This is a genomic window from Aeromonas media (assembly GCF_000819985.1).
GTDB lineage: Bacteria > Pseudomonadota > Gammaproteobacteria > Enterobacterales > Aeromonadaceae > Aeromonas > Aeromonas media.
The window spans coordinates 1-55,277 of record NZ_CDBZ01000091.1 but is presented as its reverse complement, the minus strand read 5'-3'; the positions used below and the strand labels follow the sequence as shown (position 1 = coordinate 55,277).

56 protein-coding genes and 5 tRNA genes (1 of these 61 running past the window's edge) are annotated in these 55,277 nt (G+C 62.0%); 39 read left to right on the top strand and 22 right to left on the bottom strand.

Translation table 11 applies throughout. The features are described from left to right. The 5 genes from BN1127_RS08335 to BN1127_RS08315 all read left to right on the top strand — a co-directional run. Positions 1–505 carry the 3' portion of a sigma-70 family RNA polymerase sigma factor gene (locus tag BN1127_RS08335; protein WP_082030011.1) on the top strand. The gene continues 86 nt to the left of window position 1, outside the view, so only the last 505 of its 591 coding nucleotides appear in the window; the start codon falls outside the window, past its left edge; the stop codon is at positions 503–505. Then, the gene (locus BN1127_RS08330; RefSeq protein WP_042649113.1) at positions 498–1,241 is read left to right on the top strand and encodes a DUF3379 domain-containing protein; all 744 of its coding nucleotides are present in this window, start codon (positions 498–500) and stop codon (positions 1,239–1,241) included. The genes BN1127_RS08335 and BN1127_RS08330 overlap by 8 nt, the downstream gene beginning before the upstream one ends. 407 nt (positions 1,242–1,648) lie before the next feature. Then, positions 1,649–2,929: an outer membrane protein transport protein gene (locus BN1127_RS08325; RefSeq protein ID WP_042649112.1), complete on the top strand. Its 1,281-nt coding sequence runs from the start codon at positions 1,649–1,651 to the stop codon at positions 2,927–2,929. Between the two features lie 251 nt (positions 2,930–3,180). Further along, a complete protein-coding gene (locus BN1127_RS08320) occupies positions 3,181–4,437 on the top strand; it encodes an OmpP1/FadL family transporter (RefSeq protein ID WP_042649111.1) in 1,257 nt (418 codons plus the stop codon). A gap of 114 nt (positions 4,438–4,551) precedes the next feature. Further along, a complete protein-coding gene (locus BN1127_RS08315) occupies positions 4,552–5,775 on the top strand; it encodes an EAL and HDOD domain-containing protein (protein WP_042649110.1) in 1,224 nt (407 codons plus the stop codon). A 71-nt stretch (positions 5,776–5,846) separates the two neighbouring features. Here BN1127_RS08315 and BN1127_RS08310 read toward each other — a convergent pair whose 3' ends face one another. Beyond that, positions 5,847–7,151, bottom strand: a complete 1,305-nt coding sequence (locus BN1127_RS08310) for an outer membrane protein transport protein (protein WP_042649109.1) — start codon at positions 7,149–7,151, stop codon at positions 5,847–5,849. Positions 7,152–7,601: 450 nt separating this feature from the next. Beyond that, positions 7,602–8,765: a thiolase family protein gene (locus BN1127_RS08305; RefSeq protein WP_042649117.1), complete on the bottom strand. Its 1,164-nt coding sequence runs from the start codon at positions 8,763–8,765 to the stop codon at positions 7,602–7,604. Positions 8,766–8,897: 132 nt separating this feature from the next. Here BN1127_RS08305 and BN1127_RS08300 point away from each other — a divergent pair, with 132 nt between their 5' ends. Further along, positions 8,898–9,296 carry a MerR family transcriptional regulator gene (locus BN1127_RS08300; RefSeq protein WP_005325128.1) on the top strand — a complete coding sequence of 133 codons (399 nt, stop codon included), beginning with the start codon at positions 8,898–8,900 and terminating at the stop codon, positions 9,294–9,296. Positions 9,297–9,380: 84 nt separating this feature from the next. Here BN1127_RS08300 and BN1127_RS08295 read toward each other — a convergent pair whose 3' ends face one another. Continuing rightward, complete coding sequence (locus tag BN1127_RS08295) at positions 9,381–10,625, bottom strand: dicarboxylate/amino acid:cation symporter (RefSeq protein WP_082030010.1); 1,245 nt, start codon at positions 10,623–10,625, stop codon at positions 9,381–9,383. A 270-nt stretch (positions 10,626–10,895) separates the two neighbouring features. On the opposite strand from BN1127_RS08295, the gene ppnP reads away from it, so the two are divergent. From ppnP to BN1127_RS08280, 3 genes are all read left to right on the top strand, one after another. After that, complete coding sequence (ppnP, locus tag BN1127_RS08290) at positions 10,896–11,180, top strand: pyrimidine/purine nucleoside phosphorylase (protein ID WP_005325124.1); 285 nt, start codon at positions 10,896–10,898, stop codon at positions 11,178–11,180. Positions 11,181–11,346: 166 nt separating this feature from the next. Next, the gene (locus BN1127_RS08285; protein ID WP_041205714.1) at positions 11,347–12,729 is read left to right on the top strand and encodes an L-serine ammonia-lyase; all 1,383 of its coding nucleotides are present in this window, start codon (positions 11,347–11,349) and stop codon (positions 12,727–12,729) included. A gap of 286 nt (positions 12,730–13,015) precedes the next feature. Continuing rightward, entirely contained in the window at positions 13,016–14,386 is a 1,371-nt protein-coding gene (locus BN1127_RS08280; RefSeq protein ID WP_005325119.1) for an L-serine ammonia-lyase, read from the top strand. 206 nt (positions 14,387–14,592) lie between these two features. Here BN1127_RS08280 and BN1127_RS08275 read toward each other — a convergent pair whose 3' ends face one another. Both BN1127_RS08275 and BN1127_RS08270 read right to left on the bottom strand, forming a co-directional pair. After that, positions 14,593–15,552: a lytic murein transglycosylase gene (locus BN1127_RS08275; RefSeq protein WP_042649108.1), complete on the bottom strand. Its 960-nt coding sequence runs from the start codon at positions 15,550–15,552 to the stop codon at positions 14,593–14,595. Then, positions 15,552–15,830: a YcgL domain-containing protein gene (locus tag BN1127_RS08270; RefSeq protein ID WP_042649107.1), complete on the bottom strand. Its 279-nt coding sequence runs from the start codon at positions 15,828–15,830 to the stop codon at positions 15,552–15,554. The genes BN1127_RS08275 and BN1127_RS08270 overlap by 1 nt, the downstream gene beginning before the upstream one ends. Positions 15,831–15,936: 106 nt before the next feature. Between BN1127_RS08270 and minC the strand changes: the two genes are divergently transcribed. From minC to BN1127_RS08240, 6 genes are all read left to right on the top strand, one after another. Beyond that, positions 15,937–16,647, top strand: coding sequence for a septum site-determining protein MinC (gene minC, locus BN1127_RS08265; protein ID WP_042649106.1), 711 nt, complete (start codon positions 15,937–15,939; stop codon positions 16,645–16,647). A gap of 18 nt (positions 16,648–16,665) precedes the next feature. Then, entirely contained in the window at positions 16,666–17,478 is an 813-nt protein-coding gene (minD, locus tag BN1127_RS08260; RefSeq protein WP_005331693.1) for a septum site-determining protein MinD, read from the top strand. A gap of 2 nt (positions 17,479–17,480) precedes the next feature. Further along, positions 17,481–17,750 carry a cell division topological specificity factor MinE gene (gene minE / locus BN1127_RS08255; RefSeq protein WP_010674646.1) on the top strand — a complete coding sequence of 90 codons (270 nt, stop codon included), beginning with the start codon at positions 17,481–17,483 and terminating at the stop codon, positions 17,748–17,750. A gap of 178 nt (positions 17,751–17,928) precedes the next feature. Further along, complete coding sequence (locus BN1127_RS08250) at positions 17,929–18,255, top strand: HI1450 family dsDNA-mimic protein (RefSeq protein ID WP_041205707.1); 327 nt, start codon at positions 17,929–17,931, stop codon at positions 18,253–18,255. Beyond that, the gene (gene mtgA / locus BN1127_RS08245) at positions 18,240–19,016 is read left to right on the top strand and encodes a monofunctional biosynthetic peptidoglycan transglycosylase (RefSeq protein WP_005331687.1); all 777 of its coding nucleotides are present in this window, start codon (positions 18,240–18,242) and stop codon (positions 19,014–19,016) included. The genes BN1127_RS08250 and mtgA overlap by 16 nt, the downstream gene beginning before the upstream one ends. A gap of 287 nt (positions 19,017–19,303) precedes the next feature. Continuing rightward, entirely contained in the window at positions 19,304–19,627 is a 324-nt protein-coding gene (locus BN1127_RS08240; protein ID WP_005331685.1) for an HI1450 family dsDNA-mimic protein, read from the top strand. A gap of 45 nt (positions 19,628–19,672) precedes the next feature. On the opposite strand, the gene BN1127_RS08235 is transcribed toward BN1127_RS08240, so the two are convergent. After that, entirely contained in the window at positions 19,673–19,984 is a 312-nt protein-coding gene (locus BN1127_RS08235) for a DUF1289 domain-containing protein (RefSeq protein ID WP_005331684.1), read from the bottom strand. 1 nt (position 19,985) lies between these two features. Beyond that, entirely contained in the window at positions 19,986–20,861 is an 876-nt protein-coding gene (locus BN1127_RS08230) for a CvfB family protein (protein ID WP_005331682.1), read from the bottom strand. A gap of 271 nt (positions 20,862–21,132) precedes the next feature. Here BN1127_RS08230 and BN1127_RS08225 point away from each other — a divergent pair, with 271 nt between their 5' ends. The 4 genes from BN1127_RS08225 to BN1127_RS22390 all read left to right on the top strand — a co-directional run bounded on the left by BN1127_RS08225 (position 21,133) and on the right by BN1127_RS22390 (position 23,508). After that, positions 21,133–22,365 (top strand): UPF0149 family protein, encoded by a 1,233-nt coding sequence (locus BN1127_RS08225; RefSeq protein ID WP_042649105.1) that lies wholly within the window; start codon positions 21,133–21,135, stop codon positions 22,363–22,365. A gap of 150 nt (positions 22,366–22,515) precedes the next feature. Then, complete coding sequence (locus tag BN1127_RS08220) at positions 22,516–22,986, top strand: MarR family winged helix-turn-helix transcriptional regulator (RefSeq protein WP_005331665.1); 471 nt, start codon at positions 22,516–22,518, stop codon at positions 22,984–22,986. Next, entirely contained in the window at positions 22,983–23,171 is a 189-nt protein-coding gene (locus BN1127_RS08215; RefSeq protein ID WP_005331650.1) for a DUF4250 domain-containing protein, read from the top strand. Before BN1127_RS08220 ends, BN1127_RS08215 begins: the two co-directional genes overlap by 4 nt. Before the next feature lie 160 nt (positions 23,172–23,331). Continuing rightward, positions 23,332–23,508: a hypothetical protein gene (locus BN1127_RS22390; protein ID WP_005331648.1), complete on the top strand. Its 177-nt coding sequence runs from the start codon at positions 23,332–23,334 to the stop codon at positions 23,506–23,508. A 90-nt stretch (positions 23,509–23,598) separates the two neighbouring features. Here BN1127_RS22390 and BN1127_RS08210 read toward each other — a convergent pair whose 3' ends face one another. Next, positions 23,599–24,186 (bottom strand): FMN-dependent NADH-azoreductase, encoded by a 588-nt coding sequence (locus BN1127_RS08210; protein ID WP_041205704.1) that lies wholly within the window; start codon positions 24,184–24,186, stop codon positions 23,599–23,601. 226 nt (positions 24,187–24,412) lie between these two features. Here BN1127_RS08210 and BN1127_RS08205 point away from each other — a divergent pair, with 226 nt between their 5' ends. From BN1127_RS08205 to BN1127_RS08190, 4 genes are all read left to right on the top strand, one after another. Beyond that, positions 24,413–25,303: a DMT family transporter gene (locus BN1127_RS08205; protein ID WP_041205702.1), complete on the top strand. Its 891-nt coding sequence runs from the start codon at positions 24,413–24,415 to the stop codon at positions 25,301–25,303. Between the two features lie 73 nt (positions 25,304–25,376). Further along, positions 25,377–26,555 carry a formate-dependent phosphoribosylglycinamide formyltransferase gene (gene purT / locus BN1127_RS08200; protein WP_041205700.1) on the top strand — a complete coding sequence of 393 codons (1,179 nt, stop codon included), beginning with the start codon at positions 25,377–25,379 and terminating at the stop codon, positions 26,553–26,555. Between the two features lie 128 nt (positions 26,556–26,683). Further along, the gene (gene hxpB / locus BN1127_RS08195; RefSeq protein ID WP_041205698.1) at positions 26,684–27,343 is read left to right on the top strand and encodes a hexitol phosphatase HxpB; all 660 of its coding nucleotides are present in this window, start codon (positions 26,684–26,686) and stop codon (positions 27,341–27,343) included. Between the two features lie 153 nt (positions 27,344–27,496). Beyond that, the gene (locus tag BN1127_RS08190; protein WP_005324812.1) at positions 27,497–27,700 is read left to right on the top strand and encodes a CPXCG motif-containing cysteine-rich protein; all 204 of its coding nucleotides are present in this window, start codon (positions 27,497–27,499) and stop codon (positions 27,698–27,700) included. A gap of 551 nt (positions 27,701–28,251) precedes the next feature. On the opposite strand, the gene BN1127_RS08185 is transcribed toward BN1127_RS08190, so the two are convergent. Continuing rightward, complete coding sequence (locus tag BN1127_RS08185; protein ID WP_005324958.1) at positions 28,252–28,869, bottom strand: riboflavin synthase; 618 nt, start codon at positions 28,867–28,869, stop codon at positions 28,252–28,254. 136 nt (positions 28,870–29,005) lie between these two features. Here BN1127_RS08185 and BN1127_RS08180 point away from each other — a divergent pair, with 136 nt between their 5' ends. The 7 genes from BN1127_RS08180 to BN1127_RS08150 all read left to right on the top strand — a co-directional run bounded on the left by BN1127_RS08180 (position 29,006) and on the right by BN1127_RS08150 (position 31,386). Next, positions 29,006–29,212, top strand: coding sequence for a YaeP family protein (locus BN1127_RS08180; protein WP_005324956.1), 207 nt, complete (start codon positions 29,006–29,008; stop codon positions 29,210–29,212). A 151-nt stretch (positions 29,213–29,363) separates the two neighbouring features. Continuing rightward, the gene (locus BN1127_RS08175; protein ID WP_041205696.1) at positions 29,364–30,743 is read left to right on the top strand and encodes an MATE family efflux transporter; all 1,380 of its coding nucleotides are present in this window, start codon (positions 29,364–29,366) and stop codon (positions 30,741–30,743) included. A gap of 170 nt (positions 30,744–30,913) precedes the next feature. Further along, positions 30,914–30,990: transfer RNA gene (locus tag BN1127_RS08170), tRNA-Val, on the top strand. An 11-nt stretch (positions 30,991–31,001) separates the two neighbouring features. After that, positions 31,002–31,078 (top strand) — tRNA-Val (locus BN1127_RS08165). Positions 31,079–31,093: 15 nt separating this feature from the next. Then, positions 31,094–31,170, top strand: a tRNA-Val gene (locus BN1127_RS08160). A 26-nt stretch (positions 31,171–31,196) separates the two neighbouring features. Further along, positions 31,197–31,273, top strand: a tRNA-Val gene (locus tag BN1127_RS08155). Between the two features lie 36 nt (positions 31,274–31,309). After that, positions 31,310–31,386: transfer RNA gene (locus BN1127_RS08150), tRNA-Val, on the top strand. Positions 31,387–31,490: 104 nt separating this feature from the next. Here the strand turns inward: BN1127_RS08150 and BN1127_RS08145 are convergent. Continuing rightward, entirely contained in the window at positions 31,491–33,920 is a 2,430-nt protein-coding gene (locus tag BN1127_RS08145; protein ID WP_042649104.1) for a DNA polymerase II, read from the bottom strand. A gap of 184 nt (positions 33,921–34,104) precedes the next feature. Between BN1127_RS08145 and BN1127_RS08140 the strand changes: the two genes are divergently transcribed. Both BN1127_RS08140 and BN1127_RS08135 read left to right on the top strand, forming a co-directional pair. Further along, the gene (locus tag BN1127_RS08140) at positions 34,105–34,737 is read left to right on the top strand and encodes a hypothetical protein (protein ID WP_005324950.1); all 633 of its coding nucleotides are present in this window, start codon (positions 34,105–34,107) and stop codon (positions 34,735–34,737) included. Positions 34,738–34,780: 43 nt separating this feature from the next. Further along, positions 34,781–35,659, top strand: coding sequence for a pirin family protein (locus BN1127_RS08135; RefSeq protein WP_042649103.1), 879 nt, complete (start codon positions 34,781–34,783; stop codon positions 35,657–35,659). Positions 35,660–36,261: 602 nt separating this feature from the next. Here the strand turns inward: BN1127_RS08135 and BN1127_RS08125 are convergent. The 4 genes from BN1127_RS08125 to BN1127_RS08110 form a co-directional block, all read right to left on the bottom strand. After that, positions 36,262–37,122, bottom strand: a complete 861-nt coding sequence (locus tag BN1127_RS08125; protein WP_005324946.1) for a PA4780 family RIO1-like protein kinase — start codon at positions 37,120–37,122, stop codon at positions 36,262–36,264. 184 nt (positions 37,123–37,306) lie between these two features. Next, entirely contained in the window at positions 37,307–38,302 is a 996-nt protein-coding gene (locus BN1127_RS08120; RefSeq protein WP_041206926.1) for an LpxL/LpxP family acyltransferase, read from the bottom strand. 152 nt (positions 38,303–38,454) lie between these two features. Beyond that, positions 38,455–39,444, bottom strand: coding sequence for a lauroyl-Kdo(2)-lipid IV(A) myristoyltransferase (gene lpxM / locus BN1127_RS08115; RefSeq protein ID WP_041205691.1), 990 nt, complete (start codon positions 39,442–39,444; stop codon positions 38,455–38,457). Between the two features lie 225 nt (positions 39,445–39,669). Continuing rightward, positions 39,670–40,650: a TDT family transporter gene (locus BN1127_RS08110; protein ID WP_041205690.1), complete on the bottom strand. Its 981-nt coding sequence runs from the start codon at positions 40,648–40,650 to the stop codon at positions 39,670–39,672. Between the two features lie 103 nt (positions 40,651–40,753). On the opposite strand from BN1127_RS08110, the gene BN1127_RS08105 reads away from it, so the two are divergent. After that, a complete protein-coding gene (locus BN1127_RS08105) occupies positions 40,754–41,644 on the top strand; it encodes a LysR substrate-binding domain-containing protein (protein WP_042649102.1) in 891 nt (296 codons plus the stop codon). Between the two features lie 68 nt (positions 41,645–41,712). On the opposite strand, the gene BN1127_RS08100 is transcribed toward BN1127_RS08105, so the two are convergent. Together BN1127_RS08100 and nfo are read right to left on the bottom strand one after the other, a co-directional pair. Further along, on the bottom strand, positions 41,713–42,702 hold the full coding sequence (locus BN1127_RS08100) for a Gfo/Idh/MocA family protein (protein WP_041205689.1): 990 nt from the start codon (positions 42,700–42,702) through the stop codon (positions 41,713–41,715). Positions 42,703–42,776: 74 nt separating this feature from the next. Further along, on the bottom strand, positions 42,777–43,622 hold the full coding sequence (gene nfo / locus BN1127_RS08095) for a deoxyribonuclease IV (RefSeq protein WP_005324932.1): 846 nt from the start codon (positions 43,620–43,622) through the stop codon (positions 42,777–42,779). Positions 43,623–44,308: 686 nt separating this feature from the next. Here nfo and BN1127_RS08090 point away from each other — a divergent pair. Further along, the gene (locus BN1127_RS08090; RefSeq protein ID WP_041205686.1) at positions 44,309–44,602 is read left to right on the top strand and encodes an antibiotic biosynthesis monooxygenase family protein; all 294 of its coding nucleotides are present in this window, start codon (positions 44,309–44,311) and stop codon (positions 44,600–44,602) included. Positions 44,603–44,640: 38 nt separating this feature from the next. Here the strand turns inward: BN1127_RS08090 and pdxY are convergent, their stop codons facing one another. From pdxY to BN1127_RS08075, 3 genes are all read right to left on the bottom strand, one after another. Beyond that, positions 44,641–45,516: a pyridoxal kinase PdxY gene (gene pdxY, locus BN1127_RS08085; protein ID WP_041205684.1), complete on the bottom strand. Its 876-nt coding sequence runs from the start codon at positions 45,514–45,516 to the stop codon at positions 44,641–44,643. Positions 45,517–45,852: 336 nt separating this feature from the next. Beyond that, positions 45,853–46,608 carry a DUF429 domain-containing protein gene (locus tag BN1127_RS08080; protein ID WP_041205682.1) on the bottom strand — a complete coding sequence of 252 codons (756 nt, stop codon included), beginning with the start codon at positions 46,606–46,608 and terminating at the stop codon, positions 45,853–45,855. A gap of 78 nt (positions 46,609–46,686) precedes the next feature. Further along, complete coding sequence (locus BN1127_RS08075) at positions 46,687–47,250, bottom strand: VC2662 family protein (RefSeq protein ID WP_005324927.1); 564 nt, start codon at positions 47,248–47,250, stop codon at positions 46,687–46,689. 300 nt (positions 47,251–47,550) lie between these two features. On the opposite strand from BN1127_RS08075, the gene BN1127_RS08070 reads away from it, so the two are divergent. The 4 genes from BN1127_RS08070 (at position 47,551) to ybcJ (ending at position 50,574) form a co-directional block, all read left to right on the top strand. Continuing rightward, complete coding sequence (locus BN1127_RS08070) at positions 47,551–47,901, top strand: phasin family protein (RefSeq protein ID WP_041205680.1); 351 nt, start codon at positions 47,551–47,553, stop codon at positions 47,899–47,901. Positions 47,902–47,993: 92 nt separating this feature from the next. Further along, positions 47,994–49,769 (top strand): class I poly(R)-hydroxyalkanoic acid synthase, encoded by a 1,776-nt coding sequence (locus tag BN1127_RS08065; protein WP_042649101.1) that lies wholly within the window; start codon positions 47,994–47,996, stop codon positions 49,767–49,769. Next, entirely contained in the window at positions 49,766–50,170 is a 405-nt protein-coding gene (locus BN1127_RS08060) for a MaoC family dehydratase (RefSeq protein ID WP_042649100.1), read from the top strand. Before BN1127_RS08065 ends, BN1127_RS08060 begins: the two co-directional genes overlap by 4 nt. Before the next feature lie 170 nt (positions 50,171–50,340). Continuing rightward, complete coding sequence (ybcJ, locus tag BN1127_RS08055; RefSeq protein ID WP_005324920.1) at positions 50,341–50,574, top strand: ribosome-associated protein YbcJ; 234 nt, start codon at positions 50,341–50,343, stop codon at positions 50,572–50,574. Positions 50,575–50,646: 72 nt separating this feature from the next. On the opposite strand, the gene BN1127_RS08050 is transcribed toward ybcJ, so the two are convergent. Beyond that, positions 50,647–51,120 (bottom strand): DUF4442 domain-containing protein, encoded by a 474-nt coding sequence (locus tag BN1127_RS08050; protein ID WP_042649099.1) that lies wholly within the window; start codon positions 51,118–51,120, stop codon positions 50,647–50,649. 427 nt (positions 51,121–51,547) lie between these two features. On the opposite strand from BN1127_RS08050, the gene BN1127_RS08045 reads away from it, so the two are divergent. After that, entirely contained in the window at positions 51,548–52,729 is a 1,182-nt protein-coding gene (locus BN1127_RS08045) for a hypothetical protein (protein ID WP_048824714.1), read from the top strand. 60 nt (positions 52,730–52,789) lie between these two features. Here BN1127_RS08045 and BN1127_RS08040 read toward each other — a convergent pair whose 3' ends face one another. Beyond that, on the bottom strand, positions 52,790–54,541 hold the full coding sequence (locus BN1127_RS08040) for an ABC transporter transmembrane domain-containing protein (RefSeq protein WP_042649098.1): 1,752 nt from the start codon (positions 54,539–54,541) through the stop codon (positions 52,790–52,792). 109 nt (positions 54,542–54,650) lie between these two features. After that, on the bottom strand, positions 54,651–55,277 hold a 627-nt coding region (locus BN1127_RS08035; protein WP_042649097.1), incomplete at its 5' end, for an ABC transporter ATP-binding protein.

Genomic DNA, 55,277 nt, shown 5'->3' with positions numbered 1-55,277 from the left:
ACAAACGAAATACGAGGCCCTGGTGCACGCCCTGCACGGGGACATCTACCGCTACGCCTACTGGCTGTGCCGGGATCCCCAAGTCGCCGAGGATCTGGTGCAGGAGACCTTCCTGCGAGCCTGGAAGGCGCTCGACTCCCTGGTCGATGACAAGGCCGCCAAGGCCTGGCTCATCACCATCTTGCGGCGGGAAAATGCCCGGCGCTTCGAGCGCAAGCAGTTCGATCTCATCGATCTCGACGAGCATCCCCAAAGCGATCCGGATGCGCTGCACAGCGAGCAGGAGATGGAACACGAATGGCTTCGGCGCCACATCGCCCGCCTGCCTGCCGAATATCAGGAACCCCTGCTGTTGCAGGTGCTGGGGGGATTCAGCGGCGAGGAGATCGCCGCCCAGCTCGGCCTGAACAAGAACACCGTCATGACGCGGCTGTTCCGGGCTCGCAACCAGATCAAAGAGGCCATGGAGGCTGCGGTACAACAGAGAGGTCACACCAATGGATGAGCTTGAATTTCGCCGCCGGGCCATCACCCATCCCTCGGACAGGGATCCGGCCTTCCTCGCCGCGGCAGAGGCATCTTCCGCCAATCGCAAGCATCTGGACGAGATGAAGCAGCTGGACAGCAAACTGCGCCGCACCCTGGAGGTGGAGGTGCCCGCCGGTCTCGCTGAGCGGATCCTACTCCGCCAGGCGATGGACGCGAGCGAGGATGTGGTGATGCCACTGCCCCCCCCGACCAAAGGCAGAGGTTGGCGCCCGCTCGCCATGGCGGCATCGGTCGCCTTCCTGCTCGGCATGAGTACCCGCTGGATCAGCTGGCCACCGGCATCTGAGCCGTTGTCTCTGGCCCAGGTGGCCATAGCCCACGTCTATGGGGAGGAGCCCTTCATCCAGGGGGTGGATGAGAAGGTGAGCCTGCAGACCATCAACGCCAAGATGGAAAAATATGGCGCCACCCTGATGGGCATGCCCGGCATGAAGGTAACCTATGTCAATCACTGTGCCTTTTATCAGGGGCCGGCCCTACACATGGTGATCCAGGGCAAGATGGGCCCGGTCACCCTGTTCCTGGTACCCAAGCATGTGCCACTCACGATCCAGCCCGATTTTGCAGACGGTACCCTCAAGGGGGAGATACTGCCGCTCAAGGGGGCAAACATGGTGTTGATTGGAGACATGCAGGAGTCACTGGCCCCGGTTGCCCAACAGCTTGAGTCACGCCTACACTGGTCCATTTAACAGAACTTGACTGGGGCTGACTGGCCCCCGTCCCCTCCATATCACAGGCAGACACCGTCGTTGTCTGCCTGTTCATCTCAGAATCCCGACAACTTCCCGCTTGATACCCACCTGAAGTCACATTTTTACTATTTTTTTTGAACGATACAAACGACACCTATTGTATGTTATTCATTCAATAATGGATAAAACAGACCATTTAAACGGCAAGTTAAAACAAATGATTAACACAATGGAAACTTTTATGTATTCTGCTGTCACTGGTCTGATTTCTTACCTCCTACCAGATCCATAGAATCACGCCAGAAATGAATGGGAAGAAGCTGACATAACAACAGATCTTGTCGTCTATAGCGGCCAAAGAGCCCTGATGTCGACAGAAAATCTGCTTACAAAGAGAGAACACTATGACAACTGCCTTTTTCAAGAAAAGCCTGATCGCCGCGGCCGTCACCCTGGCCAGCACTCAGACCTTCGCCGCCGCGTTCCAGCTGAACGAACACTCGGCTTCCGGTCTGGGCCGTGCCTATGCCGGGGAAGCAGCCATCGCCGACAATGCGTCCGTGCTGTCCCGCAACCCGGCCGCCATGACCACCTTCGACAAGATGGCACTGTCTGTTTCCGGTACCTATATCAAGCCCGACGTGGATGTCGCGGGCGACATCTATGCCGGTCCGGCCAAGCTGGCCTCTTCCAGCGAGAGCGACATCGCGCCCGATGCCTTCGTGCCGGCCACCTATTTCATCCAGCCCCTGAACGATCAGTGGGCCTGGGGGATTGGCCTGTTCTCCAACTACGGCCTCTCCACCGAGTACTCCAAGACCTTCCCGGCCGGTGCCGGTGCCGGCGATACCGAGCTGTTGACCTTCAATATCAACCCCAACATCGCCTATCGCATCAACTCCAACTTCAGCGTGGGTGCCGGCATCAATGCCGTCTATGCCCAGGCCGAGCTGAACCGCTATGCCGGAGCCCTGGCTATCACCCCACCTCTTAACAGTGACACCGCCATCGCGCACCTGAAAGGCGATACATGGGGCTTTGGCTGGAACGTCGGTACCCTGTACGAGATCAATGAGAACAACCGCCTGGCCCTGACCTACCGCTCCCAGGTGGACTTGAGCTTTGACGGCGACTTCAATGGAAGCACCTCTAATTTCAAGACCGTTGATGGCAACCTGAAACTGGATCTGCCAGCCCAGGCCGAATTCGCCGGCTACCACCGTCTGAACCAGCAGTTCGCGGTGCACTACTCCGTCAACTGGACCGACTGGAGCGCCTTCCAAGAGCTGAAAGCAACAAGTTCAGGATGTAATATGCCTGGCCAACCAGGTGTATGCCTCAATAAACCGGAGAAGTTCAAGGACTCTACCCGTTACTCGCTGGGCGGTACCTGGTACGTCAACCCGTCCTGGGAAGCCCGCATCGGCTTCGCCTACGACAACAGCCCGATCGAGCCGGAATACCGCAGCCTGAGCATTCCTGACTCCGACCGTGTCTGGTACAGTGCCGGCGCCACCTACCACATCGACCAGGACATGAGCGTCGATTTCGGCATGGCCTACCTGGACGGCAAGGAAGTGGACGTGAACGAAGGACTGCGTAGCCACGATGACGGACTGCGCTGGAAGGGCACTTCCCACGGCAACGCCTTCCTGGCTTCCGCCCAGTTCAACATGAAATTCTGATTTCATCGCGATAAAACAGAGCGCCTCCGGGCGCTCTTTTTTTATGCGACATCCCCATCTCGGCGCACAGCTGTAGCAAACAGCTGTACTCTTTTTGTTTTTTATCAAGCTATTAGAGGCAATACCTCCAGCATTTAATCCCGTTTTGTCCTCTCTGCCCCCGCCCCCGTTGCCTTACTGGTCATACCATATAAAATCCCGCCCCCAACCAAATTACAGAATGAATTCCAAATTCATCCCGAGGAAAAGCAATGCTCCCGAACATGAAGCCCTCCCTCATCACCCTGTTGCTGCTATCGAGCCAGGCCCAGGCGGCCGGTTTCCAGCTGGCGGAGCAATCGGCCACCGGCATGGGCCGCGCCTTCGCGGGGGAAGCCGCCATCGCCGACAACGCCAGCGTGATCGCCCGCAACGCCGCCGCCATGACTCGCTTCGAGCGCACCGCCTTCTCCGGCGGCGTCATCCATATCCAGCCCGACGTCAACATCGAGGGGCTGACCCGGGTCCCTACCGCCCAGGGCCCGGTGACCCTGGATGCGAGCGCCAGCGACATCGCGGACGGTGCCTGGGTGCCCAATGCCTATCTCGTCCTGCCCCTGAATGAGCGCTGGTGGCTGGGGCTGGCGGCCACCTCCTACTATGGTCTAGGCGTCCAGATGCCGGACAACTACAACGCCGGTCACTTCGGCAACGTCTCCGACATCAAGACGGTGGATCTCGGCGCCTCCCTGGCCTATCGCATCAACCGGCACTGGTCCCTTGGCGCCGGCCTCTCCGCCATTCAGGGTGAAGGGGAAGTGGGCGGCACCTTCCCCTCCAACAACAAGATTGCCAAGCACCTCAAGGGGGATGGCTGGGCCATGGGCTGGAACCTGGGCACCCTGCTGACGCTGTCTGAAGCGACCCGCATCGGCCTCTCCTATCGCCATGACGTGAGCCTGACCCTCTCCGGGGATGCCGTCGGCACCGACCTGCAAGGCCGCACCTTCACCGACACCGGCACCCTGGATCTGCCGCTGCCCGCCACCGCGGAGCTGGCCCTGTTCCATCAGCTGACCCCGGCCCTGGCGCTGCATTCGAGCATCAACTGGACCAACTGGAGCAAGTTCGTCCAGCTCGAGTCCGAGCTCGATCACCATGGCACCATGCACATCAAGGACGAACACTGGGAAGACAGCTGGCGCTACGCCCTCGGCCTCACCTATCGGCTGGATCCGAAGTGGCAGCTGCGCTCCGGCCTGGCCTACGATCGTAGCCCGGTGCCCGCCGATCGCCGCACCATCTCCATCCCGGACTCGGATCGGGTGTGGTACAGCGCCGGGGTGGGTTACCAGATAGACCGCAACCTGTCGCTGGATCTGGGGTTGACCCTGATCGACGGCAAAAAAGTCGAGGTGAGCGAGACCATGCAGCTCAAACCCGGCATGGCGCAGACCACCTCCACCTTCCAGGGCACCTCGGAAGGGGACGCCTGGCTGGCCGGCCTGCAGCTCAACTACCTGTTCTGATCCCGCCTGCCTTGGCAGCACTCTGCCAGTTGCTGACCGTTTCGACCCGGTCGGCACTGGCATAGTGATCCGCTTAACCATAGAATCAAGCCTTCACCCATGCTGGAGAGATGCATGTATTCCTATGTAGCAAGGCAGCCCATCCTGGATCGGGATTTGAAGACCCATGCTTATGAGCTGCTGTTTCGCGACAGCCTGGATAATGTGTTTCCCCCCATCTCCGCGCAGCTGGCTACCTCCCGACTGGTGACAGAGCAATTTCTGCAACAGAACATCGATCAGCTGCTTGGCGGACACCCCTGCTTCATCAACTTCCCTCACTCCCTGCTGCTGGACGGTCTGGCCGAATGCCTGCCCCAGGACAAGGTGGTGATCGAGATACTGGAAGATGCCGAGCCCGACGATGCGCTGCTGGACAAGGTGATCCAGCTCCACGGGCTGGGCTATCGGCTGGCGCTGGATGATTTCACCCTGGTCCCGGCCTGGGACAGGTTCCTTCCCTATATCCATATCATCAAGTTCGATCTGCGGGCCACGCCGCTTGCCAGCATCGAGCGGTTCATGCAGACCCATCGCCACCTGCCGCTCACCTATCTCGCCGAAAAGGTGGAGGACAAGGCCGAGTTTGAACGGATGAAGGGGCTCGGGGTCGAGTTGTTCCAAGGCTTCTTCTTTAGCAGGCCCCAGATGGTGCAGCAGACCACCATGCCCCCGACCCAGCTGGTGGTGATGCAACTGCTGAAGGTGGTCAATCAGGCCGAGCCGGATCTGGACAAGATTGAGCAACTGCTCAATCAGGATCTCTCTCTCTCCCTCAAGCTGCTGCGTTACGTCAACCATCTCAAGCACTTTCCCCAGCCCATCGCCTCGTTTCGCCAGGCCGCCAGCTCCCTGGGTCATTCCCAGCTGAAACGCTTCGTGGCCCTGATTGCCGCCACCAGTGCCGGTCACGACAAGAGTGCCGAGCTCTACCAGATGTCCCTCATCCGTGCCCGCTTCTGCGAGCTGCTTGCACAGACCCATGCCCCCACCCTGCAGGCTCAGCAAGCCTTCATCACCGGGCTCTTCTCCCTGCTGGATGTGCTGATGGGGCAGCCGCTGGATCAGTTGCTCGGCACCATACCGCTGACCGCCGAGATCCGTGCCGCCCTGCTGGAGCGCAAGGGCAACCTGGGGTTCTACCTCGCGTTCTGTGAAGAGTACGAGAAGGCCAATTGGCAACGGATCGCCGCCAGCACCGCGCGCCTCGGCCTCAACGAGGAGAAGGTCAGCCACCTCTATCTCGCCGCCACCGCCTGGGTCAATCAGCAGCTCCAGGCCATGGAAGGGATGGACTGAACCCGCGAACCCGCCATGGTTCTCCCTCATGTCATCTCATAACAAAAACGTCCCGCGAGGGGACGTTTCGTTCAGAACACCATATTGAACTGGACCGAGGCCAGGAAGGCATTGCCTTCATTGTTGCCTTCGAAATAGAACGGCTGACCCGGGTCGTTGTTGTGGATCCCTTCCTTCACCCCGCTCGCTTCCCCATTGATATAGGCCATGCCAAGATCGATGATCTTGCTCTCATCGATGTGATAGGTCGCCCCCGCGCTGTACCACCACTTGTCTGCATCCGGCAGACTAATGGTAGCGTGCTCGCTCTGCACGGCGGATTCGTCATAGGCGACGCCGACGCGTGCCTCCCACTGCGGGTTCACATACCAGGTCGCCCCGACCGCGTAGCGCATCGCATCTTGCAGCTGCTCGTTCTTGCTCAGGCAGACGCCACCCGGCAGGTTGCACTGGCTGCTGACAGCTTCCAGTTTTTCAAAGGCGCTCCAGTCGGTCCACATCACGGAGTAGTGCAGTGCAAATTGCGGAGTCAGGCGGTGGTAACCGGAAAACTCGGCGATGGCGGGCATGGGCACATCGACCGTGGCCTCGGCCTTATAGCCGGGCGCCCCCACTGCCCCGGTGTAATCCCCCTCCAGCTCCACATCGATTTGGGAGCGATAGGTCAGCGCCAGGCGGTTATCCTGGTTGATCTCGAACAGGGTACCGAGGTTCCAGCCCCAACCGTTGCCGGCGCCATCGAAGTTGGCCAGGGTATTGTGAGCACCATTGGCGTTTCCATTGGCATCGACCCTATCGACGTAACCGGTGGCGAGGGTGTAGTTGATACCGGCCCCGAGGCTCCACTGCTCGTTGACGCGATAGGCGACATTGGGGTTCAGATTGACGCTCATCAGGGACGTCTCACCCGCCAACAGGCCGGCGGCAGGATGGCTGCCCGCCCCGAAGCTGTCGTCGAAGCGGGTGCCCAGGCCGTAGTTGGTCATCATGGCGAAACCGACGGCCCACTGGTCGTTGACGGGGTGGATCATGTAGGCGGCGGGGATGACCGCGTTGGGGCCGGCGTTGCCATGACTTGCCGGCGTGCTGGAGTCAAACCGGCTACCCGGCAGATCGGCAACAAAGGCCCCGTCCACGCTGTAATCCGGATCGACCATGGTGGCCGCTACCGAGACGGCGGTCTTGTCGAACATCATCATGGCAGCGGGGTTGCGACCCAGCACGGCGGCGCTGTCGGCGATGGCCCCCTCACCCGCGAAGGCTCGGCCAAGGCCGGCGGCGGAGTGTTCGTTGATCTGGAAGCCGGAGGCTGAGGCATGGGTAGCAAGCAGTGCCAGCACGCTGGCAAGGGTGCTGCGCTTGAATGGCGTAGTCATCTGAGTTTCTCTTGTGGGTGCCCACCGCAAGCGGGCATTGATCGTCACAGTGGCCATGACGGCAACGACGGAACACTGCCGTGGGTCAGTGGCGCACGGGAACGGTGCGAGGACAGTAAAACAGAGGCGAATAGTAGGGAGCCCATCTCCCGCCACAAAGCAGACCAGTGTCGAAAACGGTCATCAGGCTTAATCCCGGCTGAATGAAAGCAAATCAGTCCATGTTCCCCACCAAAACCGGACTTTTCGCCACCGTCTATCCATCAGGCCAGGTGACATGACGAACGAACAGCACAGTTGGGAAACCAGGGGTTGATAGAGCGACATGGAGGGAGACAAGCAGGTCACCTGAACGACCCGCTGCCGGACATAAGTAATGAGTGGAGGGAGAAACAGAGGGAAATGGCCTCAACACCGGACCGGCCTGGGGCCGGTGTTGGGACCAAGGGCTCACACCAGCTCGATGGCCATGGCAGTCGCCTCTCCGCCCCCGATGCACAGACTCGCCACCCCTCGCCTGAGCCCGCGCGTGCGCAGGGCATGGATCAGAGTCACCAGGATGCGGGCACCGCTGGCCCCCAGGGGATGCCCCAGGGCGCAGGCGCCTCCGTTTACGTTCAGCTTGTGATGGGGGATCTGGCACCCCGCCATCGCCAGCATGCTCACCATGGCGAAGGCCTCGTTCACCTCGAACAAATCCACCTCCTCCACCGACCAGCCCACCCGGGCCAGCAACTTGTCGATGGCCCCCACCGGGGCGCTGGTAAACTCCGCCGGCAGGGCGGCATGGCTCTGGTATCCCACCACCCTGGCCAGCACCGGCAAGCCCAGTTGATGGGCCGTCTCGGCCCGCATCAGCACCAGCGCCGCCGCCCCGTCCGAGATGGAGCTGGCATTGGCCGCCGTGATGGTGCCCGTCTTGCTGAAGGCCGGTTTCAGGGTCGGTATCTTGTCGGGCCTGGCCTTCTCCGGTTGCTCGTCGTCGGCCAGCAACAGGGTGTCCCCGGCCATCACGGGCGCCAGCTCTGCTCCGAAGGCGCCGCTTCGCTGGGCTGCCAGGGCCCGCTCGAGAGAGGCGATGGCGAAGGCATCCATGTCAGCCCGGGTCAGCCCGGCTCTGTCCGCGCTCAGCTGGGCATAGTGGCCCATCAGGTGCCCCTCGTAGGCATCCTGCAAACCGTCGAGGAACATGTGATCCAGCACGCTTTGGTGACCCATGCGAAAACCGCTGCGCGCCTTGTCCAGCAAATAGGGGGCCCGGCTCATGCTCTCCATGCCGCCCGCCACCACCACGTCCACCTCCCCCAGCCGCAGCGCGTCTGCCGCCAGCATCACCGCCTTCATGCCGGAGCCGCACACCTTGTTGAGGGTGGTGCAGGGCACGCTGTCCGGCAGCCCGGCCTTGAGTGCCGCCTGCCGGGCCGGTGCCTGCCCGACCCCGGCGCTCAGCACATTGCCCAGATAGACCTCATCGACCCGATCCCCCCCCATCCCGGCCGCCGCCAGGGCGGCGCGGATGGCGCAGGCGCCGAGCTCCGGAGCACTCAGTGTGCTCAAGGCCCCTTGGAAGGCCCCCATGGGGGTACGTTTGGCTGCCACAATCACGATATCCATCAATAGCGCTCTCCTTGTTACATTGGGATAACATATGCCGCTGCCGTCCCCGGAACAAGACTTGCGAGGAAGTTGACGTTTGGGTAAGGTGCCAGCCTGCATTGACAACCAGATGACAGCCAAGATAGCCCTATGACCAAATCCAAGGATGACGCCCGGACCTTCAGCATCAGCGAGCTGGCCCGTGAATTCGATGTGACCACCCGCAGTATCCGATTCTACGAGGATCAGGGCCTTCTGAATCCGACACGCCAGGGACAGACCCGGATCTACAGTCGCCAGGACAGGGTGCGTCTCAAGCTGACCCTGCGTGGCAAACGGCTAGGGTTCAGCCTCGCAGACATCCGTGAGCTGTTCGATCTCTATGACGCGGACAAGAGCAGCCGCTCCCAGTTGCAGACCATGCTGGGGTTGGTGGCCGACAAGCGGGAGACCCTGCAGCAACAGCTGGAAGACATCCAGATGGTATTGCTGGAGCTGGAGGCGGCGGAGCAGCGTTGCCGGCAGGCGCTGGGGCAGCTGACGCCCTGAGTCGGCCGACAATTCCAATCCAAGGAAAATAAAAAGAGGGAGGCTTGTGCCTCCCTCTTGTCATTCATGACGGTGAGCCTGGAATCAGGCCTCCTTGCTCCAGCGGTTCGGATCGTAATCCGGGCTGTAGCGATCGACGATGATGGCGCAGGCCGCATCGCCGGTGATGTTGAGCGCGGTCCGGATCATGTCGAACAGGCGATCCAGCGCGAACAACAGCGGCAGGCCCTCGATGGGGATACCGGCCGCCAGCAGCACGGCCACCACCAGGAAACTCGGGCCCGGCACGCCGGCCTGGCCGATGGCACCCAGGGTCGAGGTGAGGATGATGGCCGCCCAGGCGCCCATGCTGAGATCGATGTTGTAAACCTGGGCGAAGAAGATGGCCACCAGACCGTAATAGATGGCGTTGCCGCTCATGTTGATGGTGGCGCCCAGCGGCAGCACGAAGGAAGCGGTGGCATTGGTCACCTTCAGATCGTGTTCGCAAGTCTCCATGTTGACCGGCAGGGTCGCCATGGAAGAGGCGGTGGAGAAGGCCACGATCTGCGGCTTCTTCATCGCCGAGAAGTACTTGCGTACCGGCGTGTTGGAGAAGACCGCGATCAGCAGCGGGTAGACCACGAAGCCGAAGATGAGGATGGCGGCGACATAGACCACGAACAGCTTGAGCACCAGGGTCAGCACGTCGAAACCATAGGTACCGATGGCGTCGGCCATCAGGCCGAAGACCCCGATGGGGGCAATCAGCATCACCTTGTTGATCATCCAGACGAAGGCGTCCACCAGGGTGTTGAGGCCATCCACCAGCGGCTTGGCACGCTCGCGGGGCTGCTTGGCCAGCGCGATGCCGAGGAACATGCAGAACACCAGGATCTGCAGGATGTTCGCCTCGTTCAGGGCACTGAACACATTGGTCGGGATCATCCCAAGCAGGGTAGCCACGGCGTCCGGCAGGGCGCCCTTGTCGGCGTAATCACCGGAGAACATGGCGGCCGTGGAGCCGAAATCGACCCCAACACCGGGCTTGAAGACTTGACCCATCACCAGTGCCAGCAACACCGCCAGGGCGGAGGTACCGAGGAAGAAGGCGAGCGTGGTCACCCCTATCTTGCCTGCGGCCGGGCTGGCGCCCAGATTGGCGGCCCCGGACAGAATGGCGACCGCCACCAGCGGGATCACCAGCATCTTGATCAGCTGGATGAACAGGGTACCGAACGGCGCGAAGACGGTCGCCTGCTCACCCATGAGGGCCCCCACCAGCGCCCCCAGAATCATGGCGACCACGACCTGGAAGCCGATATTTTTAATTAATCCCTTTGTCAACACAGAATGTTCCTTTATTTAGCAATGACTCACACTTTTGCAGCGCAAATGACCACCCAGAGCGTCAAATCCTCTCCATTGCTCTGGCGGCGCGCTTTATCTCATATTTATTACCCGTTTAACATCGGGATCCCTGAACGAAGTGATTTTTTTATGATCTCCCTCAGAATGGAGACCCACTAGAAACTCCATGCATTTTCCCTATTTCACCATGACAATGGCCAAAATAATGTGCTACTTTGACTCTTCAAACGTGCATACAGGGAAGAAAAGATGCTGAAAGTTAACGAGTATTTTGACGGAAATGTTAAATCTATCGGTTTCGAGCAAAAAGGTGATAAAGCCACGGTCGGCGTGATGGAAGCGGGAGATTACCAGTTCAACACCGCAGCCCCGGAGCGGATGACGGTGGTCAAGGGGGCCCTTCGCATCCAGCTGGCCGATGAAGACGAGTGGCATACCTACCATCAGGGCGAGTCCTTTGACGTGGCTGGCCACTCCTCCTTCAAGCTGGAAGTGAAGACAGCCACCGCCTACCTGTGCGAATTCCTCGACTGACAGTGCCACAGGGGCGCCATAGGAGGCAGTAATTGTCCTCCTGGCGCCCCTGCTCTTCCTGTTTTGCCCCATTTCCACACCGCCATCACACGCCGCTGCTTCCCCCCTTTTCATCGACTACAAAAAATTTACAATGTTTAGACGAAATCCATAATCGGAGTACGTCATGATCAGTGTCTTCGACCTGTTTTCCATCGGGATTGGTCCCTCCTCCTCCCACACCGTGGGGCCGATGCGGGCAGCCTGCGCCTTCGTGCACACCCTAAAGCAGAGCGCACTCCTCTCCCGCACCGAGCGCGTCGTGGTCGAGTGCTACGGCTCCCTCGGCCAGACCGGCAAGGGTCATGGCACCGGCAAGGCCATCATCCTGGGGTTGGCCGGGTTCGAGCCGGAATCCGTGGACATCGAGGCCATCCCCGCCTTCCTCGATCAGGTGGAACACAGCCAGACCCTACGCCTGGGGGGTGAGCAACCGAGCCAGTTCCCTCGCGTCGGCGCCATCCTCTTCAATCGGCGCAAGACCCTGCCCGCCCATTCCAACGGCATGACCCTGCGTGCCTTCGCGGGTGACGCCCTGCTGTTTGAGCAGACCTACTACTCCATCGGCGGCGGCTTCATCATAGAGGAGAGCCACTTCGCCAATGCCCGGGAAGAGGCCGCCCGCTTCGATGCCGCCCACCCCGTGCCCTACCCGTTCGAGAGCGGGGCCCAGCTGCTGGCCCACTGCCAGGAGAGCGGTCTCTCCATCTCGGGGTTGATGCTGGCCAATGAAAAGGTGTTTCGCAGTGAAGCCGAGATCAAGGCGGGCCTGCGCAAGATCTGGCAGGCGATGCAGGGTTGTGTCGAGCGCGGTTGCAGGAGCGAGGGGGTATTGCCGGGTGGCCTCAAGGTGAAACGGCGCGCCCCGGCCCTCTATCGCCAGCTCTGTGGCGAGACCAACTTCAACAAGGATCCCCTGATGGTGATGGAGTGGGTGGACCTGTTTGCCCTGGCCGTCAACGAGGAGAATGCCGCCGGTGGCCGGGTGGTGACCGCCCCCACCAACGGCGCCGCCGGCATCATCCCCGCCGTGCTGCACTATTACGATCGCTTCGTGCGCAAGGTGGATGACGAGCTGCTGATGCAGTACTTCCTCACCGCCGCCGCCATCGGCATCCTCTACAAGAAGAACGCCTCCCTGTCGGGGGCCGAGGTGGGTTGTCAGGGAGAAGTGGGGGTCGCCTGCTCCATGGCCGCCGGCGCCCTGGCCGAACTGCTCGGCGGCAGTCCGGCCGTGGTCGAGAACGCCGCCGAGATCGGCATGGAGCACAACCTGGGTTTGACGTGCGATCCCATCGGCGGCCTGGTGCAGGTGCCCTGCATAGAGCGCAACGCCATGGGAGCGGTCAAGGCGATCAATGCCGCCCGCCTCGCCCTGCGTGGCACCGGCGAGCACAAGGTGTCGCTGGACAAGGTGATCAGAACCATGTGGGAAACCGGCAACGACATGAAGACCAAGTACAAGGAGACCGCCCGCGGCGGCCTCGCCGTCAACATCACCGAATGTTAAGCCTGAGTAAAAACGACCTCAGATGACCCTCAGATACCCGGCCTGGCCGGGTATTTTTTTGCAAAACGTTTGCCTTGCGCTTAACAAAATGGATAACCATCAAAATAAATTTTATACTCGCGCCGTGAATTCAACAAAAATAGATCTATTTCAACTTTTTTTAGGCAGGAAGCCGTTACACTGCGGTTATCTGGTTTCCCGGCCTTTGTGACGACAGACCCGTCCCATGGATCACCCTTTCTGCGAGCGGGCATGGCGCCCCCTTCTACCCTGAGGTAATTGTTACATGATCAGCGTTTTTGATATCTTCAAAATCGGTGTTGGCCCCTCCTCTTCCCACACTGTCGGCCCGATGAAAGCTGCCAAACAGTTCGTGGATGATCTGCGTGCTAGCGGCAAGATCCGTGACATCACCCGGATCCAGGTTGACGTCTATGGCTCCCTCTCCTGGACCGGCAAAGGCCACCACACCGACACCGCCATCATCATGGGGCTGGCCGGTAACTTGCCGGAAAATGTCGACATCGACGGCATTCCTGAATTCATCTCCCGGGTCGAGCAGACCGGTCGCCTGCCCATCGGCCTGCACTGCCACACCGTCAGCTTCCCCAAAGGCGCCATGGTGTTCCATGACGAGGCCCTGCCCCTGCACGAGAACGGCATGAAGCTGACCGCCTTCATCGAAGACGAGGCCGTCTACAGCAAGACCTATTACTCCATCGGCGGTGGCTTCATCGTCGACGAAGAGAGCTTCGGCAAGGCCGACAGCGGCGACATGACCGTCAACTACCCCTTCAAGAGCGCCGCCGAGCTGCTCGCCCACTGCGGCCAGACCGGTCTCTCCATCTCCGCCCTGATGCTGGAGAACGAAAAGTGCTTCAATACCCCGGAAGAGATCTACAAGAAGCTCGGCAAGATCTGGACCACCATGCGTGAAGGGATAGAGCGCGGCTGCCGCACCGAGGGTGTCCTGGCCGGCCCGCTGCGGGTGCCGCGCCGTGCTGCCCCCCTCTACCGTCAGCTGACCACCAACGAGCATCTCTCCAACGACCCCATGAGCATCGTTGACTGGGTCAACATGTTCGCCCTGGCGGTGAGTGAAGAGAACGCCGCTGGTGGCCGCGTCGTCACGGCTCCGACCAACGGCGCCGCGGGCATCATCCCGGCCGTGCTGGCCTACTACGACAAGTTCATCCAGCCGGTCGGCCGCGACGAATACACCCGTTTCTACCTGGCCGCCGCCGCCGTCGGCATGCTCTACAAGATGAACGCTTCCATCTCGGGTGCCGAAGTGGGTTGCCAGGGTGAGGTAGGTGTCTCCTGCTCCATGGCCGCCGCCGGCCTGACCGAACTGATGGGCGGCAGCCCGGAGCAGGTGTGTGAAGCGGCCGAGATCGGCATGGAGCACAATCTGGGTCTGACCTGCGATCCGGTCGCTGGCCAGGTACAGGTCCCCTGCATCGAGCGCAACGCCATCGCCGCCATGAAGGCGGTCAACTCCTCCCGCATGGCCCTGCGTCGTACCTCCAAGCCCCGTGTCTCCCTGGACAAGGTCATCGAGACCATGTACATCACCGGCAAGGACATGGACTCCAAGTACCGTGAGACCTCCCGCGGTGGCCTGGCCATCAAGGTGATGCAGGTTGCCTGCGAATAAGCGGTAGACAGCAGATACAAACAAGGCGGGAGAGATTCCCGCCTTTTTTTGTCTGTGATTTTCTCAAGGGCAAACGCACTGGCATGAAAGAATAAAAAAGAAGGGGAAAATTCATTCAGATGGGGTTGGCTTATCCGTCAGGTGTCAGAATGAGAAGAGACTATTCCCGCATCCTATTTCGCTCCTTGCCCGCGTTTATTCCGCTTTTATTCCACTATCAGATCCGCCAGGGTACCGACCGCCACCACGAAATAGGGGGATCGATTCCAGTGGCGCAGCACCCGATAATTCTCATAGGCAAGATAACTGCGGCCATGGACATCATCGGGCCGAATGAGGGAGGCCTGCATGTCGGCCTTAGGCAGCGGCGAACCGTCCAGTTGCCGCACCCCCAGTGCCTGCCAGGCCGACAGCGGCTTGCGGGTCTCAAGCCCGAACAGGGCAGAGTTGAGGGAGTCAGGCACCCTCACCCGCCGTCCCCAGGTCTGATCCTCGCGCCAACCGTTCTGGTGCAGATAATTGGCTGCCGATCCAAACACATCCGCGAGATTGCCCCACAGATCCTTCCTGCCATCCCCATCCTGATCGACCGCGTATTTGAGAAATGACGAGGGCATGAATTGCACCTGCCCCATGGCACCCGCCCAGGAGCCCTTGAAGGCGGCGGGGCTCACGTGCCCCTGCTCTATGATGCGCAGGGCATCGAACAGCTGGCTCTTGAAGAAGGCTTCCCGTCGCCCGTCCCAGGCCAGGGTCGCCAGAGATGAGATCAGCGGGAAATTACCGGTGAGTTTGCCGAAATTGGTTTCTATGCCCCACAAGGCGACAATAAAACGGGGCTGCACCCCATATTCATGACCTATTTTCGTGAGCAGCGGCAGATGCTGGCGATATAAGGCACGGGCTTGCTTGACTTTCCATTGGGGCACGGCGCGGGGAATATAGGAATCCAGGGTCAGTTTGAATTCCGGCTGATTTTTGTCGTGCTTGATGGCCGCCTCTATGAGGCGAATATCGACAAAGGCGGCCGTTACCGTCGCAGGCTGGATGCCGGCCGCCAGGGCTTGCTGTTTGAGACTCGTCACATAATGGTCAAAATCGGCGCCGGCCTGCGCGGATGCACTTAATAGTGCGCCCAACAATAACAGCACCGGCCGACCCTGCATCAGCGGGCGCCCTTTAATTGTGCCTTGTGCTGCTCCAGCAGATTTTCCGGTGGCGGAGGCACCTGCAGGTAGAAGCCCTGGCTCTGCAAGGCTGCCATCACCCGTTCGGTGGAGGCGATCCCCAGGGGCTTGGCCGGGTCCAGCTTGGTCATCAAGACCAGCTCGGGACGTCCGAAGGTACTCATCAGTGCCTCTGGCACACGGGAAAAGTCCTCTCTTCTTTCAATAAAGAGATAGGTCTCGACTTTTTTGCGACTTTTATAGACTGCACACAACATGGAAATTGATATAATCCGACGGGTTCATTGCCTCTGGTGGTGGCAAACTATAACATCAGGAATTGAATAACAATAACGTATTACTGTCTCGGTTCGGGGAAGATTCATGGTTGAACGCGATAACGAATTGAAAGGGACCACCTTCACTATTTCTGTGTTGCATCTCAGCGATGGCAATCCGGACCGGATCCGACAACTGCTGGAGGCCAAGGTTGCGCAGGCCCCCCAGTTTTTTAATTGTGCCCCCCTCGTCCTCAATGTGGAACGCCTCAGCGAGATCCCGGATTTCGAGCAGCTCAGGGAGCTGGTCGAGTCGGAAGATTTCGTGCTGGTCGGCATCACGGGGGCGCGGGATGAGGCGATGAAGACGGCGGCCAAGGCGGCCGGGCTGGCGGTCATGGTGTCGGGCAAGAGCCGCAAGACCGATCCCGAGCCTGCGGCACCAGCGCCTGACCCCGTTGAGGCGGCCCCGGTTCAGGCACCGATGGAGCCGAGCAAGGTCCACGTCGGGCCGGTGCGCTCCGGTCAGCAGATCTATGCTGCCGGCACCTCCCTGGTGGTGCTGGGCTCGGTCAGTCCGGGAGCCGAAGTCATCGCCGACGACAGCATTCATATTTATGGCGCCCTGCGTGGCCGAGCCATCGCGGGGGCCAAGGGCAATCCTCTTGCCCGCATTTATTGCCAGCAATTGCAGGCCGAGCTGCTCTCCATCGCGGGCACCTTCCAGCTCAGCGATGCCTTGCCGGCAGGCCTGATACAAGAGCCAGTCCATATCCGACTGGACAACGAACAACTCCGAATAGACCGCATCAAATAGAGTTACAAGGAAGCGAGAATGGCGCGAATCATAGTCGTTACATCGGGCAAAGGTGGCGTTGGCAAGACCACAACCAGCGCGGCCCTGAGCACCGGTTTAGCCCAGCGTGGCCACAAGACAGTGGTCATCGATTTTGACATTGGCCTGCGAAACCTGGATCTCATCATGGGCTGCGAGCGGCGCGTGGTGTATGACTTCGTCAATGTGATCAACGGTGAGGCCAACCTCAACCAGGCACTCATCAAGGACAAGCGCTCGGAAAACCTCTTCATCCTGCCCGCCTCCCAGACCCGGGACAAGGACGCCCTGACCCGTGAAGGGGTCGAGAAGATCCTGGATCAGCTGGCTGAGATGAAGTTTGACTACATCGTCTGCGACTCTCCCGCCGGCATCGAGTCTGGCGCCCTGATGGCGCTCTACTTTGCCGACGAGGCCATCGTCACCACCAACCCGGAAGTCTCTTCCGTGCGCGACTCGGATCGCATCCTCGGCATCCTGGCCTCCAAGTCCCGTCGCGCCGAGCGCGGTGAAGACCCCATCAAGGAACACCTGCTGCTGACCCGCTACTGCCCGACTCGCGTCAGCCGTGGCGACATGCTGAGCGTGCAGGATGTGCAGGAGATCCTGGCCATCAAACTGCTCGGGGTGATCCCGGAGTCCCAGGCGGTGCTGCGCGCCTCCAACTCGGGGGAGCCGGTCATTCTGGACAAGGAGTCCGATGCCGGTCAGGCCTATGAGGACGCCGTCGCGCGCCTGCTGGGCGATACCAAGGATTTTCGTTTTCTGGAAGAAGAGAAGAAGGGCTTCTTTAGCCGACTGTTCGGGAGTTAAACATGTCATTATTGGATTATTTTCGTTCCAACAAGAAACAGAACACCGCACAACTGGCCAAAGAGCGGTTGCAGATCATCGTTGCCCACGAGCGTTCATCCAGAGGGGGGCCGGATTACCTGCCCCAGCTCAAGCAGGATATCCTCGATGTGATCCGTAAATATGTGCAGATCGATCCGGACAAGATCACCGTCCAGCTCGATCAGAAGAGTGACGAGCTGTCGGTGCTGGAGCTCAACATCACCTTCGCCGACGACCAGAAGAAGGGATGAGCTGACGCCCCATGCGTGACCCTTTTCCCCAGTGAAGACCGGATCCTTTGTCAGGATCCGGTTTTTTATTGCCTGGCGCAGAGGCATCTCGCCAAGGCGTGCGGGGCCAGCTAGAATACTGCCCGCCCCTCGGCCCTGCCGACGGGACCTCTCCCCCCTCATCTGGAACACAGCTCTTATGTCTTTGAATGACGAAATGCACAGCGTCGAGGAACTGCTCGATACCGCCCTCGAACTCTTCATGGAGCTGGCCTCGGACAACCTGCCTGAGCAGGAGATAGCCCTGTTCAACCAGGCGTTCAACGACCGCGGCCTGCTGGCGGAGACGGATCCCGCCGATGACTGGGAAGCGGACGTGGGGTTTGCCGTGAGTGATGCCGAGTACGCCGAGATCTGGGTTGGCCTTGGCAATGCCGAGCAAGAGTATGAGCACCTGTTCGCCCGCATGCTGCTCTCCCGCCGTGTCGACGAGAAGTTCTGCCACATCGAATGGCTGCCCCAATAATTCCGGATCCCGACGATCCCGGTCACTATGAGTGGGACTCAGAGCCCGAGCCCGTGAAACAGACGCGCTGGCGCCGCCTGCTGGGCTGGCTCGGCAAGCTGCTGCTGGCGGCGCTGGTCAGCTCCATCGTCTCGGTGGCGCTGCTGCGCTTCATCGATCCCCCCATGTGGACCTGGCGCCTCGAGCGGGCGCTGTTTCCGCCCGCCAAGGTGGCTGAGGTCAAGCACGACTGGGTGCCGCTCGAACGTATTTCGCGGGAGTTGCAGCTGGCGGTGATCGCCGCCGAGGATCAGCGCTTCGCCGATCACAATGGCTTCGATATGGACGCCATCAGCTCGGCGCTCAAGCACAACCAGCAAAGCCGGCGGGTGCGCGGCGCCAGTACCCTGAGCCAGCAGACGGCCAAAAACCTCTTCATGTGGAGCGATCGTAGCTTCCTGCGCAAGGGGATAGAGGCCTGGTTCACCCTGCTGATGGAGCTGGGCTGGGACAAGTCCCGCATTCTCGAGGTGTACCTGAACATCGTGGAGTTCGGGCCCGGCATCTATGGCGCAGAGGCCGCCGCCAGGCACTACTTCGGCAAACCGGCGGCTCGCCTGACCCGTTACGAGGCCTCCTTGCTGGCCGCCGCCCTGCCCAATCCCTGGCGCTACCGGGTCAAGCCCCCCTCGCCCTATGTGCAGCAGCGTTCGGCCTGGATCCGCCGCCAGATGAGTCAGCTCGGTCAGGTCACCCTGAACCGGGTACACGAGGCTGGCTAGGTTCACCGAGGGGATCGGAGGGCGGCCCCAGATGACCGCCGACGACCTCCCGGTGCAGCGGTAGATAGTGCCACCACCAGGTCTCCCGTCGCCGCTTGATCTGCCGCCTGTGCTGTCGTCGCTTCATGCTGCCCACATGCCTCGTGATGCCGCCCGATGGCGGCGGCTCTGTTAACCTTATCCCCTGTTTCGGCCATTTGACAGCACGGGGTTGCCGGCCTCATGCGCTGGTCGCCATCCCCAATAATTGCTAAAGTGGCGAACCTGGACGTATCTGGAGTGATTTCATGGAACAACGTAGCCCGGATCAGCTGGTCGAGTGGGCCTATGATCAGTTTCTGGAGCAGGCCGCCGACATGCTGGCCCCCGAACAAATCGTCGACATCACCCTCGAATTCGAGCAGCGTGGCGCCGTCGAGGCGACCCTGCCCAACGCCGACTGGTCGACCGAGCTCGGCGTGCCGGTCGACATGGAGCGTTGGGCCGAGGTGTGGGTCGGCTTGCTGGATCATCAGGAGGAGTTCGAGGTGATCTATGCCACCTTCCTGCTGCCGCGGGATCAGAGCGAACACGAGGTCCATGTTCGCTGGCACCGCCAGCAACAGGCATAAGAAAAGGCGCCCCTGGCGCCTTTTTCGTCTCTGCTGTTTACCCCTTCAGGGGCGAGCCGCTATGGCCTTGGCCAGACAACGGCGGCACCAGCAGGCGCTCGCCTCGCTCATGGGCAAGGAAGGCAGCTGGCTGCACCAGCAACGCTCTATGGGTTCACCGGCGGAGACGGCGCAAAACGCCGGCTCGCCGCATCCCGGGCACTGATGGGTGCTGCGCGTGCCGTCCAGCTCGGCCATGCGGGCCAGCTGGGCCTCGCTGTCCATGGCGGACCACTGACCTATCTCGGTCAGGGTCCTGCCGCAACCGAGACAGAGCCCGTCCTTGGCCCGGCAGTCGCCGATGCAGGGACTCGGCACCTTATTCGCCGTCCTGCGCCGGGCTGGTCTCTGCGGCGACCAGCGTGATGCAGTTGTCTTCGATGACGATCTTGCCCTGCTTGTAGAGCCCGCCGATGGCCTTCTTGAAGGTGCCCTTGCTCATGTTGAACATCTTGTAGATGAGCTCGGGTTCGCTCTTGTCCCCCACCGCCAGGCTGCCGCCCTGCTTCTGCAGGCGGGTGAGAATACGGCCGCCGGCATCATCCATCCGATCCTGACCCGGTTTTTGCAATGTCAGATCCAGCTTGCCATCCTCACGCACCTGCTTGACCCAGGCGGTCAGCGGTCGGCCCGTCATCAAACGGCCGAACACCTCGTTCTTGAACAGCATGCCGGAGTACTGACCATTGACCACGGCCTTGATACCGAGGGGGGTATGTTCCCCCGGCAGCGCAGTCACCTCGTCACCGGCCTTGAAGGGGGGATCGACGCGCAGGAAGCGCTCCAGGCGGCTGGTGCCCACCATGCGTCCCTCGTTGTCCAGCATCAGGTGCACCAGGTAGACATGGCCCACCTGCATCGGCTTGTTCTGCTCGCGGCTTGGCACGAACAGATCCTTTTTCATGCCCCAGTCGAGGAAAGCACCGATCTTGTTGGCGTTGACCACCTTGAGGCCGACGATGTCACCCACCATGGCAAAGGGCTTGTCGGTGGTGATCACCGGCTCGCAATCCGCGTCCAGATAGAGAAAGACGGACACCTCGCCATCTTCGGCGACGCCTTCCGGCAGCTGACGCTTGGGCAACAGCAGCTCGCCATATTCCCCCGCAGCCAGCCAGGCACCGCGATCTTCGAGCTCAACGACGGTGAGGGTGTTCATCTTGCCAATCTGTAACATGGTGATCTCTTCTTTCAATATCCGGATGGGCCTGCAATTCATGGCCCGTAATAGATGCGCATCGCCCCTGTCGTCGGCCGAGGGAGGACAAGAGCTCGCGTTTTTCATGCAGGCCCGCATGTTACCTCAGAGCCGTGGCAGGACCTAGTCCCTTGCCCGCCCCCGCGCAGGATTTTCACCTCGGTGTGACCCTGGCCTGGCGATATTAGCAGCACTCGGTCGCCCCTTGGCTGCAAATAACCCCACTTTTAGGTAGACTTCGCGGCCGTCAAATCCAGAGGAAGCGTTGATGAACCCAGCCACTCGTACTCGTCATCTCAATCAATGGCTCCAGAGTCACAGCCAGCAGGACATGAGTTACCCGGCCCTGCACGGCTTCCTCTGCGCCCGTCTGACGGGGCCAACCGCCCCTGACTGGCAAGATCCGCTGGCCGGGCTGCTGCCCCATGACGCAACGCTGGACGAGAAGAGTGCCGAGGCACTGCACCATCTGATCGCCGAGCTGGAGGCCCAGGCCGACGACGCCCAGCTGGCCCTGCCGAGCCAGTGTCGCCTCTCCACCGATAATCCGGATCAGGTATTCGAGCAGAGCCATCCCCTCGGCCAATGGAGCTACGGTTTCAGTCAAGGGGTGGCCCGCTGGCCCACGCCGACGGATCTGAACGATCCCGCCACTCGCTACCGCTTCAGCCTGGTGGCCGAGCTCTGCCTGTTCCGTGACAGACCCATGGCCCAGATGCTGTACCAGGCCGCGGCCAGCGAGCTGCCCTTCCTGGATTTTTGCAAGCGCCAGCGCCAGCAGATGAAGACGGCCCTCAACCTTCTGCTGACCCTGGATCAGGACGAGGCACAGCATGAAGAAGAACCCCTTCTCGACAACGAACAGACCCGCCAGTGGCAGCAGTGGTTCGAGCAGGCGGCGCAGTGCCGCGATCCCCTCGCCCGCCTCTCCTGGTTTGACCGCATCATTGCCGATGCCTGCCCCCTGTTCGACGAGGCCTTCTGGCAGCAACACGCAGGCTGCGGCTGGAGCGCTCCCGAGGCCCGACCCCTGATCGCAGCCCAGGCGGGCCGGGCCGATTGCCTGCTGCGACTGGGGCAGCAGGAGCAGGCGAGCCACGCATACCTGGCCCTGCTCGACCGTTGTCAGGCCGACGAGCCCGGCTGTCGTCATCCCCTCTCCAGTCTCTATGCCTGGCAAGGGGATTGGGCTGCCCTGCAGGGGCTGCTGGTGCGCTTCAATGAGGCCTCCTGCTGGCTGCGCTACAACAAGGCGCTGATGATGTTTGCCACCGAAGGCGAGCAGGCGGCGCTGCCCCATCTGGTCGCCGCCCTTGACACCAACCCCCATGTACCCGCCACCCTGCTGGGCCAGCGCAGGTTGCCCAAGCAGGAGCCCCGCCACTGGCAGGGGGGAAGCCGCGACGAGGCCGCGCTCTATGCGCTCCAGAGCCGCGAGGCCTGGCTTGCTCATAATGCCTTGATCTGGCTGCGTAAAAGTGTAACCAACAAGGCCAGTTGAGACCCTGGTTGCCGGATCCGTAGCGCAACACGTGCGCAAACGCACATTTTTCTGATGCCCGTTCAGACAAATGCCCTTGTGTTACGTATCATCAAGGTCAAAGTATCAAAAGAAACTGCACCCGATGCAGCCGCCACAGCAGGATGTCATATGTCGAAGATCATAGAGCTGCTCGCGCACTATCCTCCCTATCAGCTGGTTCATGCCGCTGAAATGGTGCGCGATACCTTTGAACAGTTTTACCAGCAGCGGTACCAGCTGACGGTGCCCCAATGGCGCCTGATGATGGTGCTCGGCCCCCACTATCCCATCAGCCAGAAAGAGCTGGTGGAGGCGAGCGGGATGGACAAGGTGCGGATCTCCCGCGAGATCCACCGTCTGGTGGAGAAGGGTATTCTGTTCACCGAGAGCAGCGCCCAGGACAAGCGCATCAGTCTGGTCTCCTTCACCCCGGCGGGGCTCACCCTGTTCCAGCAGCTCAAGACCGAAGCTGGCAGCTGGCAGCACACCCTCACCGACTATTTGCCCGCCGAGGCACGTCAGAGCATACGGCTGCACCTGCAAAGCGTGAGCGACGCCATCGAACAACTCCACCTGCTGGACAGCGAGCAACAATCATGAACCTGACCCGCTTTGCCACCATGGATATCAACATGCTGCTGAGCGTGGTCAACATGCAGCTTCGTGATCATTACGCTGATCTGGACGATCTCTGCCGGGCGCAGGATCTCGACAAGGAGGCCCTGATCGCACGGCTGGCCGGCGGCGATTTCCACTACCAGCCTGATCAAAAGCAGTTCAGATAGGGATCCGGATCACAAGCTGTCGCATGGCGCTGGCCGTGGCGGCAAAAACTGCTAAGGTGAGTGCACCCCCGCTGGACCATGGGCCTGAGGTATGGATACATCAGGCTGTCACAGAGGGCGGTTAGCCTTATTTCGCTCACCATCAGCCAAGGACGACCCCATGATCCTGACCCGACAGACCAGCCTGATCATCATCAGCGCCCTCTTCACGATCAGCCTCTTCTCCCCTCATCTGCCCCAGAGTACAGAGCAGTGGCTCAGCAGCCTGCTGCTGGGATCCCTGGTGGTGGTCTGTCTGCTGGTCGGCAGCGGCTGCCGTCGCTTTATCTGGGATTGAAGAGTGGCGTCCGCCATCTGAAAACAACAACGCAGCCTGATGGCTGCGTTGTTGTTTCACGACCTGGATGAGCAGGCAACCGTCACGGCATCAGTATGCCAGGGTTTCCAGCTGCTCTTTCGCCTGCTCGATGCCCTTGGCCTGCGCCTCCGGGCCCATGCCCATGCCCTCGGCGTAGATGAAGTCCACTTCGTTGATGCCGATGAAGCCCAGCACGGTGCGCATGTAGGGCGTCACCAGATCGGTGGCATTGCCCACATGCATGCCACCACGGGGGCTGACCACCAGGGCGCGGGTGTTCTCCACCAGGCCGACCGGGCCGGTCTCGGTGTAGCGGAAGGTAACGCCGGCACGGGCCACCAGATCGATCCAGTTCTTCAGCTGGGTCGGGATGTTGAAGTTATACATGGGGGCAGCGATGATCACCAGATCGCTCGCCTTGAGCTCGGCCACCAGCTCGTCGGACTGGGCCAGCACGGCCAGCTGACGCTCGTTGAGGTTTTCGCCACCACGCAGGCCCATGGCCAGCTCGCCATCGAGCACCGGCAGGTTCAGGGTTGCCAGATCACGCACAGTGACGCTGTCACCCTGGCGTTCGGCCAGGTAGCCGTCGATCAGGGCGTTGGATTGGGAATATTGGCCCAGGATGCTGGACTTGAGAACGAGGATATTGGCCATGGTGAAACTCCATTTGGTTGTCGGTTGAACAGCTTGGCTGTCGATGGAGGTCACTATAAAGATTGAGTTTCAAGGCGGATAGCGAAAATAGATGCTCAAGTTATTCAAATATTTTGATGATTGTGCACTTCCTCGCCAGCTAGGTACTCACCAAGCACCCCGGCCTTGGCAGAACAAACGATTGCCGTTATGATCCGCCGCACTTTTTTTAAGTGACCCGGATCCCATGGCACCCTCCCGCAGGCACTCCCCCTTTGCCGGTGCAGTCTGGATGATGGTGGCAGGCCTCTGCTTTGCCGCCGTCAACAGCCTGAGCCAGTTTGTCAGCTTCAAGCTCGGCCTCCCCTCGACCCAGGTCGCCTTTCACCAATACCTGGTCGCCCTGATCTGCCTGCTGCCCTGGCTCGTTCGTCACGGCCTGCGCCAATCCCTGATGACCAACCAGCTGCGGCTGCACCTGCTGCGCGTCGCCCTGGCAGTCATCGGCATCCAGTTCTGGCTCTGGGCGCTGGCGGTGCCCGTGCCCATCTGGCAGGGCATAGCACTCTTGATGACCTCCCCCCTGTTCGCCACCCTCGGCTCCGCCTTGCTGCTCAAGGAGCAGGTGAGCCGGGCACGCATCCTGGCCACCCTGGCGGGCTTTGTCGGCGCCATGCTGATCCTGGCCCCCTGGACCGATGACTTCAGCTGGGCCTCCCTGCTGCCGGTGGCGGCCGCCCTGTTCTGGGCCGGTTACTCCCTGCTGGTGCGCTATCAGGCGGCGAGCGAATCGTCCCACACCATAGTGGTCTACCTGCTCATCTTCAGCACCCCCTTCAACGCCATGCTGGCCCTGCCGGAATGGCAGTGGCCAAGCGAGATCCAGTGGCTGCTGGTGGCGGCCTCCGGGGTGCTGTCGGCCCTGGCCCAGATGTCCATCGCCCGCGCCTACAGCGTGGCCGAGGCCTCCTTCGTGCAACCCTTTGACTTTGCCAAACTGCCCATGAACGTACTGGCGGGCTGGCTGGTGTTTGGCTGGGCGCCTCCCGGCCGATTGTGGCTCGGCGCCGCCATCATCATAGGCGCCATCATGCTGCTGACCCATCTGGAGCAGCGCGCCCACAAATCCGTTTCCTGAGGTACGCCATGCGTGCCTCTTTTTTTACTCACTCGGGTCAGCAACCCTGACCATGGACATCAGGAGAGATCAGATGTTTGGAACCGCCACCCGCCCCGCTGCCACCCGTGCCCTGCTGCTCGGTTCAGGCGAACTCGGCAAGGAAGTCGCCATCGAGCTGCAACGCCTTGGCATAGAAGTGATCGCCGCCGACCGCTACGCCAATGCTCCCGCCATGCAGGTTGCCCACAAAGCCCACGTGCTGGATATGCTCGATGGTGCCGCCCTGCGCGCCCTGGTGGCCGAGGTCAAGCCCGACCTTATCATCCCCGAGATTGAAGCCATCGCCACCGATACCCTGGCGCAGCTTGAGCAGGAAGGGGTCAGGGTCGTGCCCAACGCCCGCGCCACCCAGCTCACCATGAACCGGGAGGGGATCCGCCGCCTCGCCGCCGAAGAGCTGGGCCTTCCCACCTCTTCCTACCGCTTCGCCCAGAGCAAGGAGGATTTCGTCGCCGCCGTCGAGGCCATAGGCCTGCCCTGCGTGGTGAAACCCGTGATGAGCTCCTCCGGCAAGGGCCAGAGCCTGCTGCGCGATCTTGCCAAACTGGACGAGAGCTGGACCTATGCCCAGGAGGGTGGCCGCGCCGGTCGTGGCAAGGTGATAGTCGAAGGCTTCGTGCCCTTCGAGTACGAGATAACGCTGCTCACGGTGCGCGCCGTGGACGGCATTCACTTCTGCGATCCCATAGGCCATCGGCAGGAAGATGGCGACTACCGCGAATCCTGGCAGCCGCAAGCCATGAGCGAGCTGGCGCTGGCCCGCGCCAAAGAGGTCGCGGCCAAGGTGGTCGAGGCCCTCGGCGGTCATGGTCTGTTCGGGGTGGAGCTCTTCATCAGGGGCGACGAGGTGTGGTTCAGCGAAGTTTCGCCCCGCCCCCACGACACCGGCATGGTAACCCTGATCTCCCAGGATCTCTCCGAGTTCGCCCTGCACGTACGGGCCATTCTGGGGCTGCCGGTCGGCACCATCACCCAGTTCGGGCCGAGCGCCTCCGCCGTGGTGTTGCGGGAAGGCCACAGCCAGAACATCCGCTATGGCGCCATTGGCGAGGCCCTGGCTCTGGTACCGGGTGCCCAGTTGCGTCTGTTCGGCAAACCCGAGATCGCCGGTCGCCGCCGTCTCGGCGTGGCGCTGGCCCGGGGCGAAGATTGCAATGAAGCGGTCGAACAGGCCAAGGCGGTCGCCGCCCGGGTCGAGGTGCTCTTCTAGAGCGCTCTCTTTGTCACGTCAAAACAAACGTTTATCTGCGTGATCCGGCGCAAGGGGCAGGTGACTGCCCCTTTTCCATTGAAGCGCCGGGCTTATAATCCCCCCTTCATCTATCTCAGGAGTACAAGATGTTAACTGCCGTGATCTTCGATATGGATGGCGTTCTGATCGACTCGGAACCCTTTTGGCAACGGGCCCAGATGGCCGTCTTCTCCGAGCTGGGCCACTTCCACACCGAGGAGGACTGCAACTCCACCATAGGGGTGCGCATCGATCAGCTGGTGGCCCACTGGTATCGCCTGCGCCCCTGGAGCGGCCCGACCCAGGAAGAGGTAGTCCAGCGCATCCTGGATCAGGTGATAGCGCTCATCCTGCAGGAAGGTCAGGCCAAGGCCGGCGTGCTGGAAGCCCTCGACCTCATCGAGGCGCAAGGGCTCAAGATCGGGCTCGCCACCTCCTCACCCTTCACCATGGTGGAGGCGGTGCTCGGCAAACTCGGCATCCGGGATCGCTTCATGGCGGTCCACTCCGCCGAGGTGGAGCGCTTTGGCAAGCCGCACCCGGATGTCTATATCCACGCCGCCGAGAAGCTGGGAGTGGAGCCCGTGCACTGCCTCGCCATTGAGGACAGCTTCACCGGTCTGCTGGCGGCCAAGGCGGCCTCCATGAAGGCGCTGATCGTGCCGGACCCGGCCCTGGTCGGCGATCCACGCCTCGCCATCGCCGATCACCAGCTGCATTCGCTCGCCGAGCTGGATGCCGACATGCTGGCCCGCTGGGTGGCTTGAATCCATCCGGGGCCAAGGGCGTGTCGGATCAGAACATCGGGGCACCGTGCATCCCTTGACCCCTGTCATAAACGTGCGCCCGCTCGCGGTTGGGCCGCCTCTTGCCGACTAGAATCAGGGAGAGAGGCGGCCCAAGGGCCCGAGGAGGTCACCATGATCGAATACATCAGCAAGCGCATCGTTTGCCCGCACTGCGGCCACCACACCCGGGTCGAGCTGGATGCCAGCCAGGGGGATCAGGAGTTCTACGAGGACTGCATGGCCTGTTGCAATCCGATCCACCTGCGATTGCACCGGGATGACGCTCGCGACTGCCTGCAGCTGTTTGTGGATGCGGACGACGAGCAGATGTTCTGATTGCCGTTTCGATGGCTCGGCCTGCATGAAGCAGCCTGTATCATCGTGTGCATACGTGATGGCGTCACCCTGCGCTGGGGATGAGGACTGCGACGCCATGCTGTCGAATCCAGGCTCGCTTCTCCTCAAGTACCTGAGCCCTCAAAATGATCCCATAGAAAAAAGCCCCTCGGAGAACCTCAAATCATCCTGAAGTTCGCCAAGGGGCCTTGTCGCTTATGTGATGGTTGTCGGCTCATGGATGTGCCAGACACTCGAAGTGTAGGTCCGGTTTCATCCTTCGGCCAGCGTCAGACAGCCAGGCTCCGTGAGACACAGCAGGCCAAGGGGTTGCTGGCCACACCGGGCATGGTGTTTATCCTCGCCACAGGGTTCTCCTGTTCATCGCTTTGGGCCCGTCATCTCGATGGGCTTCTTCTGGCTCAGCCGCTGCAAGATGCGGACACAGGCCCATGACGGCCGGGGTTCTGCACTGACTGAAGCCTTTACAGCCACGGATAGGACAGGTCCCCATGATGCATGGCCCAGCTTGAGGGGTGAACGCAGGCGGATCAGGCTGACTGGCGCGCCGCCAGCACCCGCTCCACCGTGTCGACGATGGCCTGGGTCTGGGGATCGATCTCGATATTGGTCTGCCAGCCCGCCTTGATCCAGCCCAGGTTGGTGCGGGCCAGGGTCTCGGGAATGAGGTTGACGCAAAACTCGCTGCCGCGCACCTCGCCTATGGTCAGGCTGATACCGTCGATGCCGATGTAGCCCTTGGTCAGCACGTATTTCATCAGTTCGGGGGCGAGGCGGTACCACACCTGGCGATTGTTGGGGGTGTCGATGACCGAGGTGACCTCGGCCGTGCCCATGATGTGGCCGGACATGGCATGGCCGCCAATCTCGTCGCCAAAGCGGGCGGCCCGCTCCACGTTGACCTTGTCCCCTACCCCGAGCGCACCGAGGTTGGTCAGGCGCAGGGTCTCCTGCATCAGATCGAAGCTGACCAGGTCCCCCTCCACCCGGGTGACCGTCAGGCAGCAGCCGTTGTGGGCCACGGAGGCGCCAAGCGCCAGCCCCTCACCCCAGGCCGGGCTCGGCATGCGGATCACATGGGTGCGAAAGTTGGGCAGCTCTTCGATGGCCACCAGTTCGGCGGTTCCCTGTACTATGCCGGTGAACATGTCTCGTCTCCACGCTGTAATAAAATTGTCGGCAGGTTACCCCCGGCCACAGTGCAAGACAAGGGCGTCGGCTGACAAGGCGGGCCCCGATCGTTATAGTGACCCCATTCAATCCAGGCTTAACGAGGAAACAAAAATGCAGGTATATCAGTGCTGTGAAGCCATTCGCATCGCCTACAACCAGATAGGCTCCGGCGAGCAGGGCTATGTGCCCCAGGCCATCGCCGCCAGCATACGGGCGCTCAACGCCGTGGCAAGCGACGACAGGGTGCCTGCGGATCTGCGCGAGCAGGCCGCCTACGCCGCCGCCAACCTGCTGATCAGCGATCACGAAGACGCCTGATCTCGGGTAGAAATGCACCGCCAACCTTCCCCGTTGGCGGATTTTCAGGCTAGAATGACACCCCCGCGTTTTGTCTCCTCCCGGCAGGAGATAAAAGCCCCTCTCATTTACCCGTTCTTTTCTCTTTTATCTGATCCACTCGGAGGTGTCAGTGCAACGTTATTGGACCGAGGCGAAGCAGCTCGTTCGCCTAGCCAGCCCCATACTGGTGGCCCAGGTGGCCCAGATCGCCATGAACTTCGTCGATACCGTGATGGCGGGGCAGGTCAGCGCCGTGGATCTCGCCGCCGTGTCGGTGGCCTCCAGCTTCTGGCTGCCGATCATCTTGCTGGTGCAGGGCATCATCATGGCGCTCACCCCCATCGTTTCCCAGCTCAACGGGGCCCGCAAACGGGACGAGATCCGCCCGGCCGTGCACCAGGGCTTCTGGCTGGCGCTGATGGTGACCCCCATCGCCATGCTGGCGCTCTACTTCAGCCCGCTGGCGTTGCAGTTCATGGATGTAGATCCCGTGATGGCGGAGAAGACCGCCGGTTACCTGCACGCCATCCTGTGGGGCCTACCCGCCTTCGTGCTGTTCCAGGTGCTGCGCAATTTCAGCGAGGGACTCTCCCACACCATGCCCACCATGGTGATCGGGTTTGTCGGGCTGGCGGTCAACATCCCCGCCAACTACATCTTCATCCACGGCCACTTTGGCATGCCGAAACTCGGTGGCGTCGGCTGCGGCGTGGCCACCGCCATCGTGCTCTGGGCCATGCTGCTGGCGATGATCGCCTACGTGAAGCTCTCCCCCCACTTCAAGAAGATCAACCTGTGCGCCCAGCTGGCACGCCCCAACGGCAGCCGGATCTGGCGCCTGTTTCGCTTAGGGTTCCCCATCGCCATGGCCATATTCTGCGAGGTAACCCTGTTCACCGTGGTGGCACTGATGCTGGCACCCTTCGGCGCCGAGACGGTGGCGAGCCACCAGATAGCGCTGAACTTCTCCAGCCTGGTGTTCATGCTGCCGCTCTCCATTGGCGTCGGCGTGACCATCAGAGTCGGCCACAGCATAGGGGAAGGCCAGCCGGAGCAGGCCCGGGTCGCCGCCCGCACCGGTCTGATGCTCGGCATGGCGGTGGCCGCCGGTACCGCCGCCCTGACGGTGTTGCTGCGCGAGCCCATCGCAGGCATCTATACCGATGATCTCCAGGTGATCACGCTGGCCGCCACCCTGCTGTTCTTCGCCGCCATCTACCAGATCTCCGATTCGGTGCAGGTGGTGGCCGCCGCCGCCCTGCGCGGCTACAAGGACACCCAGGCGATTTTCTACATCACCATCATCGCCTACTGGGGCATGGGGCTGCCCACCGGCATGATCCTGGGGCTGACCGACTGGGTGGTGCCGCGCATGGGGCCGCAGGGTTTCTGGGTCGGCTTCATCGTCGGCCTCACCGGCGCCGCCCTGATGCTGGGGGCGCGGCTGAGGTTCATCTATGGCCGCTTCGCGAGCCCGGAGGCCTGCACCGCGCTTTCCCGGGCCCAATAAAGGGCGCCACGACGCCGCTCAATCGAGCTGCTCGCCTGCAAAATCAACAGGCTGCGCAAGAACTGGGCAAACAGTCTCCTTTGTGCATGTCCCTTGTTGACAGCCTTTGGGGGCATGGGTAGTATGCCGACCACGCAAGCAACGTCGTGTTCGCTTGCGTGATGAAAAGCGGGTTTATAGCTCAGTTGGTTAGAGCACTACCTTGACATGGTAGGGGTCGTTGGTTCGAATCCAATTAAACCCACCACTTTTCGCGATGCGTCCTTAGCTCAGCTGGTTAGAGCACCACCTTGACATGGTGGGGGTCGGTGGTTCGAATCCACTAGGACGCACCATCACGACACTGTTATGCGTCCTTAGCTCAGCTGGTTAGAGCATCACCTTGACATGGTGGGGGTCGGTGGTTCGAATCCACTAGGACGCACCATAACAGTTTGAATAAATTGCAGATGTGGGTTTATAGCTCAGTTGGTTAGAGCACTACCTTGACATGGTAGGGGTCGTTGGTTCGAATCCAATTAAACCCACCACTCCCCTGCAAATGAAAAAGCCGCATCGCGCACCCTGCGTCCTTAGCTCAGCTGGTTAGAGCATCACCTTGACATGGTGGGGGTCGGTGGTTCGAATCCACTAGGACGCACCAAATTTGAAAAGCCCGCTCTTTGAGCGGGTTTTTTGCATTCTGACGTTGCCCTGCCCTCCCGGTCATCCTGACCCGGATCAGCCCCGGCTGCGGGGACTACCTCGCTAGAAGAGATCCAGCTGCTGGCCGCAGATACGGTCGAACGACTCGCCGATGAAGGGGAGGATGGCGTCGGCGATCGGCCTCAGCTGCTTGTCGATGTAGTGCTCGTAGTCGATGGCGCTGCGCCTGTACTCCAGCGGCTCTGGGCCGTTGAGGGTCATCAGATAGGCGATGGTGCCCCTGTGCTGATAGCGCTGGGGCAAGCCGCGGCGCAGGTTCTCTTCGTCCGCCAGGCGCGCCGCCCGCACGTGGGGCGGCACGTTCTTCTGATACTCCTCGAGTTTTTGGCGCAGCCGCTTGCGGTAGATGAGCAGATCGTCGTGCAGGCCAGCACGGGTCTCATCCACCATGGTTCGCACATAGCCGCTGGGATCTTCATCGTGAAACACCAGCTCATAGAGGCGGGTCTGAAACTGCTTGGCCAGCATGGTCCAGTCGGTGCGCACAGATTCGAGCCCCTTGAACACCAGCTGCTCACTCCCCTCCTGCCCCTCGCCGCCGACCAGGCCGGCATAGCGCTTCTTGCTCCCCTTCTCCAGCCCGCGGATGGTCGGCATCAGGAAGCGGCGGTAGTGGGTCTCGTATTCGATCTCGAGATAACAGGGCAGATCGAACTCGTGCCTGATCAGCGCCGTCCAGTTGTCGTTGATCATGGTGGCCAGCTCGCGGCCTATCTGTTCGGCCTGCTGCGGGCTGGTCTCCCTGTTCAGGTGAACGAAGGTGGAGTCGGTGTCGCCATAGATCACCTCGAACCCCTTGGCCTCTATCCACTCCCGGGTCTGCTGCATGATGCTGTGACCACGCAAAGTGATCGATGATGCCAGCCTGGGATCATAGAAGCGGCAGCCCCCCGATCCCAGCACGCCGTAGAAGGAGTTCATGATGATCTTGATGGCCTGGGAGAGCGCCTTGTTGCTGGCCGCCTTGGCCCTATCCCGCGCCGCCCACAGGGTGGCGATAAGGTCAGGCAGGAAGTGCCGCTCGCGGGAGAAGAGGGCGCCGCGAAAGCCGGGAATGGCCTGTTCGGGGTGCTGCAACCCCTCCACCAGCCCCATGGGGTCGATGCAGAAGGTGCGGATGATGCTGGGGTAAAGGCTCTTGAAATCGAGCACCAGCACGTGGCGATAGAGGCCTGGTTTGGAGTCCATCACATAGCCGCCGGGGCTCGCCAGCCCCCCGTCGGCGGGCAGATTGGGGGCCACGTAGCCGCCGCGATGCAGCCGCGGCAGGTAGAGGTTGGTAAAGGCCGCCACCGAGCCCCCCACCCGGTCCAGTTCGAGACCAGTGAGGGAGGCGCGCTCTATGGCAAAGGGGATGAGGTGGCAGTAGTCGAAGATCTCCCACACCAGCTTGCAGTCTTCCAGGTTGTAGCGGGCCAGCGCCTCCTTGTCGGAGTGGAACAGCTCGGTGATCTTCTCCCCCCGGTTCGCCACGTCCTCGATATCCTTGCCGCGACCGAGCAACTCGCTGGCCACCGCATCCAGGCTGTAGCTGGCAAACTGCCAGGTGGCGCTTTTGAGAGTATCTATGCCATCGAGCACCATGCGCCCGGGGATGATGACGTTGCCGGTCTGGGGATCCCCCCGCGACGAGCGCCAGAAGCAGAGCTCGCGCCCTCGCCCCAGCCGCAGCCGCCGCTTGCCCAGTTCGGCGCGGCGCAGCAGCAGGCGAAAGTCGAAGTTCACCACGTTCCAGCCGATCACCAGATCCGGATCGTGCAGAGTGAACCAGCTCTCCAGCGCGCCGAGCAGGGCGCTCTCGTCCGCCACCCACTCGACCTGAGTACCCCAGCTGTCGGCATCCGCCTCCGGGTTGCCTATCATGATGACCCGCGCATCCTGCTCGCTGTAAAGACCGACCGAGAAAAGCGCCCCGTCCATGGCACACTCCACATCCAGCGACACCCAGGAGAGAGTCGGCATCACCGCCTGGGGCGCGCAGCGTGCCTCGTTCACCTCCCAGTAGCCCTGCCTACCCCCCTTTTTTACCGCCCGGCCATCGAAACGCACGCCGGCGGTGATGAAGCGCTCCATCAGGAAGCGCTCCGGCAGCCGGATATCCGCCTCGAAGTGCTCCAGCCCGCGAATGAGCAGCAGCTCGATGGCACGGTGAAAGGCGCTCAGGGTGGCAAAATAGCAGCCCACCACAGGGCGGCCATCGAAGGTGTGCATGGGCAGGCGGCGAAACCGCCCGCTCACTCCGGCGCCCTTGAACAACTCAGCGGCTTCGGCCATATGGCTCTGTGGCAGGAAGAAGACCGGCTCCTGCCCCGGCACCACCAGTCGCACCGGCCCCTGGGCACTCCAGAGCCACATCACGATTTCGGTCGTGGTAGCCTGCCCGTTGCGGCCACGCACGTCCCGACCGTGGCGGGTCAGGATAAAACCGTCGAGCGGCGGGGTGGCGGGAACGGGGGGCTGGGTCGCAGTCATGAAGAATAGGGGGTCGGCCTTGGGATGAGACTATTGTACGTTCATACAGTGCTCGGCCGCAATTCCCCCGCGTCATGGGGCGGCCTGGCGCCTTATGGGGGTTGGGTCTGCCATCTGCGGCCGGATTGGTGCATAGTCAGGCTATCATCCGTCCATTGCGTCCTTTCATGGCACTTGGAGCATCATGCGCATCGCCCTCCTTATTCCCCTGCTGGCCCTGGGCCTTGGCGCCTGCAGCAGCTCGGACACCGGCCAGGGCGCCCGGGGGCCTGTCCCCTCCCCCTGGTGGTATCAGGATTACTACTACTATTGGGACGACTACTACCCTTGGTGCTGCGACAACCAGGGGGAGTTCGACGAGCTGATCAAGAAGTGGTGGAGCGGGCTCGATCCGGAGCGCCAGCAAGAGATCAGGGAGAAGTATCAGGATTGGCAGGAGAACCCTGGCCAGCCAGACGTAGCCGCCCTGCGAGGGGATCTGGCGAGCCGCTGGCATGCCATGACGCCGGCGCAGCAACAGGCGCTGCGTGACAACCGGCAGAACAGACCCAGCATCAGCAACCCGGGCAACTCCCCCCGCTCACCGCTGGACGACAGAGGCGGCACTCTCCCCAGGACCGAGAATGGCCTGCTAGCCCCCGGGGCGCTACCCAAGGCCGACAACGCTTTGCTGACCCCCTCCACTCAGCCCAAGGTGGATGCCAGACCCCACCTCCCTCGCACCATGACCACGCCGGTGCGCACCCCCACCGTCAGACCGGCGATAAGACCCGGCTTCGCCCCCATGAGAAGCTTCCCGGGGATCCGCCGCCGTTAGGGCGAAAACCCATACGCCATCAACCCATTGCAAGGAGCACGACATGACGCAACAGTGGCAACGTATTTCCTCCCGCCTCACCGATGTGGGCGGCATCCCGGTGGCCCGCGCCCTCCCGGTCAAGGAGCGACGCACCATAGGGCCCTGGTGCTTTCTCGACCACATAGGGCCGACCCGCTTCGCCCCCGACGCCCCCGGGCTGGACGTGGGGCCCCATCCCCATATCGCCCTGCAGACCTTCACCTGGATGCTGGCGGGGGAGATCCTCCACCGGGACAGCCTGGGCAGCGAGCAGGTGATCCGCCCGGGCCAGGTGAATCTGATGACCGCCGGACGGGGCATAGCCCACACCGAGGAGTCCCTGGCCGGCCACCCCGACTTGCACGCCGCCCAGCTCTGGATAGCCCTGCCCGAGGCGGATCAGCACACCCCGCCCCGCTTCGATCACTACCCGAGACTCCCCCGCTGGCAGCAAGAGGGGATCGATCTCACCCTGCTCATCGGCGAGCACAGCGGCCAGCGCGCCCCCACCCTGCACTTCTCCCCCATCCTGGGGCTGGATCTGCACACCCCACAGGGGGGAGAAATCACCCTCTCCCTGGATCCCGCCTTCGAGCACGGGCTCTTCCCCTTGCAGGGAGAGGCGACCATAGCAGGGGAAGCGCTCGCCCCAGAGCAGCTCCTCTATCTGCCACCGGGCACCCGGGCGCTGAAGGTGGCACTCGGCCCAGACACCCGCCTGCTGCTCATCGGCGGCGAGCCCCTGGCCAAGCCGCTGCAGATCTGGTGGAACTTCGTGAGCTTCAGCCCCGAGGCCATTCGCACCGCCGCCCTGGATTGGGAGAGCGGACACCCCCGCTTCGGCGAGGTGGTGGGTTACGTTGGGCCGCGCCTAGTCGCTCCGCCCCTTGCCGGGCTCTGAGCCCGACAAGACAGACTTACCGTAACGGCACATATCGAATCGAGAGCTGCCTGCAGACCTGCCAGACGTGGAATCGATCGTTTCAACACGGCCGGTAGCGGGCGTTCTTGGTGAGCAGCAAGGATTGTTTATGGATTTATCACCCTTCTATCACGCCAGCGCAGCTGTCTCCGTCCAGATACTCTTCGGATACCGCTTTGGGCACTGGGGATATGGCGGCCTCATGGGGTGCATATGGTTTGTCGCACGAGAGCAGACACAGGCAGAATATAGATGGATAGCGCTGTTCGGGCAGGGGCGAAGGATCAACATGCCTTGGTGGGGAGGATTCGATCCCAGCGTCTGGGAACTGGGGAGTGTGGTGGATTTTCTGGTGCCGATCGCCGTGTGTACACTGGTGTTTGTGGTTGCACGCCGAACCAGCAGGCAGACTTGCGGAGCCAGCTTGTGAAGTGGCAACCATGTTCCCGGCTGATCCACCACTTAAACAAAGAGGGGCACATAGCCCCTCTCGTCATTGCAACCCCTTTGCACAACCAGCCTGATAGAGGTCGGTGCCCTGACACAAGGAAAGTAGACAGGAGGCGCGCCTCAAGTGCGCATCAGAACTCCTCTTCCTGCTCGGCCTTCAGCCTGGCACGACGGGCCATGGCCTCTTCCTGTGCACTCTCGATCTCGTGCAGCACCCCGTCCACATCGATGGCCTCGGCACTCTCCTCGAACAGGCCGGTCAGCTCGGTTTCCGGGCCGAGCTTGCCATCTTCGAACAGGGCCCACATCTCCCTGGCATAACGGGTCTTGAGCAGCTCGGGAGCATAGATGCCGTAGTAGTTGCGCATGTTGTTGACGTCCCGCTCCAGCATGGCCCTGGCCTGGTTGTTGGCGGCGGCATTCACCACCTGGGGCAGGTCGATGATGACGGGGCCCTGCTCGTCCACCAGCACGTTGAACTCGGAGAGATCCCCGTGGATGAGGCCGGCGCAGAGCATGCGCACCACGTAGCGGATCACCTTGCCGTGATCGATGAGCGCCTGCTCGGGCGAGAGCGCCACGTCGTTGAGGCGGGGCGCGACGTTGCCGTCGGCGTCAGTGATGAGCTCCATCAAGAGCACGCCGTCCAGGCAGACATAGGGGGTGGGCACCCGCACGCCGGCAGCAGCCAGCTTGAACAGGGCATCCACCTCGGTGTTCTGCCACACCTCTTCGTGCTGCTTGCGACCGTACTTGGAGCCCTTCTCCATGGCGCGAGCATCGCGGCTGCCCCGTACCTTGCGCCCTTCCTGATAGACCACGGCCTGCTTGAAGCTGCGTTTGGAGGCCTCTTTATAAACTTTGGCGCAGCGGATCTCGTCGCCGCAGCGCACCACATAGACGTCGGCTTCTTTGCCGCTCATCAGCCGGCTGATGACATCGTCGACCAGGCCGTCATCAACCAGAGGTTGGATTCGATTTGGAATTTTCATGACCGCCCTTTTACCTTATTTGCACCTTGTTTGCACCTTGTTTGCGCCTGTTTGCACATGACGGGAGGCCAGACAGGGCCCCGCTTTGGTCCCCCACCGGCCACTTGCCGGGAGTGGCCTGGTATGCCCCGCGCCAACCACCTCTCCCTGGTTGTCAAAACGACCCGCAAGGGAACCCTGTGGTTCAATGCTCGGGGGGCAGCCCCTGGCGGATGCGCCGGATCCCCTCTTCGTAGAGGCCATCCTCCCCTTCGTTATCCGCTTGGGTCTCGAAAATCTTGAGAAACCACATGTACTGCTCGGGGAAGCGGCCGAGCTGCTGCTCCACGGTGCGGTTCATGGCGTTGACATCCGCCTCCAGATCAGCGGTGGGATAAGGGTCGAACGGCGGCTCCACCTCGAGCCGGTAGCAGCCCTCATCCTCGTCATAGCAGGCCAGGATAGGCATGGCCCGGGCGCCGGTCAGCTTCACCAGCTTGGGGAGGGCCGGCAGGGTCGCCTTGGGGTGGCCGAAGAAGGGCACGAAGATGCTCGCCTCCCGGCCATGATCCTGATCCGGCAGATAGAAGAAGCTGTCGCCGCTGCGCAGGGCCTTGATGGCCGGCTTGATGCCGACGCTGCGCTCATAGACACGCCCGCCTTTGCTGCGCTCGCGGTTGATATACCAGTCGAACACCGCATCCTTGGGGCTCTTCATCATGGTGCACAGGGGCACCCCCTCATCGGTCAGGTAGCGGCCGATCATGTCCACCGCCCAGGTGTGGGGCACCACGAAGATCATGGGGCGCCCGGCGGCCAGCTCGGCTTCGATATGCTCCCAGCCACGCACCTTGATCCGCCGTTTGAGGAAGGCGGGGCTGCGCCAGGTGAGCTCGCCAAAGCCCATGAAGGTCTTGAGGCCGACCCGGATGGACTTGAGCAGCAACCGCTCGCGCCCGGCCGCATCCAGCGCGGGGAAACAGATCTTGAGGTTGGTCTCGGCGATGTAGGCCTGCTTCCTGGAGAAGCGCAGCAACAGGGGCGCCAGGGCATCGGCCAGCTTGTCTCTGTAGCTGGCCGGGATCCAGGCCAGCAGGGAGAGCAGGGCAAGCGCCAGCCAGCTACCCCACAGACGGGGGTGCAGCAGACGCAGATGAAAGGAGGTGTCAAACACCGGATCTTGTGCGGACATGGTCGCCATCGAATCATCAAAACAGACCGTCATTTTAGTGATCCTAACATTTTTTTCTACCCGAGATCCCCCAAGGCGGGTCGCCAAGTCACTGATCAGACTAGTTAGAAATAAAAAGTGGCCCACATGGGGCCACTTGGAAATGCACATCAAGCTGCGGTTCAGGAATGAGGGCTGAGTCCCTTGCGGATGCGACGTATGCCCTCTTCATAGAGGCCGTCTTCCCCCTCCTGATCCTCGCGAGTATCGAAGATCTTGAGGAACCACATGTACTGTCCCGGGTGGCGAGTCAGCTGCCGCTCCACGCAATCGTTCATGCGGCAGGTATCGGCCATCAGGTCATCGCTCGGGTAGTCGGCGAAGGGGGCCTCGATCTCCAGCCGGTAGCAGTGCGCCGCCTCGTCATAGCAGGCCAGCACCGGCACGGCGCGGGCACCGGTCAGCTTGACCAGCCGTGGCAGGGCCGGCAGGGTCGCCTTGGGATGCTTGAAGAAGGGCACGAACAGGCTCGCCTCGCGGCCATGATCCTGATCCGGCAGATAGAAGAAGCTCAGACCGGACTTGACCGCCTTGATCACCGGCTTGATGCCGGCGCTGCGTTCATAGACGCGGCAGCCATTCTTGGCCCGCTCGCGGTTGATGTGCCAGTCGAACACCGGGTTGCGGGCGCTCTTCATCATGGTGCACATGGGCAGGCCCCGCTGGGAGAAGTAGTAGCCCGCCGCATCGATGGGCCAGCTGTGGGGCACCACCAGGATCACCGGACGGCCGGCGGCTTGCTCGGCATCAATGTGTTCCCATCCGCTCACCTGGATGCGCTTCATCAGGTACTCGGGGCTGCGCACCGTGAACTCGCCGAACCCCAGCAGGCTCTTGAGGCCGACCCGGATCGAGGTCATCAGAATGGCGTCCCGCTCTGCCTCGCTCTGCTCCTTGAAGCAGATGGCGAGGTTGGTTCTGGCGATGTAGACCTGCTTCTTCGAGATCTTGAGCACCAGGGGCGCCAAGGCATCAGCCAGCTTGTCACGCAAACGGGGCGGCACATAGGCGAGCACGCCGAGCACACCGAGGGCGAGCCAGCTCAGCCAGTAACGCGGGTGCAGCAAACGGGTCTGGAAGGCAGAATCAAACACGGGATCTTGGGAGGGCATGGGTACTATCAAACGGTGAAAGTGGGCAATTGCGGCCATCCTGACAGGTAATACCAGTGAAAACCACCTTAATATCACCTGAATGAGCGACTATTTGAGCCTTTTCACGAATTGACTGCAGGCTCCTGTCACCCTGTCGGTGACTGCCGCTCACTCCTTGAGCCAGGCCCTTATGCAGCAGACCCCGCCAGGCGGGGTCTGCTCGTTGATGAGACCGGCTGCACCTTAGCGACGCACGGGCTGATCCAGCATGCCGACCTGGCCCAGCGGCAGGAAAAACATCAGGTAACGCAGCACCACATAGCCGACGATCAGGGTCGCCGCACCAAGTTCCAGATAGGCCAGCTGATTGATCTGCGCAACATAGTCGACCGCCTCTGGCCACTGCGACAGCAACTGACCCACCTTGAACAGGGCGGTGGCGCCGATCACCAGGGGGAAGGTGAAGGCGGCATAACCCGGCGAGAACGGCAGGCGCAGCAGCTTGATGAAGGCCAGGTAGATGATGCCTGTCATCAGCACGGCTATCCCCAGCAGCACGGCCACCAGCAGCAGGGAGGGATCCTGGCTCACGGTCAGGTAGCCGGCGAGCGACAGGCTGGCAGGAGCCGCCAGGATGGCGATGGTGGGCTTGGCAGCATCCGGCACCTCGTGGCTGAAGATGAGGCGATAGAGCATCAGCGGCAGCATCAGGCCGTAGCAGGCCATGCCGAACCAGAGCAGGCCATTGGCAAGGGCAGCGAAGGGGCCACCCGGGTAGGCGACGTCGGCCACGATGATCCCCACCGGCGGCACGAACCAGCTCGGCACCATGTGGTGAATTTCAAACGCCTTGGCCCTGTGCCAGACGAAGGTGGCGAGGAACACCAGGTGAAGGATCACCGCAAACAACCAGAGCCCCTGACCCAGGGTCGGGGCCAGCAGCCCGACCGCCTTGGAGACCACCATGGTTCCCATGGCATAGGTGGGCACCACGCTGCCCACCACAGGGTGAGCGAGATCCTGCCACAGCAGACGCGGGTGCAGCAGGAACTTGATGGTGAGAACGAGGAGCAGCACGGCAGCGATGGCGGCTCCCAGCAGTTGCAGGCGGCCATCGAACTGACCGGCATTTTCCCAACACCAGCCGAGGCTGGCGATCCCGAGAGCCAGCCCGGCCATGGGGGTCGGGGCGGCGGCAAGGGAGCGACGGGTGCGTGCGATCATGACTGGTACCCTCTTGTGGATGACGATGTGCATAGGATAAAGAGGGTCTATCGTTTACGATATCTAAATGAATTGAACAAAGCGTTTAGGAAAATCAAACAACATGAAACTGACCCTGCAACAACTCAAGGTGTTCGCCACCATAGCCCGCCACGGCAACCTGGGTGGCGCAGCGGGCGAGCTCTGCCTCAGCAAGGGGGCCGTCTCCCAGTCGTTGCAGGAGCTGGAGCGCCAACTCGCCACCCCGCTGTTCGATCGGGTACATCCCAGGCTCCAGCTCAACAACGAAGGGCGCCTGCTGCAACCGGCCGCCGAGGAGCTGCTGACCCGGATGCAGGAGATAGAGCAGTTGTTCAGTCCGGATGCCGAGCCGAGCGGCCAGCTGCGCCTGGGGGCCAGCCAGACCATAGGCAACTACCTGCTGCCCAGTCTGCTGGCGGGCGGCGCCCAGGAGCTGGGCGCCGCCCCCAGAGTGACCATCGCCAACACCCACCTGCTGTGCCACTCCCTCGCCCACTTCGAGCTGGATCTGGCTCTCATCGAGGGGGAGAACCATCACCCGGAGCTGGTGAGCGAGTTCTGGCTTGAAGACGAGATGCTGATCATAGCCCCGCCCCAGCACCCCCTGGCGGGGCAGCGGGATCTGCCCCTTTCCCTGCTCGCAGGCGAAACCTGGGTGCTGCGCGAGCCCCAATCAGGGAGCCGCGAGCAGTTCGAGCAGCAGATCCAGCCCAGGCTGCCGCGCTGGCAGGCGGGGCTCGAGCTCAACACCCTGGAGGCGGTGATGCTGGCGGTGGAGAAGGGGCTCGGCATCTCCTTTATCTCCCGCCTCGCGGTCTCCGATCGGCTGCACAGCGGCCGCCTGGTGGCGCTCACCCCTAGCCAGACCTTCCCTCGCCAGCTATCCCTCGTCTGGCACAAGCAGAAGTTCCACTCCGCGGCCCTGCGCCGCTTCCTCACCTTCTGCCGTACCCAGAGCCTGCCCACTCCCTGAGCCTACAGCCACGGTCAAACAACAGAGGGCGCCGTGGCGCCCTCTGGAGTGCGGGAAAAAGAGTGGCGCTATCGGCCCGCACCATGCAGCCCCGTCTCGACCCAGCCCAGCACCCGCCGCGTCAGGGCATGGGACAGCCAGGGAGAGTCCAGCAGCCGGTGGCGGATACAGTCGGTGAAATGATCCGCCTCGTGTTGCATGCCGCCCCCCTGCACCGGCAGGTAGATGTCCTCCGGCCAGGCGGCCGGCGGCGTACCGCCCTGCCAGCGAATGTGCTGGGGGTTCCACCACTTGCCCTCGATGACCAGGGTCCACTCCTCCCCCGAGAGCCAGGCTTCTCTGTCGAGATCTTCGGCGATGGAGGCGCATAGCTCGGCCGAGAAGGGGCCGCCGAAGTTGAAGCGGGCCGCGAGGTCCACCTCCCCCGGTGCCCGTTCCAGCGCCACTTCGGGGGCCTTGGTCGCGAGCCCCAGTCGCTCGCAGAGGGCGGCATAGAGCCACAGCGGGTAGACCCCCACATCCCAGGCGGCGCCGCCGTCCAGGGCAGGATCGAACAGTTTGCCGACCCGGGGCGGGGCCGAGCCAAACGCCGCGCGCAGGTTGCGGGGCGCGGGCAGCAGAGGCAGCCGCTGCAGCAGGGCACGCATGGCGGGGAAACACATCACCTTCATGGCTTCGAGCAGCAACAGGCCGCGCTCATGGGCGAGTGCCACCAGGGCGTCCCAATCCCTCAACCGGGTCACCGCCGGTTTCTCCACCAGCACGTGCTTGCCCGCCAGCAGCATCTGCCTGATCAGGGCGGCGTGCTGTGGGTGGATCACAGCCACATAGACGGCCTCCACCTCGGGGCTCTCGGCCAGGGCCTGATAGCTGCCATAGGCAAACTCCAGCCCCTGCTCACGGGCGAACTCGTCGGCCCGCCCCTGATCCCGGGCGGCGATCGCCACCACACGCCCGCCCCTGGCGTACTGATTGACGTCGCGGCAAAAACGCCTGGCGATGGCACCCGCCCCGGCGATCCCCCAGCGCAGCAGTGGCGCGGTTCCCTGTGATTGCATCTTGTCTCCTCGTGTGGGTAATGGCCCCGGCCATAGGACGGGACAGCACCATCTATTCGGGCTGTCCCTGCGGCTCAGGCCCTGGCCAGGCTGCGCAGCCAGCTTATCTCGTCACTCCAGATCGTCTCGTCTATGGTCTCGAGGATAAGCGGAATGCCATCGAAACGGTGGTCGTTCATGATGTGGTGGAATACCGCCTCCCCGAGATTCCCCTCCCGCAGGCTGTGGTGGCGATCGACCCGACTACCGAAGGTACACTTGGCCCCGTTGATATGCATCCCCTTGAGGTACTCAAAGCCCACGATGCGGTCAAAGTCGGCGAACACGGCGACGCAGGACTCCGGGGTGCGCAGATCGTAACCGGCGGCGAAGGCGTGGCAGGTGTCAAAGCAGACGCCGACCCGGCTCTTGTCCTCCACCCCCTCAATCAGGGTGGCCAGGTGTTCGAACGACCAGCCGAGGTTGGTGCCCTGGCCGGCGGTGTTCTCGATCACCGCGGTAACCCCTTCGCTGCGTTCCAGCGCCCAGTTGATGGACTCGCTCACCAGTTTCAGACTCGCCGCCTCGGGGATCTGCTTGAGGTGACTGCCGGGGTGAAAGTTCAGATAGCAGAGCCCGAGCTGCTCGCAGCGTTTGATCTCGTCCAAAAATGCATCCCGTGACTTGGCCAGGGCATCGGGATCGGGGTGGCCCAGGTTGATGAGGTAGCTGTCGTGGGGCAGGATCTGCTCGGGGCGAAAGCCCCCCTTGTCGCAAGCCTGCTTGAAGGCGCGGATGCTGGCCTGCGACAGAGGCGCCGCCTGCCACTGGCGCTGATTCTTGGTGAACAGGGCGAAGGCGTTGGCCCCGATAGCCTGGGCACGGGCTATGGTGTTCTCCACCCCGCCGGCCGCACTGACGTGGGCGCCGATAAATTTCATCTTGTCTCCTCTGCGCGTTGCCATGTCCCCTCCCCGAACGTTGTAGGCGCGGGACAAGGTACATGGTGATGGGGCGTCATTATGCCCAAGCCCGCCCCTTGCGCCAAACCGGGATTGTCGAGATGACCCTGGTCATCTCGGCCACCTCTCTTGATCTCCCCTCCCACTTGTCGCTCTCCTTCTCCTGGTAAGGCCTTGTGGCATGCAGGTACCGCTGGCTTTGCTGACGAATATCACTGGCCCATGTTTTCTGTGCCATCAACCCGACCACCGGCTGTTCTGTGGCCGCCAACAGCAATAACTCGCTGGTGTGTGCACGCTCCGATGACCAAAGGAGAGCATGAGCCTCTCTTCCAGCACCAGTAACAGCGCATGTTGTTGTGCATGCGCAGCCGTGAACCAGTAGACACCTTCCATCTCGGCGGGAACAGGGCAAGGCAGCGGGTCATGGCGTTCAACCTGAGCAGATTGTGCCTGTGCTCATTGGATGGGGTTGGTGAGTGGCATGTGAAATTGCCCTGGGCCGATAACAAAAGATGGTGCCCACTGGCGGGAACAAGAGCTCAATAAAATCTGAGTGATGTTCGGGAGCTTGCGTACAAGAGAAAGGCCCTGAGGCTGACCTTGTTTATTGGTGCATTCGCTGCTGAAATGGCCCCTTCATCGAGAAACGGCAAGGATCCATCATGATATTGGAAGTCGCCCCGCTGCAGATCATCCCGGGCCAGGCTGCCGCCTTCGAGCAGGCATTCGAGCAGGCCCAGTGCATCATCAGCACCCAGCCCGGTTACGCCGGCCACCAGTTGCAACGCTCACTGACCGATCCCCACCGCTACCTGCTGCTGGTCAACTGGCAACGGCTCGAGGATCATACCCAGGGATTTCGCGGCTCCCCTCAGTATCAGGAGTGGAAGGCGCTGCTCCACCACTTCTACGATCCCTTCCCCACAGTGGAGCATTTTCAGGCCGTACAACCGTGATCAGCCAAGGATGAGCTTGGCCGATCACGGTTGAGGCATCACACCACCCCGTCGGCCAGCCGCTCGGCCCTGTGTGCGATCTGCGGCTCGGCGAAGGCGGCCTGGGCCGCGATCAGCTGCAACTCGTAGGCCTGCGCCTGCCAGGTGTGCCGCAGCACAGTATCCACAGCCGCATTGGTGCGCTCAAACGCCGTCACCGCATCAAACCCCGCCTGCAGGTTGGCCAGCATCAGGGCGCTGATGAGATCCCCCACCCCCACCGGTTGGCGGGCAAATTCATAGAGCGGACGGGCGATCAGGTAATCCCCATCCGGGGTAGCCAAGAGCATCTCGAAGCGACCCGGCTCGCGGGCGGCACGCCCCAGATGCTTGACCAGCACCATCTTGACGCCGCTTTCCAGCAGTTGGTGGGCGGCGGCGCGGGTCTGGGCCAGGGTCGTCAGGTGGGCGCCGCACAGGGTCTCCAGCTCCAGCAGGTTGGGGGCCATGATGTCCGCCACCGGCAGCGCCTGCTCGGTGAGGAAGCGGGTCACACCGGGGGCGACTATGCACCCCTTCTCCGGGTGGCCCATGACGGGATCGCAAAAATAGATAGCCGCCGGATTGGCCGCCTTGACCGCAGCCACCACGGTCAGGATCTCGCTCCCCTGCTCCGCCGAGCCCAGATAGCCGCTCAGCACGGCATCGCACCGCCCCAGTACTTCTATATCCCCCAGCCCCTTGCACAGGGCGCTGATATGGCCGGCGGGCATTGCCATCCCCTGCCAGCCTGCCGCGTACTGGGTGTGATTGGAAAACTGCACCGTGTTGACGGGCCAGACCTCCATGCCGAGACGGCGCATGGGGAAGACGGCGGCGCTGTTGCCGGCACAGCCAAATACCACGTGGGACTGGATAGAGAGAATGCGTTTCATCGACACCACCACTGAAGAAGCATGAGGAAAGCGGGCAATATATCGGATGCAGAGCGGGCTCTGCCAGTGATTCCCGGTAACCCTCACCATTTATGCGGCGAAATGACCATTCCATGGAGTGTTGCGCCAACGTCCTCCGCCCTTGTTCAACTTGGCGAACCAAAACCGTCTCGGTCTCGTCGGTGTGACATGGGTTCTTCATACTCTTGTTTGATGGCATATGAGGGCATTTTTAATACAGGCAGGCGGATGGCGGGAGACAGCATCGAGTAAGAGCGACTAGGCGTGGATGGCACTGAGCCCGAGGCCGATGACCCCGGGCTTTGTAGTTAAGGCTTAGGGCCTGGCGAAGTGATAGACCCAGCCTTCGTCCAGGGGGAAGTCGGGGGGCACAGAGACAAGATCCGGCAGGGAGGTGACGGCTCCCCCGGCGGCATATTGCAGCGCCATCAGGGCGCAGAGGGCGGCGTCGTAGCGATCCGTCCCGGCCACCACATCAGCTGGCAAGGAGGCCGCTACCTCCTCCCTGGCCGGTGAGGCCTTGCCTGCCACCTTGGCGAGGGCCGGATAGACCTCCAGCACGGCGCGCTCGGCATGGGGCGCCAATCTGGGCACAAGCTGCAGACCCCCAAGGCGCGGCAACATGGAGAGCGCCAGAGTGGCGTTGTTGCCGAGTCTGTCGAAGGTGGCCGATAGCGGCTTCTTGCCGTATTGCTGATGCAACCAGCGCTCGCAGTCCCGATAGGCATAGGGGTTGTCTATCTCCCGCTGGGGCACGGCGCACTCGACGCCCCTCCCCGCCAGCAACTCGCCGAGGGCACGGGGAAATGCCAGCGGGGCGTCGATGCCGAGTGCCAGTCGCGGGCAGGCCAGCGCCTGCATCAGCGCCATCTCGTCTTGCAGCGCCGGACGCAGCAAGGCATCCAGATCCGGCGCCACCCGGGAGCTCAATCGAAACAGAGGGGAGACCCCGAGCCAGTGCAACTGCTGCGTGCGGCTCTGCCAGCCCACCACGGCCACCGCCTGGGCATTGCCCTGCCAGCCCCTTACATCCCAACCGATGCCGATCGCATCCATGTGTTCCGTTGTCATGCCCCTGTCACCTTTGCTCACTATTGATGGAGCACAGGGTAATGGCTGCGCCTCCTAAAGCAAGGTCAGGCTCCCCTCCTAGAAGGATTTCTTGAAATTGATGAGGGGCAAGATGGGGAAGATGCCGTTCTCGGCGTAGTTGGCGAGGCCTATCTGCAGACCATCAAGGTGTTTTGTGGCATTGATGAAACCAAGCTGGAAGGTGGTGCGCTCGGCATAATTGACAAAGCCGACGTTGGCCAAGGCATTGCCTTGGGCGATGTTGACCGCCCCCCAGTTCAGCCCCTGCACATTGTTGGTCAGGTTGACGAAGCCCAGGTTGACCCCGGTGTCCTGCCCCTCATGCCAGTTGACGGCATTGATGGCGACCCCGCCGAACTGATGGCGCACCCGACCAGCGCCGAAGAAGATGCCGAGCTGCAGACCGGTGAACTGATCCACGTCGGAGAGTGCGAACACCGGCAGGTCAATGCCCTTCACCTGGCCGGTGCGGCCATACAGGAAGGAGGCGCGTGCGCCTTCCACCTGGTGGGACGAAGGCAGGTTGATGCCGGGCAGGGAGATCTGGACCGGAGTGCTGGCCTGGGCGGTGCCGGCGAGGGCCAGCGCGGAGCAACCGAGCAGCAGGGCGAGAGGGTTCATCGGGATTCCTTGGCAGTCTGAATGACGTGCCAGCCTACCAGCGCGGCGCTGGCGGGACGAGCGTGCACCAGGCCCCGTGCGTCACCTCTCGTCTGACCCCACTCCCGGCGAGGAACGCTGACAAAAAAATTCAAACAGATATTAACATTTATGTCATTTACACCAAACCGCATTTGATTGCAGAATGCTCAAACGTGTGTTTGAACAGAGCAAACAACACGTGAACATGGATGACGAGTTGTACCCACTCTGGGCCAGTTGGCTCATAACAATACAGTTCAGCCGAAATGGAGACGCATGATGAATATGGACATACTCAAGAGCTTTACCGAGCAGATGCAAGGCTTTGCCTCCCCCCTCACCCGCTACAACCAGTTGCTGGCCAGCAATATTGAACAGCTGACCCGGTTGCAGCTCGCCTCCGCCAACGCCTACGCCGAACTGGGCCTCAACCAGTTGCAGGCCGTGAGCAAGGTGCAGGATACCCAGAGCCTGGCAGCGCTCGGCACAGTGCAACTGGAGACCGCCAGCCAGCTCTCCCGCCAGATGCTGGACGATATCCAGAAGCTGAGCGCCCTCGGCCAGCAGTTCAAGGAAGAACTGGATACCCTGACCGCGGACGGCATCAAGAAGAGCACGGGCAAGGCCTGATAACCCCTGGCTGCCCGCTCGGGCAGCCACATCTCCCCACGACTCGACAGGACGGGCTCGTTCCCGCCTCGGGTGTGGGTGAAGGAGAGCACATGAGCCAACCATCTTATGGCCCGCTGTTCGAGGCCCTGGCCCACTACAATGAAAAGCTGCTGGCCATGGCCAAGGCCCAGACAGAGCGTACAGCCCAGGCCCTTCTGCAGACCAATCTGGACGATCTGGGCCAGGTGCTGGAGCAAGGCAGCCAGCAGCCCTGGCAACTGATCCAGTCTCAGATGAACTGGTGGCAAGATCAGCTCAAGCTGATGCAGCACACCCTGCTCAAGAGCGCAGGCCAGCAGAGCGAGCCGGTGATCACCCCGGAGCGCAGCGATCGCCGCTTCAAGGCCGAGGCCTGGAGCGAGCACCCCCTCTATGACTACCTCAAGCAGTCTTACTTGCTCACCGCCAGGCACCTGCTGGCCTCGGTGGATGCCCTGGAGGGCGTCCCCCAGAAGAGCCGGGAACGGCTGCGTTTCTTCACCCGTCAGTACGTCAACGCCATGGCCCCCAGCAACTTCCTGGCCACCAATCCGGAGCTGCTCAAACTCACCCTGGAGTCCGACGGCCAGAATCTGGTACGCGGGCTGGCTCTGCTGGCCGAGGATCTGGAGCGCAGCGCCGATCAGCTCAACATCCGCCTGACCGACGAATCCGCCTTCGAGCTCGGCCGGGATCTGGCGACCACCCCGGGCCGGGTGGTGCAGCGCACCGAGCTCTATGAGCTCATTCAGTACAGCCCGACCACCGAGACGGTGGGCAAGACCCCGGTACTGATCGTGCCCCCCTTCATCAACAAGTACTACATCATGGACATGCGGCCCCAGAACTCCCTGGTGGCCTGGCTGGTCGCCCAGGGCCAGACGGTGTTCATGATCTCCTGGCGCAACCCGGGGGTGGCACAGGCGCAAGTCGATCTCGACGACTACGTGGTGGACGGGGTCATCGCCGCCCTGGACGCCGTGGAGGCGGCCACCGGCGAGCGGGAGGTGCACGGCATCGGTTACTGCATCGGCGGCACTGCCCTCTCCTTGGCCATGGGCTGGCTGGCGGCGCGGCGCCAGAAGCAGCGGGTGCGCACCGCCACCCTGTTCACCACCCTGCTGGACTTCTCCCAGCCCGGGGAGCTTGGCATCTTCATCCACGAGCCCATCATAGCGGCGCTCGAGGCGCAAAATGAGGCCAAGGGCATCATGGACGGGCGCCAGCTGGCGGTCTCCTTCAGCCTGCTGCGGGAGAACAGCCTCTACTGGAACTACTACATCGACAGCTACCTCAAGGGGCAGAGCCCGGTGGCCTTCGATCTGCTGCACTGGAACAGCGACAGCACCAATGTGGCGGGCAAGACCCACAACAGCCTGCTGCGTCGTCTCTATCTGGAGAACCAGCTGGTGAAGGGGGAGCTCAAGATCCGCAACACCCGCATCGATCTCGCCAAGGTGAAGACCCCTGTGCTGCTGGTCTCGGCGGTGGACGATCACATCGCCCTCTGGCAGGGCACCTGGCAGGGCATGAAGTTGTTCGGCGGGGAGCAGCGCTTCATCCTGGCGGAATCGGGCCACATCGCCGGCATCATCAACCCGCCGGATGCCAACAAGTACGGCTTCTGGCAGAGCGAGGCCGAGGCCGAGAGCCCGGAGAGCTGGCTTGCTGGGGCGAGGCACCAGGGCGGATCCTGGTGGCCCGAGATGATGGGCTTTATCCAGAGCCGTGACGAGGGGTCGGAACCCGTTCCCGCGCGGATCCCGGCGGAGGGGCTGGCCCCCGCCCCCGGCCATTATGTCAAGGTGCGGCTCTTTGCCAGCGCTACCGAGGAGGACGCCGCATGAGCCCACAATCCCTTGAAATAGGCCAGAAGGCTCACCTGACCAAGCGGTTCGGGGCGACGGAGGTGGCCGCCTTCGCCGCGCTCTCGGAGGATTTCAACCCCTTGCACCTGGATCCGGCCTTCGCCGCCACCACGGCGTTCGAGCGCCCCATCGTCCACGGTATGTTGCTCGCCAGCCTCTTCTCCGGGCTGCTGGGCCAGCAGTTGCCGGGCAAGGGGAGCATCTATCTGGGCCAGAACCTCAGCTTCAAGCTGCCGGTCTTTGTCGGGGACGAGGTGACGGCTGAGGTGGAGGTGATTGCCATGCGGGACGACAAGCCCATCGCCACCCTGGCCACCCGCATCTTCACCCAAGGCGGCGCCCTCGCCGTGACGGGGGAAGCGGTGGTCAAGCTGCCTTGAGCACCGACGGCACACAGACACAATCAGCCCGGCCCTCGCCGGGCTGATTGTTTGCCGCGCTCCGTTCCCCTTTTTCGGGACAATTGAGCCCTGGCCCTTTCCCTGCCCCGCCTAACTGCCTAAAATGGCCGCCCTGCCGTGTAGGCATTCATCCAGCTAGAGGATTTCCCATGGAGACGTTTCTGCTCGAAGGTCACCCCTTCGTTGCCTTGTGTGACCTGATCAAACATCAGGGTTGGGCCGATTGTGGCGGTGCCGCCAAGGCGCTGGTCGCAGAGGGTCTGGTGGAAGTGGACGGTCAGGTCGAGACCCGCAAGCGCTGCAAGATAGTGGCCGAGCAGGTGGTCAACTTCAACGGCATGAAAGTTGTGGTAAAGGAAGGTATCAGCCCCGAGATCCTTTAAGTCTCGCGGCCTGATCCTCAATGGCACCAGAGCCCGGCCATCGGCCGAACCCTGACGCCCAGCAGGGGCTGCCTAGCTGGCCTTGATCGACAGGGTCAGCACAAAGCGCGCCATCGCCTCATCCCCGTTGAGCGACGGGCAGGTGGCCACCACCTGGATGGGGCGGTTGATGCGCTGCCCCGTCGCCAGGGACTCGTCGATCATGGCGTCGATGGTCTCGCCGGCCGCGCAATCAAACTGCACATCCCCTTCGGGGCGCTTCAGAAACTCCCCCTGCACGTCTTTGAAGGCAAAGTGCACCTTCTTGCGCCGTGCCCGCCCCTTCTCCATCACCAGCAAGCCACCCACCAGATCGGCGCCAGTTGCCAGCGCACCGAAGTACATGCTGCCCAGGTGGTTGCGGGTGCGCCAGCCCAGCGGAATGCGGATGCGCAGCGCCTTGGCGTTCATCTCTTCGATGACGGGGGCGCAAAAACCGATGACCGGAATATAGCGCCAGGCAAACAGGCGCAGGGCGAGATTGGCTTTGAAGCGTTGCAGGTCCATTGCAAACTGATCCGATGAGTTAGTGTGAACGAAATGTTGCCAGCCCACTCCCCAATAGACAAGCCTCCGTTGCTATCGCTGTGAGGACGATCGGCTCCCGGACCTCTTTGTCATTCAAATGATGGGCGCCGCTGCATTCGATGGGGAGAGACTGACCCTGATATCCTCGCCTAAGGGGTGCCATTCTCTCTTCGTGCCAGACATTTTTTTCATTAAGAATCCATATGGCACTTTCATTACACCCCTAGCCGGATGAAAGCTAACGATAAATGGGATTGCCCAGGCGCTAGTTCACCCTCTCGCCAGCGCCACTGAGAATAATCGCAGTAACGAAATGCCTCCCCCCTCGCTAGGCTGTTGCTGGCCCGGAAGTAGCCACTCGGCACCGGGTCAACCCGTTTACCAATCTCACCATAAGGATAGAGAGATGAGTCACGTGCAACAGTTGTTCAACGGGGGCGAGAGCGCCGGTACTTTCCTGCTCAACTTCAACAACAACCGTGCCTTTGAGCTGTTTGGCCGGGAGTACCTCAAGTGCTATGCCAACCTCAGCGCCAAGGGCAAGATGAGCAAACCTCTGCCCACCGGGCCGCTCAGCTACACCGTCGACTTCGCCATGGATTGCGGCTGCAACTCTGTGCTGTTCGACTTCAACCTCGCCTACAAGAAAACCTTCGGCAACCAGGCCCAGGCTCCCCTGTGGCGCGAGTCGGACTACGAGGCCGAGATCGTGCTCTGCCAGCTGGTGCGCGAGGCACCGGCCAACCGCCTGAGCAACCATGATCAGTTCGCCGAGGCCGAGGCCTTCTTCAACGACATCAATCTACCCGACACCGTCCGGGCGGTGGGCAATGATCCCTATGCCGACAAGGACGGCCTGGTGGAGTTCATCGTGGCCAACGAGCTGCTGGACGATCCCGCCGTCATGGCCAAGCTGGCGGAGCAGAAGGCCTACCTCATCGCCATCACCTCCGTGGTCACCGCCTACATCAACCGTTACGCCGAAGCCTATGGCGAGCAGTACAAGACGGACGCGGATCTCTGGGCCAGGGCCCTCTCCAAGATCCCCCTGATGGGGCCGAGCAAGATCGATCAGCAGAGCTACAGCCGCCACATCAAGGGGCTCAGCATCGCCACCGATTTCATCAACTTCATCATGGACGTGGTGGTGAGCCAGGGCACCACGGCGCTGGCCAGCTTCAACAAGTTCCTGCAAAAGCAGGGGGATGCCATCCGCTTCGGGGTGGAGAACAACAAGGACTTCTACAAGACCATCACCGTGGGGGTCACGGTCGAAGTGTTCAAGGTGGGCAATGAGCTGGTCTATGTGCCCAAGATCAAGCAGTACCGCGTCAACTTCGATCGCCAGAACAGCAAGTTCACCTCCGCCTGTGCCAGCGCCGAGTTTGTCGACATCCACTTCAACTACCTCTATGCCGCCAACGTGTTCGACTACGAGGCCTTGAAGGATCCGGAAATCAAGCGCGACTTCGACAACTTCATCCAGAAGCAGCGCAAGGCCCAGATCGAGGAAGCCGACACCTTCTTCAACGACGACTTCCCGCCCCTGGAGCCCAAGCTGATCGCACGCAGCAAGGCCACGGTCTGATCCTCCCCAATCCTGGAAACAACACAGCCGGCATCTGCCGGCTGTTTTTTATGAGGAACCTCAGGCTCGCTTCTCTTCGAGCCAGGCCCCCTGGCTCTGCATCTCGAACAGCTGGGCGTAGTGGCCCCCCAGCGCCATCAGCTCGCCGTGGGTGCCACGCTCGCTGACCTGGCCGCGGGAGAGCAACAGGATCTCGTCTGCATCGACTATGGTGGAGAGCCGGTGGGCGATGGCGATGGTGGTGCGGCCACGGCGCGCCGCCGAGAGCGCCTGGGAGAGCGCGAGCTCGGTCTGGGAGTCCACGCTCGCGGTCGCCTCGTCCAGGATGAGGATGCGCGGATCCCCCACCAAGGCGCGGGCAAACGAAAGCAGCTGGCGCTGACCGGCGGAGAGGTTCTTGCCTCCCTCCTCCATCAGGGTCTCCAGCCCCTGTGGCAGATGGCGCACGAACGCGGCCAGCTGCACCTCCTCCAGTGCTCGCCAGAGCGTCGCATCAAGGATGCCGTCACGGCCAAGACGCAGATTTTCCGCCAGGGTCCCGACGAAGATAAAGGGATCCTGCTGCACCAGGCCTATGCTGCGGCGCACCGCCGAGAGCGACAGCGCGCTCATGGGGTGATCATCGAAGCGGATGCAGCCCTGATCCAGCGGATAGAAGCCCATCAGCAGGCTGATGATGGTGGACTTGCCGCTGCCGGTGTGACCCACCAGCGCCAGCATCTGGCCGGGACGGGTGGCAAAGCTCACCTCCTGCAGCACCGGTTGTTGGCCATCGTAGGAGAAGCTCACCCGCTCGAAGCTGACCCGCCCCTGCAACGCAGGGCTCTCCCCTTGCGTGCTCTCCCGGGATTCGTCCAGCAGGGCAAAGACTCGCTCCCCCGCCACCATGGCCTGCTGCAACTGGTTGAGCTGGTTGGTCATCTCGATGAGGGGCTCGATCATTCTCCCCAGATAGCTGATGAAGGCGTAGAGCACCCCCACCTGGATGGCGCTGCCTGTGCTCAACCCCTCGTGGGCAAACAGGGCGAGCAGGCCGATGAGCACCATCATGTAGAAGAGATCGATGAGGGGGCGCAGCAGTATGCCGTTGATCTTGAGGCTCTTGATCCTGGCCTGCCAGTGCTGCTGGTTCACCTCGGCAAAGGCATTGGCGAAGTGGTGCTCCTGCACCATGGCCTGAATGACCGGCATCCCTTGCAGGGACTCGTTGAGCCGGCTGTTGATGTCGGAGAGCAGGCTGCGGGTCGCCCGCACCACGGGTACGCTCAATTTCTGGTAGAGCCACATCACGGCCCCCACCGCCGGCAGCAGGGTGGCGCACATCAGCATCAGGCGCAGATCCAGCAACGCCATGGAGATGAGGATACCGCACAAGAGCACCACTTTTTGCACCAGCAGCCCAATCACCTGCACATAGAGGTTCATGATCGCCTCGGTGTCGTTGGTGATGCGGGAGATGAGGGAGCCCGAGCGATGCTTGTCGAAATAGCGGGCCGGCAGCCGGATGGCGGTGGCAAACACCTGCTCGCGAAGGGTCTGCACCACTGCCTGGGCGATGCGGTTGAAGCGCAGGGATTGCAGGTAAAAACCCGCCGCCGAGAGCACCTGAAGGCCGAGATAACCGGCGGCAAGAGCGGCGATGTCGGGCCACACCAGCTGGCGCGGCGCCAGATAGTCGTCGATGAAGAGTTTGATGAGCAGGGGCCCGGCCACTTCGGCGCCGGTGGCCAGCAGCAGGCAGATGCCCGCCTGCACCAGCCAGCGGGGATAGCGGGCGCAATAGGTGAGCAGCCGTTTGATGGTCGGGTTCACAGACTTGCCTCCAGCACAGCACTCTCAGGGAATTGACTCTCTTTGCACCCTTCTCCCCTTGCGGTAGAAGGGTTGGGGATGAGGGGAACCACTCGTCTCATCATCGAACTCACAGGCTCTCCTCCACGTCTTGTTCCAGGCGCTGATAGCGCACCATGTCCGCATACCAGCCGTTGTGGGTCATCAGGGCACCGTGGGCACCGCGCTCGCTGATGGCTCCCTGCTCCAGCACCAGGATCTCGTTGGCCTGCTCCACCGCCGTCATGCGGTGGCTCACCAGGATAAGGGTCCGTCTGTGGGCCTTGAGCGCCAGCAGGATCTGCTGCTCTGTGTGGGCATCCACCGCCGACAGGGCGTCATCCAGTACCAGGATGGGGGCATCCAGCAGCAGGGCGCGGGCAATGGCGAGGCGCTGCTTCTGGCCACCGGAGAGGGTCACCCCCTTCTCTCCCACTTCGGTCTCATAGCCTCTGGGGAAACGAACTATGTCGTCGTGGACGCAGGCGATGCGCGCCACCCGCTCTATCTCCTCCTGGCTTGCCTCCGGCTTGCCGAGGGCGATGTTGGCGGCGATGGTGGTGGAGAAGAGGAAGGGCTCCTGGGGCACATAGGCAAACTGGTTGCGCAGGGTGCCCAGGGGTAGCTGATCGATGGGCACGCCCCCCATGGTAATGGCACCGGCCGTGGGATTGGCCAGCCGCATCAAGAGCTTGAGCAGGGAGCTCTTGCCCGCCCC

Coding starts and splice junctions, on each gene's coding strand:
- BN1127_RS08330 (WP_042649113.1), top strand. CDS start 498: ATGGATGAGCTTGAATTTCGCCGCCGGGCCATCACCCATCCCTCGGAC.
- BN1127_RS08325 (WP_042649112.1), top strand. CDS start 1,649: ATGACAACTGCCTTTTTCAAGAAAAGCCTGATCGCCGCGGCCGTCACC.
- BN1127_RS08320 (WP_042649111.1), top strand. CDS start 3,181: ATGCTCCCGAACATGAAGCCCTCCCTCATCACCCTGTTGCTGCTATCG.
- BN1127_RS08315 (WP_042649110.1), top strand. CDS start 4,552: ATGTATTCCTATGTAGCAAGGCAGCCCATCCTGGATCGGGATTTGAAG.
- BN1127_RS08310 (WP_042649109.1), bottom strand. CDS start 7,151: ATGACTACGCCATTCAAGCGCAGCACCCTTGCCAGCGTGCTGGCACTG.
- BN1127_RS08305 (WP_042649117.1), bottom strand. CDS start 8,765: ATGGATATCGTGATTGTGGCAGCCAAACGTACCCCCATGGGGGCCTTC.
- BN1127_RS08300 (WP_005325128.1), top strand. CDS start 8,898: ATGACCAAATCCAAGGATGACGCCCGGACCTTCAGCATCAGCGAGCTG.
- ppnP (WP_005325124.1), top strand. CDS start 10,896: ATGCTGAAAGTTAACGAGTATTTTGACGGAAATGTTAAATCTATCGGT.
- BN1127_RS08285 (WP_041205714.1), top strand. CDS start 11,347: ATGATCAGTGTCTTCGACCTGTTTTCCATCGGGATTGGTCCCTCCTCC.
- BN1127_RS08280 (WP_005325119.1), top strand. CDS start 13,016: ATGATCAGCGTTTTTGATATCTTCAAAATCGGTGTTGGCCCCTCCTCT.
- BN1127_RS08275 (WP_042649108.1), bottom strand. CDS start 15,552: ATGCAGGGTCGGCCGGTGCTGTTATTGTTGGGCGCACTATTAAGTGCA.
- BN1127_RS08270 (WP_042649107.1), bottom strand. CDS start 15,830: ATGTTGTGTGCAGTCTATAAAAGTCGCAAAAAAGTCGAGACCTATCTC.
- minC (WP_042649106.1), top strand. CDS start 15,937: ATGGTTGAACGCGATAACGAATTGAAAGGGACCACCTTCACTATTTCT.
- minD (WP_005331693.1), top strand. CDS start 16,666: ATGGCGCGAATCATAGTCGTTACATCGGGCAAAGGTGGCGTTGGCAAG.
- minE (WP_010674646.1), top strand. CDS start 17,481: ATGTCATTATTGGATTATTTTCGTTCCAACAAGAAACAGAACACCGCA.
- BN1127_RS08250 (WP_041205707.1), top strand. CDS start 17,929: ATGTCTTTGAATGACGAAATGCACAGCGTCGAGGAACTGCTCGATACC.
- mtgA (WP_005331687.1), top strand. CDS start 18,240: ATGGCTGCCCCAATAATTCCGGATCCCGACGATCCCGGTCACTATGAG.
- BN1127_RS08240 (WP_005331685.1), top strand. CDS start 19,304: ATGGAACAACGTAGCCCGGATCAGCTGGTCGAGTGGGCCTATGATCAG.
- BN1127_RS08225 (WP_042649105.1), top strand. CDS start 21,133: ATGAACCCAGCCACTCGTACTCGTCATCTCAATCAATGGCTCCAGAGT.
- BN1127_RS08220 (WP_005331665.1), top strand. CDS start 22,516: ATGTCGAAGATCATAGAGCTGCTCGCGCACTATCCTCCCTATCAGCTG.
- BN1127_RS08215 (WP_005331650.1), top strand. CDS start 22,983: ATGAACCTGACCCGCTTTGCCACCATGGATATCAACATGCTGCTGAGC.
- BN1127_RS22390 (WP_005331648.1), top strand. CDS start 23,332: ATGATCCTGACCCGACAGACCAGCCTGATCATCATCAGCGCCCTCTTC.
- BN1127_RS08210 (WP_041205704.1), bottom strand. CDS start 24,186: ATGGCCAATATCCTCGTTCTCAAGTCCAGCATCCTGGGCCAATATTCC.
- BN1127_RS08205 (WP_041205702.1), top strand. CDS start 24,413: ATGGCACCCTCCCGCAGGCACTCCCCCTTTGCCGGTGCAGTCTGGATG.
- purT (WP_041205700.1), top strand. CDS start 25,377: ATGTTTGGAACCGCCACCCGCCCCGCTGCCACCCGTGCCCTGCTGCTC.
- hxpB (WP_041205698.1), top strand. CDS start 26,684: ATGTTAACTGCCGTGATCTTCGATATGGATGGCGTTCTGATCGACTCG.
- BN1127_RS08190 (WP_005324812.1), top strand. CDS start 27,497: ATGATCGAATACATCAGCAAGCGCATCGTTTGCCCGCACTGCGGCCAC.
- BN1127_RS08185 (WP_005324958.1), bottom strand. CDS start 28,869: ATGTTCACCGGCATAGTACAGGGAACCGCCGAACTGGTGGCCATCGAA.
- BN1127_RS08180 (WP_005324956.1), top strand. CDS start 29,006: ATGCAGGTATATCAGTGCTGTGAAGCCATTCGCATCGCCTACAACCAG.
- BN1127_RS08145 (WP_042649104.1), bottom strand. CDS start 33,920: ATGACTGCGACCCAGCCCCCCGTTCCCGCCACCCCGCCGCTCGACGGT.
- BN1127_RS08140 (WP_005324950.1), top strand. CDS start 34,105: ATGCGCATCGCCCTCCTTATTCCCCTGCTGGCCCTGGGCCTTGGCGCC.
- BN1127_RS08135 (WP_042649103.1), top strand. CDS start 34,781: ATGACGCAACAGTGGCAACGTATTTCCTCCCGCCTCACCGATGTGGGC.
- BN1127_RS08125 (WP_005324946.1), bottom strand. CDS start 37,122: ATGAAAATTCCAAATCGAATCCAACCTCTGGTTGATGACGGCCTGGTC.
- BN1127_RS08120 (WP_041206926.1), bottom strand. CDS start 38,302: ATGGCGACCATGTCCGCACAAGATCCGGTGTTTGACACCTCCTTTCAT.
- lpxM (WP_041205691.1), bottom strand. CDS start 39,444: ATGCCCTCCCAAGATCCCGTGTTTGATTCTGCCTTCCAGACCCGTTTG.
- BN1127_RS08110 (WP_041205690.1), bottom strand. CDS start 40,650: ATGATCGCACGCACCCGTCGCTCCCTTGCCGCCGCCCCGACCCCCATG.
- BN1127_RS08105 (WP_042649102.1), top strand. CDS start 40,754: ATGAAACTGACCCTGCAACAACTCAAGGTGTTCGCCACCATAGCCCGC.
- BN1127_RS08100 (WP_041205689.1), bottom strand. CDS start 42,702: ATGCAATCACAGGGAACCGCGCCACTGCTGCGCTGGGGGATCGCCGGG.
- nfo (WP_005324932.1), bottom strand. CDS start 43,622: ATGAAATTTATCGGCGCCCACGTCAGTGCGGCCGGCGGGGTGGAGAAC.
- BN1127_RS08090 (WP_041205686.1), top strand. CDS start 44,309: ATGATATTGGAAGTCGCCCCGCTGCAGATCATCCCGGGCCAGGCTGCC.
- pdxY (WP_041205684.1), bottom strand. CDS start 45,516: ATGAAACGCATTCTCTCTATCCAGTCCCACGTGGTATTTGGCTGTGCC.
- BN1127_RS08080 (WP_041205682.1), bottom strand. CDS start 46,608: ATGACAACGGAACACATGGATGCGATCGGCATCGGTTGGGATGTAAGG.
- BN1127_RS08075 (WP_005324927.1), bottom strand. CDS start 47,250: ATGAACCCTCTCGCCCTGCTGCTCGGTTGCTCCGCGCTGGCCCTCGCC.
- BN1127_RS08070 (WP_041205680.1), top strand. CDS start 47,551: ATGAATATGGACATACTCAAGAGCTTTACCGAGCAGATGCAAGGCTTT.
- BN1127_RS08065 (WP_042649101.1), top strand. CDS start 47,994: ATGAGCCAACCATCTTATGGCCCGCTGTTCGAGGCCCTGGCCCACTAC.
- BN1127_RS08060 (WP_042649100.1), top strand. CDS start 49,766: ATGAGCCCACAATCCCTTGAAATAGGCCAGAAGGCTCACCTGACCAAG.
- ybcJ (WP_005324920.1), top strand. CDS start 50,341: ATGGAGACGTTTCTGCTCGAAGGTCACCCCTTCGTTGCCTTGTGTGAC.
- BN1127_RS08050 (WP_042649099.1), bottom strand. CDS start 51,120: ATGGACCTGCAACGCTTCAAAGCCAATCTCGCCCTGCGCCTGTTTGCC.
- BN1127_RS08045 (WP_048824714.1), top strand. CDS start 51,548: ATGAGTCACGTGCAACAGTTGTTCAACGGGGGCGAGAGCGCCGGTACT.